This is a genomic window from Pseudoduganella sp. GW821-FHT12E03 (assembly GCF_058807115.1).
This window is the reverse complement of the sequence record NZ_JBXAQJ010000009.1, coordinates 345,632-402,415: the sequence shown is the minus strand read 5'-3', so window position 1 is coordinate 402,415 and position 56,784 is coordinate 345,632. Positions and strand designations below refer to the sequence as shown.

General features: G+C 62.3%; 50 protein-coding genes (2 of these 50 only partly in view). 34 read left to right on the top strand and 16 right to left on the bottom strand.

Annotated features, from left to right (window positions below; translation table 11 throughout):
* The 3 genes from AC1RRC_RS23785 to prfH form a co-directional block, all read left to right on the top strand.
* On the top strand, positions 1-561 hold the final stretch of the coding sequence (locus AC1RRC_RS23785) for a GlcNAc-transferase family protein (RefSeq protein WP_493058011.1). 984 nt of this gene lie to the left of the window's left edge; only the last 561 of its 1,545 coding nucleotides appear in the window; its start codon lies beyond the left edge, outside the window; the stop codon is at positions 559-561.
* Between the two features lie 232 nt (positions 562-793).
* Positions 794-1,987, top strand: a complete 1,194-nt coding sequence (locus tag AC1RRC_RS23780) for an RNA ligase RtcB family protein (RefSeq protein WP_493058010.1) — start codon at positions 794-796, stop codon at positions 1,985-1,987.
* Entirely contained in the window at positions 1,987-2,622 is a 636-nt protein-coding gene (gene prfH, locus AC1RRC_RS23775) for a peptide chain release factor H (protein WP_493058009.1), read from the top strand. The genes AC1RRC_RS23780 and prfH overlap by 1 nt, the downstream gene beginning before the upstream one ends.
* Before the next feature lie 20 nt (positions 2,623-2,642).
* Here the strand turns inward: prfH and AC1RRC_RS23770 are convergent, their stop codons facing one another.
* From AC1RRC_RS23770 to pgi, 4 genes are all read right to left on the bottom strand, one after another.
* Positions 2,643-3,497 (bottom strand): SIS domain-containing protein, encoded by an 855-nt coding sequence (locus AC1RRC_RS23770; protein WP_493058008.1) that lies wholly within the window; start codon positions 3,495-3,497, stop codon positions 2,643-2,645.
* An 11-nt stretch (positions 3,498-3,508) separates the two neighbouring features.
* On the bottom strand, positions 3,509-4,981 hold the full coding sequence (gene zwf / locus AC1RRC_RS23765; RefSeq protein ID WP_493058007.1) for a glucose-6-phosphate dehydrogenase: 1,473 nt from the start codon (positions 4,979-4,981) through the stop codon (positions 3,509-3,511).
* 220 nt (positions 4,982-5,201) lie between these two features.
* Positions 5,202-6,092, bottom strand: coding sequence for an SMP-30/gluconolactonase/LRE family protein (locus AC1RRC_RS23760; protein WP_493058006.1), 891 nt, complete (start codon positions 6,090-6,092; stop codon positions 5,202-5,204).
* Complete coding sequence (gene pgi, locus AC1RRC_RS23755) at positions 6,092-7,744, bottom strand: glucose-6-phosphate isomerase (RefSeq protein ID WP_493058005.1); 1,653 nt, start codon at positions 7,742-7,744, stop codon at positions 6,092-6,094. Before pgi ends, AC1RRC_RS23760 begins: the two co-directional genes overlap by 1 nt.
* A 147-nt stretch (positions 7,745-7,891) precedes the next feature.
* Between pgi and edd the strand changes: the two genes are divergently transcribed.
* The 4 genes from edd (at position 7,892) to AC1RRC_RS23735 (ending at position 11,982) form a co-directional block, all read left to right on the top strand.
* Complete coding sequence (gene edd / locus AC1RRC_RS23750) at positions 7,892-9,820, top strand: phosphogluconate dehydratase (RefSeq protein ID WP_493058004.1); 1,929 nt, start codon at positions 7,892-7,894, stop codon at positions 9,818-9,820.
* Between the two features lie 2 nt (positions 9,821-9,822).
* The gene (gene eda, locus AC1RRC_RS23745) at positions 9,823-10,443 is read left to right on the top strand and encodes a bifunctional 4-hydroxy-2-oxoglutarate aldolase/2-dehydro-3-deoxy-phosphogluconate aldolase (protein WP_493058003.1); all 621 of its coding nucleotides are present in this window, start codon (positions 9,823-9,825) and stop codon (positions 10,441-10,443) included.
* A 95-nt stretch (positions 10,444-10,538) separates the two neighbouring features.
* Positions 10,539-10,748 carry a hypothetical protein gene (locus AC1RRC_RS23740; RefSeq protein ID WP_493058002.1) on the top strand — a complete coding sequence of 70 codons (210 nt, stop codon included), beginning with the start codon at positions 10,539-10,541 and terminating at the stop codon, positions 10,746-10,748.
* Between the two features lie 292 nt (positions 10,749-11,040).
* Positions 11,041-11,982 carry a methyl-accepting chemotaxis protein gene (locus AC1RRC_RS23735; RefSeq protein WP_493058001.1) on the top strand — a complete coding sequence of 314 codons (942 nt, stop codon included), beginning with the start codon at positions 11,041-11,043 and terminating at the stop codon, positions 11,980-11,982.
* Between the two features lie 164 nt (positions 11,983-12,146).
* Here the strand turns inward: AC1RRC_RS23735 and AC1RRC_RS23730 are convergent, their stop codons facing one another.
* The 3 genes from AC1RRC_RS23730 to AC1RRC_RS23720 are packed head-to-tail and all read right to left on the bottom strand — an operon-like array spanning position 12,147 to position 14,115.
* Entirely contained in the window at positions 12,147-13,106 is a 960-nt protein-coding gene (locus AC1RRC_RS23730; RefSeq protein ID WP_493058000.1) for a GGDEF domain-containing protein, read from the bottom strand.
* Positions 13,107-13,111: 5 nt separating this feature from the next.
* Complete coding sequence (locus AC1RRC_RS23725) at positions 13,112-13,744, bottom strand: chemotaxis protein CheC (RefSeq protein WP_493057999.1); 633 nt, start codon at positions 13,742-13,744, stop codon at positions 13,112-13,114.
* Complete coding sequence (locus tag AC1RRC_RS23720; RefSeq protein ID WP_493057998.1) at positions 13,741-14,115, bottom strand: response regulator; 375 nt, start codon at positions 14,113-14,115, stop codon at positions 13,741-13,743. The genes AC1RRC_RS23725 and AC1RRC_RS23720 overlap by 4 nt, the downstream gene beginning before the upstream one ends.
* Before the next feature lie 179 nt (positions 14,116-14,294).
* Here AC1RRC_RS23720 and rpiA point away from each other — a divergent pair, with 179 nt between their 5' ends.
* A complete protein-coding gene (gene rpiA / locus AC1RRC_RS23715) occupies positions 14,295-14,969 on the top strand; it encodes a ribose-5-phosphate isomerase RpiA (protein WP_493057997.1) in 675 nt (224 codons plus the stop codon).
* Positions 14,970-15,019: 50 nt separating this feature from the next.
* A complete protein-coding gene (locus AC1RRC_RS23710; protein WP_493057996.1) occupies positions 15,020-15,400 on the top strand; it encodes a hypothetical protein in 381 nt (126 codons plus the stop codon).
* 43 nt (positions 15,401-15,443) lie between these two features.
* On the opposite strand, the gene AC1RRC_RS23705 is transcribed toward AC1RRC_RS23710, so the two are convergent.
* Together AC1RRC_RS23705 and argA are read right to left on the bottom strand one after the other, a co-directional pair.
* Positions 15,444-15,719, bottom strand: coding sequence for an oxidative damage protection protein (locus AC1RRC_RS23705; RefSeq protein ID WP_493057995.1), 276 nt, complete (start codon positions 15,717-15,719; stop codon positions 15,444-15,446).
* A gap of 33 nt (positions 15,720-15,752) precedes the next feature.
* Positions 15,753-17,063, bottom strand: coding sequence for an amino-acid N-acetyltransferase (gene argA, locus AC1RRC_RS23700; protein ID WP_493057994.1), 1,311 nt, complete (start codon positions 17,061-17,063; stop codon positions 15,753-15,755).
* A 54-nt stretch (positions 17,064-17,117) separates the two neighbouring features.
* On the opposite strand from argA, the gene hrpA reads away from it, so the two are divergent.
* Entirely contained in the window at positions 17,118-21,485 is a 4,368-nt protein-coding gene (hrpA, locus tag AC1RRC_RS23695; RefSeq protein WP_493057993.1) for an ATP-dependent RNA helicase HrpA, read from the top strand.
* A 154-nt stretch (positions 21,486-21,639) separates the two neighbouring features.
* On the opposite strand, the gene AC1RRC_RS23690 is transcribed toward hrpA, so the two are convergent.
* The gene (locus AC1RRC_RS23690; protein WP_493057992.1) at positions 21,640-21,861 is read right to left on the bottom strand and encodes a hypothetical protein; all 222 of its coding nucleotides are present in this window, start codon (positions 21,859-21,861) and stop codon (positions 21,640-21,642) included.
* A gap of 90 nt (positions 21,862-21,951) precedes the next feature.
* Here AC1RRC_RS23690 and AC1RRC_RS23685 point away from each other — a divergent pair, with 90 nt between their 5' ends.
* Positions 21,952-23,058 carry an extracellular catalytic domain type 1 short-chain-length polyhydroxyalkanoate depolymerase gene (locus AC1RRC_RS23685; RefSeq protein ID WP_493057991.1) on the top strand — a complete coding sequence of 369 codons (1,107 nt, stop codon included), beginning with the start codon at positions 21,952-21,954 and terminating at the stop codon, positions 23,056-23,058.
* 61 nt (positions 23,059-23,119) lie between these two features.
* Here AC1RRC_RS23685 and AC1RRC_RS23680 read toward each other — a convergent pair whose 3' ends face one another.
* Positions 23,120-24,370, bottom strand: a complete 1,251-nt coding sequence (locus AC1RRC_RS23680) for a putative Na+/H+ antiporter (RefSeq protein ID WP_493057990.1) — start codon at positions 24,368-24,370, stop codon at positions 23,120-23,122.
* Positions 24,371-24,475: 105 nt separating this feature from the next.
* Between AC1RRC_RS23680 and imuA the strand changes: the two genes are divergently transcribed.
* From imuA to AC1RRC_RS23665, 3 genes are read left to right on the top strand one after another with little or no spacing between them, the layout of a single operon-like run.
* On the top strand, positions 24,476-25,189 hold the full coding sequence (gene imuA / locus AC1RRC_RS23675; protein ID WP_493057989.1) for a translesion DNA synthesis-associated protein ImuA: 714 nt from the start codon (positions 24,476-24,478) through the stop codon (positions 25,187-25,189).
* Positions 25,116-26,576 (top strand): Y-family DNA polymerase, encoded by a 1,461-nt coding sequence (locus tag AC1RRC_RS23670; RefSeq protein WP_493057988.1) that lies wholly within the window; start codon positions 25,116-25,118, stop codon positions 26,574-26,576. The genes imuA and AC1RRC_RS23670 overlap by 74 nt, the downstream gene beginning before the upstream one ends.
* 22 nt (positions 26,577-26,598) lie before the next feature.
* Entirely contained in the window at positions 26,599-27,360 is a 762-nt protein-coding gene (locus AC1RRC_RS23665) for an alpha/beta hydrolase family protein (protein ID WP_493057987.1), read from the top strand.
* Between the two features lie 37 nt (positions 27,361-27,397).
* On the opposite strand, the gene AC1RRC_RS23660 is transcribed toward AC1RRC_RS23665, so the two are convergent.
* Both AC1RRC_RS23660 and AC1RRC_RS23655 read right to left on the bottom strand, forming a co-directional pair.
* On the bottom strand, positions 27,398-28,342 hold the full coding sequence (locus tag AC1RRC_RS23660) for a sensor domain-containing diguanylate cyclase (protein ID WP_493057986.1): 945 nt from the start codon (positions 28,340-28,342) through the stop codon (positions 27,398-27,400).
* Positions 28,343-28,420: 78 nt separating this feature from the next.
* Entirely contained in the window at positions 28,421-30,325 is a 1,905-nt protein-coding gene (locus AC1RRC_RS23655; protein ID WP_493057985.1) for a M61 family metallopeptidase, read from the bottom strand.
* A gap of 203 nt (positions 30,326-30,528) precedes the next feature.
* Here AC1RRC_RS23655 and AC1RRC_RS23650 point away from each other — a divergent pair, with 203 nt between their 5' ends.
* The 6 genes from AC1RRC_RS23650 (at position 30,529) to AC1RRC_RS23625 (ending at position 37,875) form a co-directional block, all read left to right on the top strand.
* Entirely contained in the window at positions 30,529-30,993 is a 465-nt protein-coding gene (locus tag AC1RRC_RS23650) for an Hsp20 family protein (protein WP_493057984.1), read from the top strand.
* Between the two features lie 259 nt (positions 30,994-31,252).
* Positions 31,253-32,758 (top strand): DegQ family serine endoprotease, encoded by a 1,506-nt coding sequence (locus AC1RRC_RS23645; RefSeq protein ID WP_493057983.1) that lies wholly within the window; start codon positions 31,253-31,255, stop codon positions 32,756-32,758.
* A 109-nt stretch (positions 32,759-32,867) separates the two neighbouring features.
* The gene (locus AC1RRC_RS23640; protein WP_493057982.1) at positions 32,868-33,527 is read left to right on the top strand and encodes a response regulator; all 660 of its coding nucleotides are present in this window, start codon (positions 32,868-32,870) and stop codon (positions 33,525-33,527) included.
* A gap of 12 nt (positions 33,528-33,539) precedes the next feature.
* The gene (locus AC1RRC_RS23635; protein WP_493057981.1) at positions 33,540-34,880 is read left to right on the top strand and encodes an ATP-binding protein; all 1,341 of its coding nucleotides are present in this window, start codon (positions 33,540-33,542) and stop codon (positions 34,878-34,880) included.
* Between the two features lie 55 nt (positions 34,881-34,935).
* Positions 34,936-36,105, top strand: coding sequence for a pantetheine-phosphate adenylyltransferase (gene coaD / locus AC1RRC_RS23630; RefSeq protein WP_493057980.1), 1,170 nt, complete (start codon positions 34,936-34,938; stop codon positions 36,103-36,105).
* Positions 36,106-36,309: 204 nt separating this feature from the next.
* The gene (locus AC1RRC_RS23625; RefSeq protein WP_493057979.1) at positions 36,310-37,875 is read left to right on the top strand and encodes a S8 family serine peptidase; all 1,566 of its coding nucleotides are present in this window, start codon (positions 36,310-36,312) and stop codon (positions 37,873-37,875) included.
* Between the two features lie 77 nt (positions 37,876-37,952).
* Here the strand turns inward: AC1RRC_RS23625 and AC1RRC_RS23620 are convergent, their stop codons facing one another.
* Both AC1RRC_RS23620 and AC1RRC_RS23615 read right to left on the bottom strand, forming a co-directional pair.
* Positions 37,953-40,295, bottom strand: coding sequence for a TonB-dependent receptor plug domain-containing protein (locus tag AC1RRC_RS23620; protein WP_493057978.1), 2,343 nt, complete (start codon positions 40,293-40,295; stop codon positions 37,953-37,955).
* A gap of 152 nt (positions 40,296-40,447) precedes the next feature.
* Entirely contained in the window at positions 40,448-41,353 is a 906-nt protein-coding gene (locus AC1RRC_RS23615; protein WP_493057977.1) for a PhzF family phenazine biosynthesis protein, read from the bottom strand.
* 75 nt (positions 41,354-41,428) lie between these two features.
* Here AC1RRC_RS23615 and AC1RRC_RS23610 point away from each other — a divergent pair, with 75 nt between their 5' ends.
* On the top strand, positions 41,429-44,587 hold the full coding sequence (locus tag AC1RRC_RS23610) for an error-prone DNA polymerase (protein ID WP_493057976.1): 3,159 nt from the start codon (positions 41,429-41,431) through the stop codon (positions 44,585-44,587).
* Between the two features lie 96 nt (positions 44,588-44,683).
* On the opposite strand, the gene AC1RRC_RS23605 is transcribed toward AC1RRC_RS23610, so the two are convergent.
* Positions 44,684-45,160, bottom strand: coding sequence for a phage integrase N-terminal SAM-like domain-containing protein (locus AC1RRC_RS23605; protein WP_493057975.1), 477 nt, complete (start codon positions 45,158-45,160; stop codon positions 44,684-44,686).
* 75 nt (positions 45,161-45,235) lie between these two features.
* Between AC1RRC_RS23605 and AC1RRC_RS23600 the strand changes: the two genes are divergently transcribed.
* The 13 genes from AC1RRC_RS23600 to AC1RRC_RS23540 form a co-directional block, all read left to right on the top strand.
* Positions 45,236-45,967, top strand: coding sequence for a hypothetical protein (locus tag AC1RRC_RS23600; RefSeq protein WP_493057974.1), 732 nt, complete (start codon positions 45,236-45,238; stop codon positions 45,965-45,967).
* A gap of 115 nt (positions 45,968-46,082) precedes the next feature.
* Positions 46,083-46,802: an immunity protein Imm33 domain-containing protein gene (locus AC1RRC_RS23595; RefSeq protein ID WP_493057973.1), complete on the top strand. Its 720-nt coding sequence runs from the start codon at positions 46,083-46,085 to the stop codon at positions 46,800-46,802.
* A 74-nt stretch (positions 46,803-46,876) separates the two neighbouring features.
* Positions 46,877-47,368, top strand: coding sequence for a hypothetical protein (locus tag AC1RRC_RS23590; RefSeq protein ID WP_493057972.1), 492 nt, complete (start codon positions 46,877-46,879; stop codon positions 47,366-47,368).
* A 71-nt stretch (positions 47,369-47,439) separates the two neighbouring features.
* A complete protein-coding gene (locus tag AC1RRC_RS23585) occupies positions 47,440-47,820 on the top strand; it encodes a hypothetical protein (RefSeq protein WP_493057971.1) in 381 nt (126 codons plus the stop codon).
* 77 nt (positions 47,821-47,897) lie between these two features.
* Entirely contained in the window at positions 47,898-48,347 is a 450-nt protein-coding gene (locus AC1RRC_RS23580; protein WP_493057970.1) for a hypothetical protein, read from the top strand.
* Positions 48,348-49,228: 881 nt separating this feature from the next.
* Positions 49,229-50,011, top strand: a complete 783-nt coding sequence (locus AC1RRC_RS23575) for an alpha/beta hydrolase family protein (protein WP_493057969.1) — start codon at positions 49,229-49,231, stop codon at positions 50,009-50,011.
* Positions 50,012-50,091: 80 nt separating this feature from the next.
* The gene (locus tag AC1RRC_RS23570; protein ID WP_493057968.1) at positions 50,092-50,934 is read left to right on the top strand and encodes a S1 family peptidase; all 843 of its coding nucleotides are present in this window, start codon (positions 50,092-50,094) and stop codon (positions 50,932-50,934) included.
* Between the two features lie 70 nt (positions 50,935-51,004).
* Positions 51,005-51,997, top strand: a complete 993-nt coding sequence (locus AC1RRC_RS23565; RefSeq protein WP_493057967.1) for a serine hydrolase domain-containing protein — start codon at positions 51,005-51,007, stop codon at positions 51,995-51,997.
* Positions 51,998-52,169: 172 nt separating this feature from the next.
* Positions 52,170-53,075, top strand: a complete 906-nt coding sequence (locus tag AC1RRC_RS23560; protein WP_493057966.1) for an ADP-ribosylglycohydrolase family protein — start codon at positions 52,170-52,172, stop codon at positions 53,073-53,075.
* 257 nt (positions 53,076-53,332) lie between these two features.
* On the top strand, positions 53,333-54,895 hold the full coding sequence (locus AC1RRC_RS23555) for a S8 family serine peptidase (RefSeq protein WP_493057965.1): 1,563 nt from the start codon (positions 53,333-53,335) through the stop codon (positions 54,893-54,895).
* Between the two features lie 75 nt (positions 54,896-54,970).
* On the top strand, positions 54,971-56,170 hold the full coding sequence (locus AC1RRC_RS23550) for a serine hydrolase domain-containing protein (RefSeq protein WP_493057964.1): 1,200 nt from the start codon (positions 54,971-54,973) through the stop codon (positions 56,168-56,170).
* 74 nt (positions 56,171-56,244) lie between these two features.
* The gene (locus AC1RRC_RS23545) at positions 56,245-56,664 is read left to right on the top strand and encodes a hypothetical protein (RefSeq protein WP_493057963.1); all 420 of its coding nucleotides are present in this window, start codon (positions 56,245-56,247) and stop codon (positions 56,662-56,664) included.
* A protein-coding gene (locus AC1RRC_RS23540; RefSeq protein ID WP_493057962.1) for a hypothetical protein crosses the window boundary here: on the top strand, positions 56,648-56,784 show its start. The gene runs 244 nt beyond the window's last position; 137 of the gene's 381 nt are visible here — the first part of the coding sequence; it begins with the start codon at positions 56,648-56,650; its stop codon lies beyond the right edge, outside the window. Before AC1RRC_RS23545 ends, AC1RRC_RS23540 begins: the two co-directional genes overlap by 17 nt.

Sequence of the window (56,784 nt, the reverse complement as noted above, 5' to 3'; positions counted from 1 at the left end):
CGCGACAATTTCTGGAATTGCGAAGAAACCCGCTCCGGCTCCGGTTCGGCCCTGTCGGCCACCACCGGCTTGCGCAAATGGCTGCCAGCGGCGCTCGACTTCCTGGGCGTGGAGATCCTGGCCGACGCCGGTTGCGGCGACATGAACTGGACCCGCGAACTGGTGGGCAAGCTGCGCCTGTACCTGGGCTTTGACATCGTGCCGGAACTGGTGACCGATGTGCGCGAACGCATGAAAGAGCAGCCCAATTGCCTCTTCGCTGAAACTGATATCGTCACCGCCACCTTGCCGCGCAGCGACGCCATCCTGTGCCGCGATGTCCTCACCCACCTGCCGCTCGATGCCGTGCTGATGGCATTGAAGCGCTTCCGCCAGAGCGGCGCGCGCTACCTGATTGCCACCACCCATGCCGTGGGCCGCAACGATCACATCCATAGCGGTGGCTGGCTGGCGCTCGACCTGACGGCCGCGCCGTTCAACTTGCCGCCGCCACGCATGGTGTTTGACGAGGGCAGCACCAAGCGGCTGGCGGTATGGGCCATCAGCGACTTGCCGGAATAAAAAACGCTTGCCATTCCGTGACACATTCGCTAATGTGTCCGTCCCTTTGGGGTTCATTCCCCGTTAACCAGTGCCAATAGGAAAGGAGTTCAGCATGATTTTCGCACACACCAAAACTTCCTCGATGGGCCTGGATACCCGCGCATAAGCCGCCTCTGACCAAACAGTAGTTGCCGCGCCTCGCGCGCAATCCAGTGCCCGTTTTTCGCAATCTCCGATATGGAATTCCGGAATGGGCAATTACATCCGTACCGTGTCCGACCGCGCGACTGTCGTGGCGTCGGACCATCTGTGGCTTGAAGATTCAGCCATACAGCAATTAAAAAATACGTCCCTGCTGGCCGGCATGCGCCGCGTGGCAGGCTTACCTGATTTACACCCGGGCCGCGGCTATCCGGTCGGCGCGGCCTTCTTTTCCACCGGCCGCTTGTATCCCGCGCTGTGTGGCGGCGATATCGGCTGTGGCATCGGGCTGTGGGCCAGCGAACTGGCCACCGGCAAGGCCGGCCTCGACAAGCTCGACAAGCAACTGGGCAATCTCGACGATCCGCCCGGCGACATGGAACTGGCGCGCCTGTCCGCACTCGATCCCGCGCTGGAGGATGAGCTGGCGGCATTGTCGCGGCAATTGCACGCGGCGGATTTGCCGCCGTCCAGCATGGCGTCGCTGGGCACGATCGGCCTTGGTAATCACTTTGCCGAACTGCAGGCGGTGGACCATGTGGCGGACAGTGACGCGGCAGCGATGCTGGGCCTGCAACCGAAGCGCCTGCACCTTGCCGTGCATAGCGGTTCGCGTGGGCTGGGGCAAATCGTGCTGCGCCGCCACGTGGATCAATTCAGCCATGCGGGCCTGATCGAGGGGACGCCGGAAGCACAGGCTTACTTGGCGCAGCATGCGGCCGCGCTGGCGTATGCCCATGTGAACCGGCGCGTCATTGCCTTGCGCGTGCTGGCGCGCCTGCGCACGCAGGGCGCGCCGCTGCTCGATGTCGATCACAATTATGTTGCCCCCGCCATGGTCGATGGCAATGCGGGCTGGCTGCACCGCAAGGGCGCCAATCCATCCGATCAGGGCATGGTGCTGCTGCCCGGTTCCCGCGATGCTTGGAGCTACCTGGTGCAGCCGCTGCATGCCGATGGCGACCCCGGCCTGCAATCGCTGGCCCATGGCGCCGGGCGCAAATGGATGCGCAGCGATTGCAAGGACCGCCTGGTGCGCAAGGCCACACCGGCCCAGCTGGCGCGCACGTCGTTTGGTGGCCGCGTGATCTGCGCGGACAAGGCGCTGATTTATGAGGAGGCGCCGCAAGCGTACAAGGATGTCGACACGGTGCTGGACAGTCTGGAAGGAGCGGGGTTGGCGCGGGCGGTTGCCCGGCTGCGTCCCGTGCTGACCTACAAAACCCGTGGGGAGTGCTGCTGATGATCCTGTTTCAATTGACAGCCAATACCGGCCCGGCGGAATGCTGCCTGGCCGTGCGCCACGCACTCAATGCGCTGGTGAAGGAAGGTAACAAGAGCGGCGTGAAAATCGAAGTGCTGGAAGAGCAGGCCGGGCCGGCACAAGACACCTACAGTTCCATCCTGCTGGGTTTGCTCAGCCATGAAGACAATGTGGCGGCGCGCGAACTGGCGGAACGCTGGACCGGCACCTTGCAATGGATTTGCGACAGCCCCTACCGGCCCGGCCACAAGCGCAAGAACTGGTTCATCGGCGGTGCGCTGCACGACCCGCCGGCGCCGCTGCCCGACAGCGAAATCCGCTATGAAACGATGCACGCCTCGGGCCCCGGCGGCCAGCACGTGAACAAGACTGCCAGCGCGGTGCACGCCACGCACATCGCCACCGGGGTGTCGGTGCGCGTACAGTCGCAGCGCAGCCAGCTGGCCAACCGGCAGTTGGCTGCACGCTTATTGGCCGGCAAGCTGGAAGCCCTGGCCGGCAGCCACGCCGCTGCAGCCAAAGCACAGCGCCGCTTGCAGCATACGCAGACCGAGCGCGGCAATGCGCACCGTACGTTTGTCGGCAAGAGTTTTATCGAGGCGCAGCGCGGATGAGTGAAAATGCAGCCGCGAATTTAGCCAATGAAGGAATCAAACTGCAAATCGAATTCCTGCAGCGCCTTCTGCGCATTCTGCATTTTCTTGCGGAATTCCGGACCGCGCTGCAGCGCCAGGCCCACCGCCAGCACGTCGATGACGACCAGGTAAGCCAGGCGGGCCGAGATCGGCGTGTAGGGGTCGATATTGAAAATCAGGTCGATCGGGATCAGGACAGTCGCGAGGTCCGCCAGCGGCGTGCCAGAGGGCGCCAGCACGATGACTTCGGCGCCGCCGCGGCGCGCCAGTTTGACGGAGCGCACCAGCGCCGGGCTGTTGCCGCGCTGGGAAATCGCCACCACCGCATCGCCCTCGCGCATCAGCGCGGCGGCAATGCTGTGGATCGCGGGGTCGGCGTAGGCCACGGTCGGCACGCCGGAACGGAAGAACTTGTGCTGCGCATCGGTCGCCACGATGCCGGACGTGCCCTGGCCATAGAATTCGATCTTGTTGGATTTCGACAGGATGTCGAGCGCCTTTTGGATCGCTTCCGGACGCAGGTTGTTGCGCAAGTCCAGCAGGGTATTGATCGAGCGGCTGCAAATCTTGTTGATCAAGTCCGCCGCCAGGTCGTCTTGCGCCGGCTGCTCGTTGAGGCCGGGCAGGGCCAGCGCCAGGCCCTGCGCCAGCTTCAGCTTGAACTCATGCCAGCCGTCGTAGCCCAGGGTGCGGCAAAACCGCACCACGGTGGGCTCGGACACTTGCGCGGTGCGCGCCAGCGCCGTGATGTTCTGGTCCACGATCCTGGCTGGATTTTCCAGCACGGCAAGGGCGACCTTGCGCTCGGATTTGGACAGCGCATCAAGTTGGGTTCGGATGGAATCAAGCAGCACGGCGCAACCTCTTAGTCTTCAGGTAAAGCTTCTTCGCGCCATTGTAAGCCGTCGCGGCCAATCAGTGCACTGGCGGCCGCAGGGCCCCAGGTGCCGGACGCGTATGGTGTCGGCAGCGATTCGTCCTGTTCCCAGTGATTCAGGATCGGTTCCACCCATTCCCACGCGGCTTCCAGTTCGTCGCCACGCATGAACAGCGTCAGTTGCCCGCGCAGCACATCGAGCAGCAAGCGCTCGTAGGCATCCATGCGCGGCATCTTGAACGATTCGCGGAAGTCCAGTTCCAGCTCGGCCGGTTTCAAACGCATGCCTTCGCCCGGGGTTTTCGCCATCAGGTTCATGCGCAAGCCTTCGTCCGGCTGCAGGCGGATCACCAGGCAGTTCGGCTGGAAGCTCGAGGTGGGCTGGTTGAAGATCGAGTGCGGGATTTGCTTGAAGCGCACTACGATTTCCGCCAGCGAATCGGCCATGCGTTTGCCTGTACGCAGGTAGAACGGCACGCCGGCCCAGCGCCAGGTATCGATTTCCGCTTTCATGGCGACAAACGTCTCGGTGCGCGAACGTTCCGGCGCTTCCGGCTCGTCGCGGTAGCCCGGCACCGCCTGGCCATCGACGTGGCCGGCGCGGTATTGGCCGCGCACGATGTTTTGCGCCAGGGTGGCGGGGGTGAATTTCTTCAGCGAACGCAGCACTTGCAGCTTTTCGTCACGCACCGCATCCGGTGCGATCGAGGTCGGCGGTTCCATGGCCACGATACACAGCAATTGCAGCAAGTGGTTTTGCAGCATGTCGCGCAGCGCGCCCGAGGTGTCGTAGTAGCCGATACGGTTGCCGACGCCGAGTTTTTCCGCGATGGTGATCTGGACGTCGGAAATCCATTCGCGGCGCCACAGCGGTTCAAACAGGATGTTGCCGAAGCGCAGGGCCAGCAAGTTTTGTACAGTCTCTTTGCCGAGGTAGTGGTCGATCCGGTAAATCTGCGATTCTTCGAACACCTTGCCCACTTCGGCATTGATTTGCTTGGCGGACTTCAAGTCGCGGCCCAGCGGCTTTTCCAGCACCACGCGGGAATTCTTCGTGGCCAGGCCGTTTTCCTTGAGGTTGTCGCAAATCGTGGCGAACAGGTGCGGCGGCGTCGCCAGGTAATACACGCGCGTCACGCTCGCGTCGGTGCGCAGTGCCTCGACCAGGCCGTTGTACGTGGCTGCATCGGTCGCGTTCAGTGACACGTAGACGATACGGGCCGTGAAGCGGGCCCACGCTTCCTCCGTCACCGCCGGCGATTTGATCAGCGGGCGCGACGTGCTGTTGACGATGTTGATGAATTCTTCCTGGGCGCAATCCTGGCGGCCGACGCAAATGATGCGCGCGGTCGGCGGCAGGTCGCCGCAGACGTCGCGGGAATACATTGCGGGCAGCAATTTGCGCATCGACAGGTCACCACTGCCGCCGAACAGAACCAGATCAAAATCGTTGAGAGCCATAATATGTGTGAGTTGAGTTGTGCCGGGTTTGCCGTGCTACTTATGAAAATTTACTACATAAATTCTTGATAATCAAGAAAATTTACTACAATTTGTAGCCCCGTGCGCATCAAGTACACGAAACTTCGCTGCGTAGGGCGGTTTCCGCCTCGCGGAAGCCGCCATGCCGGCGCTGCCGTAGCGCATGCAATGGCGGCTCGCAAGCGAACCGCCCTACGGATTATGCTTCGACGTAAATGGACGCGGGGCGGCCTGCTACTTCAACCTTTACTTGCAGCACCTTGCCGCTCAATGGCAACCGCGCCACTTCCTCGGCTGGGCGCTTGCCGGCCGTCGTGATGTACAGCGTTGTTAAGTCCTCGCCACCGAAGGTCACCATGGTCGGGGCGCGCACGGGCAACGCGATTTCATCGAGCAATTCGCCGGACGGCGACAGCTTGACGATGCGTCCCCCTTCAAACAGCGCGACCCAGTAATTGCCGTCGGCATCGACCGCGGCGCCGTCGGGGCGGCCACCGTAGTCCGGCGCGCTTTTATCGCTGCTGAACTGGTGCAGTACTTGTGGCGCCGAGACCGAACCAGCCGCCGCGTCAAAGGCGTAGCGCGTGACCTTGTGGCCGGCGGTATCGGCGTGGTACAGCACGGTGTTGTCCGGGCTGAAGGCCAGGCCGTTGGAATTGACGACGTTGGCCGGCCACGCCAGGCGCAGCTCGCCCCGGTCCAGCACGTACATATCGGCGGCCGGCTTGTCGCGCGGCTCATAAATCGTGCCGACCCAGAAGCGCCCGGCCGCATCGGTCTTGCCATCGTTGAAGCGGGTGGTGGCGGTGTCGTACGGCGCGGCGGCAATGGCCGTCAGTTCGCCGCTGTCCGTGTTCAGGTGCGCCATGCCGCTGCGCAGCGCCACGATCAGCCCGCCGTTGCTGCTGATGGCCAGGGCCGACGGTTCGCTGGCCATCGGCCATTTATGGTGGCTGCCCGTGGCCGGGTGCAGACTGTGCACGGCGAAGCCGTCGATATCGACCCAGTACAGCGTTTGCTGTTCCGGATTCCAGAGCGGGCTTTCACCCACCTGCATCATGCCATCGAAGGCGGCAGTCGCGTTGCTCATTACCGCAGCTCCTGTGCGGCTTTCGCCATTTCAATCAAACCGTTCGTCGAACTGTCGTGGCGCTCAGGCTGTGGCTCTCCCGTCAATTCCGCCTGGATCGCCTTGGCCAGTACCTTGCCCAGTTCCACGCCCCACTGATCAAAACTGTTGATGTCCCACAGCGCGCCCTGCACAAAGGTTTTATGTTCATACAGCGCGATCAGCGCGCCCAGCGCGGCCGGGTTCAGCACGTCCATCAGGATGGTGTTGGAAGGGCGGTTGCCGGGGAAGGTTTTATGCGGCGCCAGCAGATCGATCTGGGCGGCTGGCATACCTTGCGCCGCCAGTTCGGCACGCACTTCGTCTTCGGTCTTGCCGGTCATGAACGCTTCCGATTGCGCGAAGCAATTGGCCAGCAGGGCGTCGTGGTGGCCTTCCAGGTCGTGCGTCGGGCGCAGCGCGGCGATGAAATCCATCGGCGTACTATCCGTGCCCTGGTGCAGCAGCTGGAAGTACGCGTGCTGCGCATTGGTGCCGCACTCGCCCCAGACCACCGGGCAGGTTGGCGTATCGACCGGCGCGCCGCCGCGCGTGATGCGCTTGCCGTTGCTTTCCATGTCGAGCTGCTGCAGGTAAGCGGGGAAGCGGCTCAAGTCCTGATGGTACGGTGCGATCGACAGCGACGCCGCGCCTTCGAACTGGCGGTTCCAGAAACCGACCAGCGCCAGCAGGGCCGGCAGGTTTTGTTCCAGCGGGGCGGTGCGGAAATGTTCATCCATTTCATGGGCGCCGGCCAGGAAATCGCTGAAGTAGCCAAAGCCCACCGACAGCGCGACCGACAGGCCGATCGCCGACCACACGGAATAGCGGCCGCCGACCCAGTCCCAGAACGGGAACATGTTGGCGGTGTCGATACCGAACTTGCCGACCGCGTCGGCATTGGTGGAGACCGCGACAAAGTGCTTGGCCAGGCCGTCTTCCTTGCCGTGCCGCAGGAACCAGTTGCGCGCCGTGTGCGCATTCAACATGGTCTCGGCCGTGGTAAATGTTTTCGAGGCGATGATGAACAGCGTGGTGTCCGCATTGACCTGCGCCAGCGCGGCGTCCATGTCGTGGCCGTCGACGTTGGAAACGAAATGCATAGTCAGGCGCGGATGCGCATAGGAACGCAGCGCCAGGCACGCCATCTTCGGACCCAGGTCCGAACCGCCGATGCCGACGTTGACGATATCGGTGATTGGCTTGCCGGTGTGGCCCAGCCATTCGCCGCTGCGGACCCGGTCGGTGAAATCGCGGACCTGGTCCAGCACGGCGTGCACGTCGGCATTCACGTCCTGGCCATCCACCGTCAACTCCTTGCCGCGCGGCATACGCAATGCGGTATGCAGGACCGCGCGCTGTTCGGTTATATTGATCTTTTCCCCCGCGAACATGGCGTCGCGCAGGCGCTCCACGCCGCGCTCACGGGCCAGGCCGGCCAGCAGCTTGATGGTGCCGGTGTCCAGGCGGTTCTTCGAATAGTCGAGGAACAAGCCGGCGGCGCCGGTGGACAGTTGTGCGAAGCGCTGTGGGTCGGCGGCAAACAGGTCGCGCAACGTGCGCTGACGGGTTTCAGCGTGGTGAGCTGCTAAGGCCTGGTAACTGGTGGTGGAGGTCAGGGCGGGCTGGCGCATAGGTATTGTGGAGCCTATCGATGAACATCGGGTTGCTGGGATGATTCATCATACAACAAATTCGGTAAATTCACTACGCAAAAAATTGATTGCGCCGCCAAATTCTGTAGTAAAATTTCACTCAAATATGACTCTTGAGGAAATATCATGGCGGTGCATCCCGTACTTGAATCCGTAACTGCACGCATCATCGAACGCAGCCGTCCATCGCGCGCCGCCTACCTGGCGCACTTGGAAGCGGCCCGCACCAAGGGCCCGCAGCGCGGCGCGCTGGCGTGCACGAACCTGGCGCACGGCTTTGCCGCGTTCCCGGCCAATGACAAGCTGCTGCTGAAGGAAGTCAAAAAGCCCAGCGTGGCCATCGTGTCCTCGTACAACGACATGCTGTCGGCGCACCAGCCATTTGAAACCTTCCCAGCCATCATCAAGGATGCCGTGCGCAAAGTTGGCGCCGTGGCGCAATTCGCTGGCGGCACGCCCGCCATGTGCGATGGCGTGACGCAGGGCCAGCCGGGCATGGAACTGTCGCTGTTTTCGCGCGATGCGATTGCCATGTCGGTGGCGGTGGCGCTGTCCCACAACATGTTCGACTCGGCGCTGTTCCTCGGCGTGTGCGACAAGATCGTGCCGGGCCTGCTGATCGGCGCGCTGCACTTCGGCCATTTGCCTGCCGTGTTCGTGCCGGCCGGCCCGATGACGACCGGCATCTCCAACAAGGAAAAAGCCGCGATCCGCCAGCGCTATGCGAAAGGCGAGGCGACCCGCGACGAATTGCTGGAAGGCGAAGCCAAGGCTTACCACGGCGCCGGCACCTGCACTTTCTATGGCACCGCCAACAGTAACCAGATGCTGATGGAAGTGATGGGCCTGCACTTGCCGGGCGCCGCCTTCATCACGCCGGGCACGCCGCTGCGCGATGCGCTGACGGTGGCGGCCGCGCAGCGCGCCGCGCAAATCACCGACCAGGGCGACGAATACCTGCCAGTCGGCCACGTGGTCGATGAAAAATCCATCGTCAACGCGATTGTCGCGCTGCTGGCCACCGGCGGCTCGACCAACCACACGCTGCACTTGCCGGCCATCGCCAAGGCGGCCGGCGTCATCGTCGACTGGAATGACTTCAACGAATTGTCGGCCGTGGTGCCGCTGCTGGCGCGCGTGTATCCAAACGGCGATGCCGACGTCAACCACTTCCACGCGGCGGGCGGCACCGGCTTTGTCATCCGCGAACTGCTGGCGGCCGGCCTGCTGCACGACGATGTGCTGACGGTGCTGGGCAAAGGCTTGAGCAAGCATACGGTGGAACCGTTCCTGTCCGATAACGACGGCGACTTCGGCGGCGTGGTGTGGAAAGACACTCCGGCATTGTCGGGCGACGACAAGGTGCTGCGCCCGCACACCAACCCATTCTCGGCTGACGGCGGCATGGTGCTGGTCAAGGGCAACCTGGGCCGCGCGATCATGAAAGTGTCGGCGGTCAAGGAAGAACACCGCGTGGTGGAAGCGCCGGCGATCGTGTTCGATTCGCAGGAAGCGTTCATGGCGGCGTATAAAGCCAAGCAGCTGGACAAGGATTTCGTGGCGGTGGTGCGCTTCCAAGGCCCGCGCGCCAACGGCATGCCGGAATTGCACGCGCTGACCCCGGCGCTGGCCAACCTGCAGGATGCCGGCCGCAAGGTCGCGCTGGTGACCGATGGCCGCATGTCCGGCGCGTCGGGCAAGGTGCCGGCCGCGATCCACGTGTCGCCGGAAATCCTGGCCGGCGGCCCGCTGGGCCTGGTGCGCGATGGCGATGTGATCCGCGTTGACGCCACCAACGGCACCCTGGAAGCGCTGGTGCCAAGCAATGTCTGGCACGCCCGCGCGCTGGCGACGGCGGACTTGACGCCGAACGGCGTCGGCATGGGCCGTGAACTGTTCGCGATGTTCCGCAACACCGTCAGCGAAGCGGAAACCGGCGCCACCACGTTCCCGCTGCCGTCGCCGATTCCCACCACCGTGCAACTGCACGATGGCAACCCGGTTGGCAACACCATGCCGGGCTCCGATGAAGACTACTCCCTGAAGAAGGATTGACCATGACTTTGCTGGAAATTATGCGCACGTCCGCCGTGATCCCTGTGATTGCGATTGACGATCCCGACCACGCAGTGCCGCTGGCGAAAGCGCTGGTGGCAGGCGGCATCCGCGTGCTGGAAGTGACGTTGCGCACCCAGCACGGCCTGGGCGCGATCAAGGCCATGTCGGCCGTGGAAGGCGCGATTGTTGGCGTCGGCACCCTGACGCAGCCGGAAGAATTCGCCGCCGCGCGTGACGCGGGCGCCGTGTTCGGCGTGTCGCCAGGGCTGACGCCGGCGCTGGTCGCCGCCGCGAAAAGCAGCGGCCTGCCATTGCTGCCGGGCGTGATGACGCCGTCGGAAGTGATGGTGGCGCGCGAACAGGGCTTCAAGCAGTTGAAACTGTTCCCGGCCGTACCGGCTGGCGGTGTCGGCATGTTGAACGGGATCGGTGGTCCGCTGCCGGACGTGACGTTCTGCCCGACCGGCGGTATTTCGCAAGACACGGCCGCGCAATTCCTGGCGCTGAAAAACGTCGCCTGCGTGGGCGGTTCGTGGCTGACCCCGAAAGACGCGATGCTGGCCGGCGACTGGGCCCGTATCACGGAAATCGCCAAGGCGGCCAGCAGCCTGCGCGCTTAAGCGCCATTCAACCGTGCAGGGCGGCCCGGCTGTCCCTGCACGAGTTCGTTCTCTTTGCTACACTGGCACTTTCCCGTTCGACACAGCTTTGTATCGTGGATTGCCAGCAGTACTTTCACCTCATCAATACCATCAAATCCGGCTGGGCCGAGCGGTTTGACGGACTCGATTTCATGGGGGGCGACGGCTCCCTGATCACCGGCGAACAATTGCGCGCCGCGCGCAACAGTTGCGAATTGATGCGGCTGACCCGCCATACCCACTTGTGCACCGGTTGCACCCGCGCCGAACCCAAGGCCGCCTGAATGAATTTATATAGCTAATTCAAATAGCTAATATTTTATTCTTTATGTCCGTGCGTCATATTTTTAAACATTCGGTATATTGTTATTTATGCTTGGACATAATAACAAGCTGTATTGTTTACGCGACTGTGGCGTGAATTAAATGGCGCCAGCCTTGTGGTGCAGGGGCTGTCGATAGCATTATTCTGGTTTCGTTTTTATGGCTATACGGAATATTCGGAATATGCGCGCATTATTGAATTACCTAGGCAATTTATTCACTGGCCGCAAAACACCGGCTGCCGATCATTCCATGCAGGATTATCTGGCCAGCCGCCAGCAATTCGGCGAGCAAATGGTGTCGGTCTGGGATGCGCATTTGCAATCGTCGCGTTCGCAGATGGAAGACGCGGTGTGCGACCTGACCGCGCGCTTTTCCTCCATCGTCGACCGCCTGGACACGGCGCTGTCCGCGTCGGGCGGCGACGATCAAGGGCTGGTGGCGGTGTTTGCCAACAGTGAAAAGGAATTGGGCGAAGTGCTGGCGCTGCTGAAAAGCACCGCGGCCAGCAAGGCGGCCATGCTGGAGAAGGTGCAGCAGTTGCAGGCATTTACCGCGCCGCTGCAGGCCATGGCGACGGAAGTGGCCAGCATCGCGTGGCATACCAATTTGCTGGCGCTCAATGCCGCGATTGAAGCGGCCCGCGCGGGTGAGGCGGGACGGGGTTTTGCGGTGGTGGCGCGCGAAGTGCGTTCGCTGTCGGCCAAGTCGGCGGAAACCGGTAAAAGCATTTCACAGCAGGTGGCGCAAATCAGCAGCGCCATCGACGCCACTTGCAAGGCGGCCAATCAATCGATGCAGCAGGAACAGCAATCGATGCAGGCGTCGGAAAACACGATTGGTTCCGTGTTGGCCAACTTCCAGGATGTGGCGGGCGCCTTGCAGCAATCGTCGCAATTGCTGCAATCGGAAAGCCGTGGCATCAAGGATGAGGTGGCGCAGGCGCTGGTGCAGCTGCAATTCCAGGACCGCGTGAGCCAAATCCTGTCCCATGTGCAGCACAATATCCGCAGCATGCCGGATGTGTTGCGTGACCATTCCGGCCAGTGCGCGGCGCGCCCGGCCGCCTTGCCGCAGCTCGATGCGGCGCCGCTGCTGGCGGCGCTGGCCAGTACCTATGCGATGGCGGAGGAGCGGGCCGTGCATACCGGCGAGGTGGTGGAAGCGGCAGCGGATGAGGTGACGTTTTTCTAGCGCCTCGGGGACGTTTGAACTCCGTAGGGCGGGTTTTACAAACCCGCCATGCGTGCGTCGTGTTGTTGCTTGCGCTGGTGGCGATGCTGGCATGGTGGCTTCCGCTGCGCGGAATCCACCCTACGGAATGACGCCTGTGGCATGTGGTGACGTAGTGGCCGGGTTCAGGCCGGGGCGGTAACGTGCGCCTGCACGCAATTGCGGCCGGCGCGCTTGGCGGCATACAGCGCGCGGTCGGCGGCGTTGATCAGGCCGGGCACGTCGTACTGGTCGGCCGCGCTCATGGTGGCGATGCCGACACTGACCGTCACCAGCCGGCCCGGGGATTGATCATGCGGCAGGTCCAGCGCGATCACGCGGGCCCGCACGGTTTCGGCCAGCATGTGCGCGGCCTGGGCATCCGTGTCGGGCAGGATGATGACGAATTCCTCGCCACCATAACGCGCCAGCAAATCCGTTGAACGCTGCAGCATGCCGGACAGGGCGCTGGCCACCTGGATCAGGCACTGGTCGCCCTGCTGGTGGCCGTAATGGTCGTTATACGGTTTGAAGTGGTCGATGTCGATCATCAGGAGGGACAGGGCATTGCCATAGCGCTTGGCGCGCCGCAATTCCTTGTCGATCGCCACGTCGAAGTGGCGCCGGTTGGCGATGCCCGTCAAGCCGTCCGAGAAAGTTTGCGAACGCAGCACCATGGCCTGGTCGCGCAACAGTTTTTCGCGGCCGACCGCGATGCTGACGTCGCTGATCTGGATCAGGCAGTGGCGTCCGGCGCCGGCCACGTCCACCGGTGTCACGGCCAGCGCCTGCTGCATGCGTTCATCGCGGCTGCGGGCGGCCGCATCGGCATACAGGGGAAACGGCGACTTGTTCAGGGTTTGCGACAGGACCGACGGGAAATTGCTGCGCAGCGCTTGCGCGATGGCGGAGTCGATCCGCTTGCCGCGCAAGTCTTCATGCAGGCTGAAAAAGTCGCGGCCGACGGTTTCGCTGGCCGGCACGCCCGTATAGCGCTCCATCCAGCGGTTCCACAGTACAATGCGGCAATCGCCGTCGACGACAATGGCGCCGAGGTTGACGGCGGCCAGTACCCCCTCCAGCAGGCCTGCGCGGTTCGCATCCATGCTCATCAACCCTGGCCCATTACTTTGTCGAGGTACAGGTTGATCTGCTCCTTCAAGTCGTGCAGCGCCGACACATCGAGGATAAAGGCGACGTAGCCGTGGATCTGGTGCATTTCGAGAATGAAGTCGATGTGCAGCATCAGCACCACGGAATCCGCCGCGCTGCCGGACGCGCTGAGGATTTCTTCGCTGGTGCCCACGTGGTACACCGGCAGCGAACCTTGCAATTCGCGCTGGAACAGGTTGGCCAGGGTGCCGACGCAGGAATTGAGGATGATGTTGCCGATCTCGCTCATCGCCTCCTGTTCCATTTCCGTCAGCTCGGCCAGTGGCACGGATTCGCCCACCATCAGGCGCACGATTTCCAGGCTTTTATCTTCCGGGAACATCAGGATGGCTTCGGTCTGGAACGCGCCTTCATAGTGCTGGCTGACGCCGCAGATGCGCTGCAACTGGTCCAGTTTGTTTTTGCCGCCCAACAGCATGGCGGCTTCCGCACGGTTCAGGAAGCTGATCGACGGCACCGACATCGTGACTTCTTCATTGACGATGCCGCTCATCGACGCGGCCGCCTGGCCGACGCCGATGTTGAAAATTTCCACCAGCGCGTCGTGCTGCAGCTCGTTCAGTGTGATCATGGCTGCGCTTCCAGCGGTGCGATCAGCTGGGCAATGCGGGCCTCGGTAATCGGTTTTTCCATGAACCCGATGCCCAGTTCCGTGGCCCGGTTGCGGGTGGCGGTCTGGACGTTGGCAGTCAGCAGGGAAATGTGGGCAGCCGGCAGCAATTTGCGCATTTGCTCGGCGGCGGCCAGGCCGCCCATGCCGGGCATGTTCACGTCCATCAACACCAGTTTCGGCGTGAAGGTTTTGACCTTTTCCAGCGCATCTTCGCCGGTGCCGGCTTCTTCGATGATCCAGTCGGCGTGCATGCTGAGGATGTACTGGCGTGCCATCAGGCGCGAGACACGGCTGTCATCGACTATCAATACGTTTTGGGGGGACTCCATGAGCGATCCTGGAAGGGGCTTGGGTCCAGCCATTTTCGCATACCGCACCGGTTTGCGGCAAAGCAGGAAAGTCAAAAAATGGCTTGCCCGTTGGTAATTTGGCGCGGGGAAGGCGGGCGGGGAAAGCGATCCGGTAAAATAGCGGCATTTTCCCGCCTTTTAATTTACTTTTTAGCATCATGACCCAAGACGAACTGAAACAAGCCGTAGCCCGTGCCGCCATTACCTATGTGGAAGGCGACATCATCGGTGTTGGTACCGGCTCGACCGCCAATTTCTTCATCGATGAATTGGCCAAGATCAAGGACCGCTTCAAAGGGACGGTCGCCTCGTCCGAAGCCACCGCGGCGCGCCTGCGCGGCCACGGCATCGCCGTGCTGGACTTGAACGACGTTCCTGAGATCGCCGTGTACATCGACGGCGCCGATGAAATCAATGCGGCCGGCGCCATGATCAAGGGCGGCGGCGCGGCGCTGACGCGTGAAAAAATCGTGGCTTCCGTGTCGAAGAAATTCATCTGCATCGCCGACGGTTCCAAGCTGGTGGAAACCCTCGGCAAATTCCCGCTGCCGGTCGAAGTGCTGCCGATGGCGTGCAACGCGGTGGCGCGCCAACTGGCGCAATTGGGCGGCCAGCCGAAGCTGCGCCTGAAAGCCGGCACCAATGAGGCGTTCGTGACCGACAATGGCGGTAACATCCTGGACGTGGCTGGCCTGGCCATCACCGACCCGGTGGCGCTGGAAGCGCAAATCAACCAGATCGTCGGCGTGATCGCGGTCGGCCTGTTTGCCGCGCGTGGCGCCAATGTCTGCCTGCTGGGCACGTCCGAAGGCGTGCGTACGCTCGCTTACTGATAAGCTGATAAGCTGTCCGGGCCGGGTGTCCGGTCCCTCTGGAGGCATCAATGAAACGTTGGGTATCGCTGTTGTTGCCGCTGCTGGCGGCGTGTTCCAGTATGCCGTTTGGCCAGAGTAACGAGCAGGAGGCCGAAGCGGCGCGGCGCGCCGCGTCGGTCCGGAAAGTGGCGCCGTCCGACGTTGCGGACGATGGCAGCAAGCGCGTGGCCATCGGCGGCGTGGAAATCGTGCGGGTGGAGTTCAGGCCCGGCGTGTCATCGGCCACGGTGGAAAGCCTGGCCAAGCAGGCGGGGTGCACCGGTGGCCCCGGCGCGGGGCTGGTGACGGAAGCGGGGCCCGTGGAAATGTACCGCATGGCGTGCGGCGATGGCCGGGTCTTGCTGGCGCGCTGCGAATTGCGGCAGTGCCGGACGGTCTCGGTAAAGTAAAAAAGCGCCCGGTTGGGCGCTTTTGTATTGATGCTGGACCGGCTTACTCGGCTGGCGGCGGCACGTAGCCGGCGGCGGCATCGGCGCCTTCGCCGAAGAAATGTTTTTCCATTTGCGCGGCCAGGTATTTGCGGGCGCGCTGGTCGGCCAGGTTCAGGCGGTTTTCATTGACCAGCATGGTCTGGTGCTTGAGCCAGGCGGCCCAGGCTTCCTTCGACACGGACAGGTAAATACGCTTGCCCAGTTCGCCCGGGTACGGCGGGAAGTCCATGCCTTCGGCTTCCTTGTTGAGTTTGATGCAATGGACGGTACGGGCCATCTTGGTACTCCTGATGCGGTGGTAAAAATAAGATTATAAGGTCTTAATCAAAACCTGGGACCGGCGCTGCCAGTTGTACATGCGCTGGCGGTCTTTCGGCAGGGCGTCGACGGTGGCCGGGACGAAGCCGCGCTTGATGAACCAGTGCGCGGTGCGGGTGGTCAGCACGAACAGCTGTTTCAGGCCAAGCGCGCGCGCACGGTTTTCCATGTGCTTCAAAATACGTTCGCCGTCGCCTTGCGCCTGTACTTCGGGATTGACGGTCAGGCATGCCATTTCCGCCATTTTTTGTTCCGGGAATGGATACAGCGCGGCGCAACCGAAAATCACGCCATCGTGTTCGATGACGGAGAACAGGTCGATTTCGCGCTCGATCAGTTCGCGGCCGCGCTTGACGAGGGTGCCGTCGGCTTCCAGCGGTTCGATCAGTTTAATGATGCCGCCCACGTCTTCAATGGTGGCCTGGCGCAGGCTTTCCAGGTTTTCGTGGGAAATCATGGTGCCGACGCCATCGTGGGTGAACAGTTCCAGCAGCGCGGAACCATCCATCTCGAACGGCACGATGTGGGCGCGGGGCACGCCGTGTTGGCAAGCCTTGATGCAGTGTTTCAGGTAAAACGCGGTGGCTTCCGGCAGGAAGTTCGCCATCAGCACGGCTTCGGCCTGGTGCGACGACAGTTCGCGGATTTCCCGGCCCGTGACGTCCGTCATCAGCGGCGTTTCGCTGATGAAGACGATTTTGTCGGCGTGCAGCGAGATCGCGGCCGTGACGGCGACGTCTTCCATGGTCAGGTTGAAGGCTTCGCCGGTCGGCGAGAAACCCAGCGGCGACAGCAACACCAGGCCGCCCGCGCCCAGCAAGGCGTGGATGGTTTCCGCATCGACCTTACGGGTGATGCCGGTCAGTTCCAGGTCGACGCCGTCGATGACGCCCATCGGGCGGGCCGTGACGAAGTTGCCGGAAATGATGTGGATGGCCGCGTGCGCCATGGGCGTGTTGGGCAAACCCTGGCTGAACGCGGCTTCGATATCGAGGCGCAGTTCGCCGGCGGCTTCCTTGGCGCATTCCAGCGCGGCGGTGTCGGTGATGCGCACGCCGTTGGTGAAGCGGCCTTCGACGTTACGCAGCGCCAGCTGTTCGGCCACTTGCGGACGGGAGCCGTGCACCACGACCACCTTGATGCCAAGCGCGTGCAACAGCGACAAATCATGCGCCAGCACAGGCAACGCGCCCGCCGACACCAGCTCACCGGGGAAGGCAATGACGAAGGTTTTGCCACGGAATGCGTGGATATAGGGCGCGACAGAGCGCAGCCATTGGACGAATTGGGTAGGGTTTTCCATTGGCCGCATTATAATTCGGTGCGCGATGTTCGCGCGCAATACATGTAAAAAACAATGTCAGAAGCCAGCAAGAAGTCTCCCGTTTCCCCGCAAACTCCCGCCAGCGTACCGCGTGCGCCACAACCGGGGCGCCAGCCGCGCGCCGAAGGGCAGGGCCGCCCCGCAGCCACTGAGCGCGCGCCGCAGCAGGCCGGCGCCGCGCAGGCGGCACGCCCGGAAAGCGGGCAGCCGCGCCGTGCGCCCCGCCCGGAAGGCGAACATCAGCAGCGTGCGCCCCGCCCGGAAGGCGAACACCAGCAACGTGCGCCGCGCCCGGAGGGGAAGCAACAGCGGCGTGCGCAGCGTCCGGAGGGCGAACAGCAGCGCCGTGCTCCGCAGCCGGAAGGGGGGGCGCCGCGCCAGGATGGCGGCCGTACTGACACCCGCCGTGGCGATGGCCAGGAGCGCCGCCAGCGTCCGCCAAGGGAAACGCCGGAGCAGGTCGCCGCCCGTGAAGCGGAGGCCGCGTTCCGCAATCCGATCCCGCCGATCACGTTCCCGGAAGACTTGCCGGTTTCCGGCCGCCGCCATGAAATCGCCGAAGCCCTGTTAAACAACCAGGTCGTCATCGTTTCCGGTGAAACGGGTTCCGGTAAAACCACGCAGTTGCCGAAAATTTGCCTGGAACTGGGCCGTGGCCGCAAGGGTGTGATTGGCCATACGCAGCCGCGCCGGATCGCGGCATCCTCGACCGCCAAGCGCATTGCGCAGGAACTGGGCACGCCGCTGGGCGAAACCGTCGGCTTCAAGGTGCGCTTTGCCGATACGCTGACCAAGGGCGCCGCCGTCAAACTGATGACGGACGGTATCTTGCTGGCGGAAACCCAGACCGATCCGCTGCTGAAAGCCTACGACACCATCATCATCGACGAGGCGCACGAACGCAGCCTGAACATCGATTTCCTGCTGGGCTACCTGAAGCAGCTGTTGCCGCGCCGGCCGGATTTGAAAATCATCATCACGTCCGCCACCATCGACGCCGACCGCTTCGCGCGCCATTTCGGCACGCCGGAAAAGCCGGCGCCCGTGATCGAAGTGTCGGGCCGCCTGTACGCGGTGGAAGTGCGCTACCGTCCCGTCGACCGCGACGTGGTGCCGATGAACCAGCAGCAAACGGATGCCCGCCCGCAAGCGCGCGCCGCCGCCGCGGAGCGCGACAAGCGCGACTTGATGGACGCCATTGTCGATGGCGTCGATGAAGTGTGCCGTCTCGGCCAGGGCGACGTGCTGGTGTTCCTGCCGGGCGAACGGGAAATCCGCGACGCGGCCGAAGCGCTGCGCAAGCACCACCCGCCGCACGTGGAAATCCTGCCGCTGTTTGCCCGCCTGTCGGTGGAAGAACAGGACCGCGTGTTCCGCACCACCAATGCGCGCCGCATCGTGCTGGCCACCAACGTGGCGGAAACCTCGTTGACGGTGCCGGGCATCCGCTACGTGGTCGATACCGGTCTGGCGCGTGTAAAACGCTACAGCTACCGCAACAAGGTCGAGCAATTGCAGATCGAGCCGGTGGCGCAATCGGCGGCCAACCAGCGCGCCGGCCGTTGCGGCCGCGTGGCCGATGGCGTCTGTATCCGCCTGTATGACGAACAGGATTTCATCCAGCGTCCGAAATTCACGGACCCGGAAATCCTGCGCTCGTCGCTGGCTTCCGTCATCCTGCGCATGAAGACGCTGCACCTGGCGGACGTGGAAACCTTCCCGTTCATCGAACCGCCGCTGGCGCGCGCGATTGCCGACGGTTACCAGCTGCTGCAGGAACTGGGCGCGGTCGATGAATACAACCAGATCACGGCGCTGGGCCGCAAGCTGGCCAAGCTGCCGCTGGACCCGCGCGTGGGCCGCATGATCCTGGCCGGACTCGATAACGCGTCGCTGACGGAAGTGCTGATCGTGGCGGCCGCGCTGTCGTCGCAAGACCCGCGCGACCGGCCGGTTGAACACCAGCAGGCGGCTGATGAAGCGCACAAGAAATTCGCCGATGAAAAATCCGAATTCCTCAGCTACCTGAAAATGTGGAAGTGGTTCGAGAACGCCATCGAACACAAGAAAACCAACCGCCAATTGCAAGACAATTGCCGCGCGAATTTCCTGTCGCAGCTGCGCCTGCGCGAATGGCGCGATGTGCATTCGCAATTGCTGACCATCGTGAAAGAGCAGGGCTGGCGCTTGAACGAAGCCCCGGCCACCTACGACAACCTGCACCTGGCCTTGCTGACCGGTTTGCTGGGCAACGTCGGCTTCAAGGGCGAGGACGAGCCGGGCGCCGGTTTCCTCGGTGCGCGCGGCATCCGTTTCCACGTCTGGCCGGGTTCGCACCTGTCGAAAAAGCCCGGTAAATGGATCATGGCGGCCGAGCTGGTGGAAACCACCCGTTTGTATGCGCGCTGCGTGGCGAAGATCGAGCCGGAATGGCTGGAAAAAGTCGGCGCGCACCTGCTGAAAAAATCCTGGGGCGAGCCGCGCTGGGAAAAGCGCACGGCCCAGGTCACGGCGTCCGAGCGCGCCACCCTGTATGGCCTGGTGGTGTACAGCCAGCGCCGCATCAATTACGGCGCGCACAACCCGGAAGAAGCGCGTGAAATCTTTATCCGCGATGCGCTGGTGGGCGGCGATTTCGATACCCGCGCGCCGTTCTTTGCGCACAACCACAAGCTGGTCAAGGAGATTGAAAACCTCGAACACAAATCGCGCCGCATCGATGTGCTGGTGGACGATGAATTGATCGCCGCGTTTTACGACAAGCTCATTCCCGCCGACGTGGTCAATGGCGCCGCGTTTGAGAAATGGCACAAGGACGCCACGCGCGACAATCCGAAGCTGCTGTACCTGGTGCGCGATGAATTGATGCGGCACGAGGCGGCCGGCGTGACGACCGACCTGTTCCCGAAAACCATGCTGGCGGCCGGCCTGGAAATGGCGCTGACGTACCACTTCGAACCGGGCAGCGTGCGCGATGGCGTGACCCTGGCGGTGCCGCTGTATGCGTTGAACCAGCTGTCGCGCGAACGGTGCGAGTGGCTGGTGCCGGGCATGCTGAAAGAGAAGGTGCATTTGCTGCTGAAATCCCTGCCGCAAAAACTGCGCCGCCATTGCGTACCGCTGCCGGATTACGCGGCGAAGTTCTGCGAGCGGGTGCAGGCATCCCATGCTTTCGGCAAGGGCGATTTGATTGACGCCATCATTGCCGATATCCGCCAGCAAATCACCATCACGCCGTTGACGTCCGACTTCAAGCCGGAAACGCTGCCTGCCCATCACTTCATGAATTTCAAGGTGATCGACGAGCATGGGCGCCAGCTGGACATGGGGCGCAACCTGGCGACACTGCAGGCGGAATATGGCATGCAGGCGCGCCAGAGTTTCCAGAAGATGGCGGAAACCACCGTACCTTCCGGTGTGCAGCACAAGGCGGGGGCGGCAGGCCAGGCGGAACCGCTGAAGGCGCATGGCGGTATCCACGGCGGTGCGCTGCCGAAAGGCGGCAATGCGCCGGCGGCGGCACAGGCGGCATCGCCGCAGCCGCCGTCAGCGCACACCAATATCACCAGCTGGACCTTCGGCGAATTGCCGGAACTGCTGGAAATCACGCAAGGCAAGCTGACCCTGATCGGCTTCCCTGCGCTGGTCGATAAAGGGACGCACTGCGACTTGGAAGTGTTCGATGATCCGTCGGTGGCGGAGCGCACGCACCGCACCGGCTTGCGCCGTTTGTTCGCGCTGCAGATGAAGGACCAGATCAAGTTCATTGAAAAGAGCATCCCGAACCTGCAGCAAATGGGGATGCAGTTCATGGCCATGGGCACGCAGGAAGAATTGCGCGACCAGATCATCAACAAGGCGCTGGATATCGCGTGTTTGCAAGACCCGCTGCCGGCCGACGCGGCTTCGTTCACCAAGCGCAAGGATGAAGGCAAGTCGCGCCTGGTGTTGCTGGTCAATGAAGTGGCGCGCCTGTTGTCGCAAGTGCTGACGGAGTACCACGGCTTGCCGAAGCGCCTGCAAAACCTCAATGCGCAAGTGGCGTCCGACATGCAGCAGCAATTGCAGGGCCTGGTGCACAAGCGCTTCCTGCTCGACACCGAGTACAGCCAGCTGGCGCACTTCCCGCGCTACATCAAGGCCATGAACGTGCGGCTGGAAAAGCTGCGTGGCGACCCGGCGCGCGATGCCAAGCTGATGGCGGAGTGGCAAGCGGCCGCCGCGCCATACCAGCGCCTGATGCGCGACAAATCAGCGGGCCGCAATACCGATCCGAAACTGGTGGAATTCCGCTGGATGCTGGAAGAGTTGCGCGTGTCGCTGTTTGCCCAGGAATTGAGGACGCCGATGCCGGTGTCGGCCAAGCGCCTGCAAAAGGTGTGGGAATCCATGCAGCGGTAATGGGCCACTGACGGGGCCGCTGAAGGGACTGCGGAAGGGACTGCGGAAGGGACTTTCCAGGCCCTGCGCACAGGGTACGTGCCGGGTGCGCGGCAGGGCTGCCGGTGCAGTCCCATTGCCCGGCACCCTGTTTTTCCGCGCGTGGAACAGGGGTTCAGTAATTGCCGCCGCCACCCTGGCGGTTGCCGCGCGCAGGACCGCGCTCGTTGCTGATCGTGTAGGGATCGCCTTCACTGCCGGCGCCGGACAGGCTGCCCTGCTGAATCGACGCATTATCCTGGCGGCTGCTTTGCCGCGACAGGTGCGCATCCAGGCGCGGGCAATCTTGCGTGTCTTTGGTCTGGTTCTTGTGTTTCTTGCGGGTCTTTGAACTCATCTTGCTCTCCTTGTGGGGTGCGCCAGCGCACGGAGCGGGGTGGTGGATGCCGTTATATTGCAGTGCAACACAACGACCTTTGGAGATGCCATGGCCAAGCCTGCCCCCGGTATACGCTTGCTGCGCAGCCTGACCCGTGCCGCGAAAACGCAGCAAAAAATGGTGTCCAGGCTGCTGGCTGTACCAAAACCGAAGGCACAGCCTAAGCCTAAACGACCAGCGGCGGCGCTCCGTAGCCCGGCGGCATTGGAATTACGCAAGCATGAACGCAAGGAAGCGCCGAGTGCGCCCGGCAAGTGGCTGACCGCCCATATTGCACTGCCGCAATCACCGGGCCAGGCGCCGGGGCGGCGCCTGGCGTACTGGCTGTATTTGCCGGACCGGCCCGCGCCCGCCAAGGGCTGGCCGCTGATCGTCATGCTGCATGGCTGTCACCAGAGCGCGACGCAATTTGCGCAGGGCACGCGCATGAACCTGGTGGCGGAACACAAGGGCTATGCCGTGCTGTACCCGCAGCAACTGGTGAGTGCGCAGGCGCAGCGCTGCTGGCGCTGGTACGACGCGGCCACCCAGCAAGGCGGCGGCGACACGGCGCTGCTGGCCGGGCTGGTGGCGAAAGTGTCGGCCCAGTATGGCGTCGACATGCGCCGCATTTATGCGTGCGGTTTGTCGGCAGGGGCGGGCATGGCGGCGGTGCTGGCGCTGAACCATCCGGAATTGATTGCGGCCGTGGGCTTGCACTCCGGCCCCGTGTTTGGCGCGGGACATACACCGGCTGGCGCGCTGCAGGTGATGCGGCACGGCGCGCTGGGGCATGCCGATGCGATCCACGGCGTGTTACGTGGCCGCGCGGACTTTCCCGCCATGCCGGCGCTGCTGATGCAGGGCGAAGAAGACCATGTGGTGCGGCCCGTGAACCAGCAACAGTTGACGCGGCAGTGGCTGTTGCTGAACGGCTTGCCGCTGTCCACCCGCGCCACTGTCACCAGCAAGGAGGCGACCCGCAGCGGCAGCCGCCATGCCCATACGGTGCGCGACTATGCGTCGGGCCGGAAAGTGGTGCTGCGGGTGGCCAGCATTGCGGGCCTGGGCCATGCGTGGAGCGGCGGCGATCCGGAAGTGCACTTCCATGCGGCGCCGGGGCCCGATGCGAGCCGCATGATGGCGGCGTTTTTCGCGCTGCACCGGCGCGGGTGAGACGGCTGCGCCGGTGCCCGGCGCCCAGGGGCCCCGCTGGCAGAGTCTGCGTCCCCGGCGCTCACAGCAGGAACATGGCAATCGCCACGGCGGTCGGCGCCAGCGCCCCCAGCAGCAAACCGGTGGCGCCGATCGCGCCATCGCGGAAGCCCGCCTTCAGCAGCGCGGCCCCGGCCGGGTTGGGCGCGTTGGCGATCACGGTCAGGCCGCCGCCCGCCACGGCGCCCGCCACCAGCATGTATTGCGCCTGCGGTGTGATGCCATCGACCAGCGAACCGAGATAGGTCAGCGCGGCATTGTCGGTAATGGCGGTCAGCGCCACGGCGCCAAAGAACAGCGCCAGCGGTTCCAGTTTCGTGATGACCGGTTGCAGCCACCATTGCTGCATGCCGCCCAAGACCACCAGGCCGGCCAGGAAAAAGCCGACCAGCAAGCCTTCCTTGAGGATCAGCGGCTGCTGGTGGCGCTGGTAGGCATGGGCGAAGCCGAGGAACAGCAGGAAGATGCCGAGGAACAGCACCGGATGGTGCGCCAGCAGCACCACCAGCGCCAGCACGCCCAGGTGCACCAGGGTGACGGGCAGGGGCACCGGGTCCGGTCCCGCGCCGGCCTGGCTGGCGGCGGGCGGCTGCACATGGCGCCGCAGCAGGAACGTGATGGCGGTCGCGTTGACCAGCGTCGCGATTGCGGCTTTCCAGCCAAACTGCGACGCCATGAACGCGCTGTCCCAGTCCCAGGTGGCGGCCACCATCAGCACCGGCGGCGCGGCATAGGCGGTCAGGGTGCCGCCGATCGAGACATTCACGAACAGCACGCCCAGCGCGGCATATTTCAGCCACTCCGGCATGCCGTCGCGGAACACCAGCGGCGCCAGGGTCAGCGCCGCCAGGGTCATGGCGGCCGGCTCCGTCACCAGCGACCCGGCCAGCGGCACCACCGCCATGCCGAGCCACACCAGCGCCAGTTCGCCGCGCACCGGCGCCAGCCGCGCCAGCATCAGCAACAGGCGCTGCACGCATTCGAGCACGGGGCGCGACGCCGCCACCACCATGACGACAAACACGAACAGTGGTTCCGTGTACTGGCGCGATTCCGCATATGCGATCGCATTTTGCGGCCCGGCCATCAGGGCGATGGCGGCAATCAGGATCGCGGCCCAGAAGCCGAACACCACTTCCACTTCGCCCAGCAAGTGGAACAGCCCCGCGTGGCGCGGATGGCGGGAGGCCAGCAGGTCGAACGATTTGGCGGCGAAGGTGTGAATCAGGGCGAGGGCGAACAGGATGGCGCCGGTCAGTTGGAGTGCAGTCATGTGTTTATCTTACCGCAAGCGCAAGCGTGTACACCTTGCCAAAACCCCTTTTTCAAAGTACTGTATGTATATCCAGTATTTCTAATAAAAAGAAGGCCAGCCCTCATGCACAGTTCACCGCTCATCGCCGCGCCGGAAAGCCTGCATCCCGCCTTGTGGCGGGCGTCGCAACTGGCGCAAAGCGCGGTGCGCTGTCTCGATACCGGCTATGCGGCGCTGTCGGCCCAGTTGCCGGGCGGCGGCTGGCCGCTGGGGAGTTTGACGGAATTGATGTTGCAGCAGCCGGGCATCGGTGAAATCCGGCTGTTGCGGCCCGCATTGCAGCAGGCGGCGCAGCGTCCGGTGGTGTTGCTGGCGCCGCCGCAAATCCCGCAGGGGCTGGCGCTGGCCGCGCTGGGCTTGCCCCCGGGGCAGATGGTGTGGATCCGTAATACCGGTAAATCCGGCGATGCGCTGTGGGCGGCCGAACAGGTATTGCGCAGCGGCTGTTGCGGTGCGCTGCTGTTATGGCAGCAGCAAATCCGCAATGAAAACCTGCGCCGGCTGCACTTGGCGGCGCAGAGCGGCGATACGCTGTTTTGCCTGATGCGGCCGCTCGCTGCCGCGCAGGATGCATCGCCCGCGCCGCTGCGGCTGTCGCTGCGCACCGCCCCGGGCGGGCTGGCGATCAGCTTCATCAAACGCCGGGGACCGCAGCGCGATGCGCCGCTGTTCCTGCCCTTGCCACCTTCTTTGTTACAGCGTCATGCATCTGTGGATCGGCCTTTGCCTGTACCGGCTACCGCTCGAAGTGTTTTGCCCCACCTGGTCGGCGGATAGCTGCACGGCGGTACTGGAGCAGGAGGGGGTGCTGGCGGTGTCGCGCGCCGCCCATGCCGCCGGGGTGCGGGTGGGCATGCGGCGCGGCGGTGCGCTGCTGATGGCGCCGGACGTGCAATTGCACGAACGCTGCCTGTTGCGGGAGGCGGACGCCTTGCAGGCCACGGCGCTGGCGCTGCTGCGCTATACGCCGCAAGTGGCGCTGGCGGAAGAGGGCGTGCTGTTGCTCGACATCGGCGCCAGCCTGCGCCTGTTTGGCGGCATCCGCAAGCTGTGCGCGCTGGTGGCGGCCAGTGTGCGGACGCTGGGTTTTACCGCCTCGCTCAGTTGCGCCCCCACCGCGCAGGGCGCGTGGCTGCTGGCGCGCAGCCGCGGCGGACGATCTTTAACAATCCAATCACTGAGCCGCCGGCTGGCGCGCCTGCCGGCGTGGCTGCCGCCGCCGGCACGGCCATTCCGCACCTGGCTGGAAGGCATCGGTTGCCAGACGGTGGCCGAACTGCGGCGCCTGCCCCGTCCCGGCTTGCAGCGCCGCTGCGGCCGTGCGCTGCTCGATGTGCTGGACGCCGCGTATGGCGAGGCGCCGGAAATGCATACGTGGCTCGAACCGCCGCCGGAATTCAAGGCGGGACTGGAATTGTTCGACCGCATCGAGCATGCGGAAGCGCTGCTGCACGGCGCGCAGCGGCTGGTGCAGCAAATGACGGGCTGGCTGTGCGTGCACCATTACGCGGTCGAGCGTATTTGCCTGTTGCTGGACCATGAGCGCGGCCGGACCGCGTGTCCGCCCACCGCGATCGATATCGTGCTGGCCGAAGCGGTCTGGCGCGGCGACCATTTATTGCGCTTGCTGAAGGAGCGCCTGGGCCGCATCGAGTTGCCGGCCCCGGTGATCGGCCTGCGGCTCGAAGCGCTGCAAGTGCAGGCGATGGCGCCGCTGACGGACACCTTGTTTCCCGAACCGGGCGGCACCAGCACCGACCGCGAGCGCCTGTTTGAATTGCTGGTGGCGCGGCTGGGGGCGGACAATGTGCTGCGTGCGGCGCCGCTGGCCGATTACCGGCCGGACCGTGCCAATGCCTGGCAACCGGTGCAGGACAAGCAGCGCCCGCTGGAGCAGCGCCTGCCGCCGCACAGCCTGCCCCGTCCCGTATGGCTGCTGCCCAAGCCGGTGGCGCTGCTCATGCGCGACCACCGGCCGTTTTATATTTCTCCGCTGCGGCTGGTGTCCGGCGCGGAACGCATCGAGGCGGGCTGGTGGAATACCACGCAGGTGCGCGATTATTTCATCGCCGAAGGCAGCGACCATGCGCATTACTGGATTTTCCGCGAACGTTCGGGAGAGGAGGGGGAACTGCGCTGGTATTTACATGGCCTGTTTGGCTAAGGTCTTTTGGTAAACTGGAGGAATGCGAACCAAACGACACGACTTCCCCGGCGCCCACGGCCACCAGTTGGCGGCGCGCCTCGATGCCCCCGATGGCGAACCGCGCGCCTACGCGCTGTATGCGCACTGCTTCACTTGCGGCAAGGACGTGCTGGCCGCACGGCGCATTGCGCAGGAATTGACGGAACACGGCATTGCCGTGCTGCGCTTTGATTTCACCGGTATCGGCGCCAGCGGCGGCGATTTCGCCGACACGAATTTTTCCACCAATGTCGATGACTTGCTGGTGGCGGCCGATTACCTGCGCACGCACTTCACGGCGCCGCAATTGTTGATCGGCCACAGCCTGGGCGGCACCGCCATGCTGGCGGCGGCCGAACATCTGCCGGAAGCCAAAGCCGTGGTGACGATCGCTTCGCCCGGCCACCCGGCCTTTGCCACCAGCACGTTCAGCGAACACCTGGAACGCATTGCCGAAGAAGGGGAAGCCCATGTGGAACTGGCCGGACGGCCGTTCCGCATCCGCCAGCAATTCGTTAATGATGCGGGCACGCACAGCCTGCGCGACAAGATTGCCGGCTTGCGCAAGGCGCTGCTGGTCATGCATGCCCCCGGCGACGATACCGTGCCGCTCAGCCATGCGATGGAGATCTTTGTGCCGGCCAAACACCCGAAAAGTTTTGTCTCGCTCGATGATGCCGATCACTTGCTGACGCGGCGCGAAGATACCGCGTATGTGGCGGACGTGATTGCCGCGTGGAGCCGGCGCTACCTGGACCAGTAAGGCCGCAGCCAGCGGTCGGGTTGCAATCACGTTGCGCTCAGGTTGAAACCCGGTTGCGCCCCTGGTGCTTGGCACGGTACAGCGCCTGGTCCGCCAGTTCATACAGCGCTTCCTTGTCCTGCGCCTCGCCGGGACGCAGGAAGGCGGCGCCGCTCGACAGCGTGACGATTCCGCTGGGCGGATTGTCCTGGTGGTCCAGCGCGCAGGCGGCCATCGCCACATGGATTTGCCGCGCCAGCGCCAGGCATTCCTCTTCGCCGCTGGCGGAAAACAGGCACGCGAATTCATCGCCGCCGATGCGGAAGCACAGGTCGCCGCCCCGGTTCAAGGTGTCGCGCATGCAGGACGCCACGGCTTTCAACACGGCGTCACCCTGTGGATGGCCGTAATGGTCGTTGTATTCCTTGAAGCGGTCGACATCGAGCAGCAGCAGGCACAGCAGGCGGTTATCGCGCAGCGCCCGCATTTGCTCTTCATGGAAACGCATGTTGAAGTAGCGCCGGTTTTTCAAGCCGGTCAGCTCGTCCGTCACACTGTCGTTTTCCGCTTGCCGGGCCGCCGTGACGTCGGTCGATATCGCGCAGGTGCCCACCACGCCATCGTCCCCGTCAAACAGCGGGAACTTGATGGTCTGGTAGGTGTGCAGCGTCTTGTCGCGGTGGTAGACGGTTTCCTCCTCCCGGATGGCGCGCCGTTCCTGTGCGGCGCGGCGGTCGTTGCGCCACAGCTGCGCGGCGATTTCGGCCGGGAACAGGTCGAACACATTGGCGCCGATAAAGGTGGCGGGATCGTAGCCGTCGAGGATATCGAAGTGGCGGTTGGCCATCGTCACGCAGCCCTGCAAATCCTTGGTGGAGATCAGGACGGGAGCGTGATCGAGCACGGCCTGGAAGGTCCGTACCTGCTGGCGCAGTGCGTCGAGTTCACTTCGCAGGAGGGCGTTTTCTTCCAGTAGCAGTAATTCGGTGGTGGGCGCATCCATACAGGTTCGCAGTCGGCAAGTTACTTTTAGTATAACCGCTGCCGCCCTGCGGGATGCGCCTGGTGTTGCAGGCTGGCCTTACTTCACCGGTGCCAGGATCGCCTGCAGGCGATCCGGGGTGTCGGCAAGGCGCTCCAGGCGCGGATACTTCAAGCCGCCATGGTAATCGAGCAGGATGGTGCGGTACTTGCTGCCCTTCTTGACCAGCAATTCGATCGGCTTGTTCGACGTCTTGGCCGCCGTGATGGAGGCGCGCAGCCCTTCCGCCTTGTAGGCGGCGCCATTGACGGCCAGGATCGTGGTGCCGCCGCCCAGGCCGGCCTGGAAACCGAGGCCTTCCCATTGCAGGCTTTCGACCTTGCCTTCGCTGCTGACGGAGAAGCCCAGCGAATACTGGAAGTCGGCCGACTTGTTGCGCTCTTCCACGCCCTTCAGGTACGGCGTCGGGGTGTCCGCATACACCAGCTTCCAGCCGGCGCGCGCCAGGCCGTCGAGCGGCGCCGGGCCGACAGTTTCCACACGGGTGCGCAGGAACGTGGCCCAGTCATATGGCTGGATCGCATTCAATGCTTTCACCACGTCGTCGAAGGTGTAGTGGTTGGCGACATAACTGCCGTTTTCAATGCCAAAGAAATTGCGGGCGAAGTTGTCCAGCGATTTCGTATCGCCCGACAGTTCGCGAATCTTGGTATCGGCGTCGAGCCAGATCAGCGCGCCTTCATTGTAATAATCCTCGCTGCGCTGCCAGCTGGACCAGCCCAGCGGACGGCGGCCATTGATGATCGGGTCATACGTGGTGTCCTGCACCGGACGCCACGAACGGCCCCGCATGGCGTCGTAGCGGGCGGCCGTGGCGGCAATGATATCGCGCACGTTTTCCTGGCGGATCAGGCCGGAGCGTGCCGACAGCACATGGCCCCAATACTGGGTCTGGCCTTCGTACACCCACAGCAGGGTGTTTTGCAGCGGCGTATTGAAGTTCGGGACATTCTGGCCTGCGGGGCGGCGGAACTTGCCGTTCCACGAATGGGTGAATTCATGCGGCAGCAAGCCACGCACGGATTCCGCCTTGTTCCAGTCGGTGAAGTAATCGAGTTTGACGCCGTTTTCGCTGGACTGATGGTGTTCGCGGCCGATGCCGCCGAATTCTTCCGACAGCGCCAGCAGGAAATCGTAATGCGCATAGTGCTGCGAGTTGAACAGCTTGTACGCCTGCTGGATCAGTGCTCGGTGCAGTTCGATCTGTTCCGGCTTGGCTTCCACCGCCTCGGCGGTATCGGCAAACACGTTCAGGTGCACCGGCAGCCTGGCGCCGGGATCGAGATCATAGCGCTTGTGGTAGCGACCCGCGAACAAGGGCGAATCGACCAGCGTTTCCAGGTCCAGCGGCTTGAATTGCACGGTGTCACCCTTGCGCTCGGCGGTTTCCAGCGCGGTCGCATATTGCCATCCTTCCGGCAAGGTCAGGTTGGCCTGCACCTGGATCTTGCGGGTGGTGTAACCGGCCGGATACAGCGCCATCGAATGCCACTGCACGCCGAGGATTTCACTGGTGATGGTGGTACGGCCCTGGTTCGGTTCGGTTGGCGATAAATACTGGTATTCCGCTTCCACCGTCTTCGCATCGCGCGGCACCTCGATGTGGAACGCATGCACGTTGACCGGGTCGCGCGACCAGGCCAGCGGCTTGCCGTTGGCGCTCAGCTTCAGGCCGGCGAACTGGTTCAGCGGGCCGCTGGGACCGTGGTTGGCCGGCACCCATTGCGGATACAGCAAGGTCATCTTGCCGGCCTTGGCCGGAATGCTGGCCTTGATCCGGAAAATTTGCTGCGACGTGTTCGACGCATCGACGTTCAGCACGATGGCGCCTGGGTAGGGCTGGTCCAGCGGCGCGGGGAGGGTGTCGGCGGCGTGGCTGGAGAAGGCGGTGGCGGCCAGTACGGCCAGCACGAGGCGGCGTACGGCGGGGCGGAAAGGCGTCATGTAAGGGCAAAGCAGGGGATTTAAAGAGGTTTAGTGTAGCACGCAGGAAATTTTCTAATGTTTCGAAGTGTATGGAAAAAGACCGAAGAAAATTTGGAAAAAAAGCTCTTGAAACTGCGATTGGGTAGCCGTATATCGGACTCACCGGTTGCCCAGCAGGGGACCGGCGGACCTTATCGCTTAACTTTAAAAGGATATGAATCATGCGTACTTTTGACCTGACCCCACTGTATCGTTCCGCTATCGGCTTCGACCGCCTGGCACAAATGCTGAATGACGCCCAGCGCGGCGATGCGCAACCGAGCTACCCTCCGTACAACATCGAACTGGTGTCGGAAGACCAGTACCGTATCGTGATGGCGCTGGCCGGCTTCAGCCGTGCGGAAATCGACATTACGTCCGAGCGCGACACCTTGCTGGTGGTCGGCCGCAAACAGCGCGACGGCGTCGAGCGCACCTACCTGCACCGCGGCATTGCCGCCCGCGATTTCGAGCAGCGCTTCCAGCTGGCCAATCACGTGAAAGTCACCGGCGCCTCGTTTGACAACGGCATGCTGACCATCGAACTGGTGCGCGAAATTCCGGAAGCCCTGAAGCCGCGCAAGATCGCCATCGATGGCGTGGAAGCGTCCAACGTGACCACCATCGAACAGCGCCAGGCCGCCTGATTGAACTAACCTGACCTGAACCGCCGCGCAGTGTGCACTGCGCGGTGACAGCATCGCAACATGGCCGGCTTTTGCCGGCCTTTGTCTTTATTCGCAGGCGCCGGGCCTTTATTTAGACAGGGTACCGCATCTGAGTTGTCAATCCTGCATCGCAAATGGCATGCTGGCAGAACGCCACAATTGGACAAAGTTAAGCGATGTCTAAGTCTGTTGCCTCATATTGGAGTCATCGAAATTCCTTCTATCCAGGAGAGCAGCAATGCACAATCAACCTGTTTCCAAAACGATCAAGCGTGGTGTTCTGGCCCTGGCCGTGCTCGGTGCCTTGGGCGCAGGCGGAGCCGTCGTGGTGCAACAGAATCATGCGGCAGCGGTGGCGGCCACCGCCCCGGCAGCAGGGACGGCAGCGGCAGCCCAAGTGCCGGCCGGCGTTCCCGTCGCGGCGCCAATGATTTCCATGCCCGACTTCAGCGTGATCGCTGAACGCAATGGCCCGGCGGTCGTCAATATCAGCGTCACCGGCACCACCAAAACCGCCGGCTACGACCGCGGCCGCGACCAGTTCGGCGACGATCCGTTCTATGAATTCTTCCGCCGCTTCCAGCAGGGACAGCAGCGTGGCGAACGTCCGATGCCTTCGCATGGCGTCGGTTCTGGCTTCATCATCAGCGCCGATGGCGTGATCCTCACCAATGCGCACGTGGTGCGCGACGCCAGCGAAGTGACGGTCAAACTGACCGACCGCCGCGAATACCGCGCCAAGGTGCTGGGTTCCGACCCGAAAACCGACGTGGCCGTGCTGAAGATCGAAGCGAAAAACCTGCCGGTGGTGCCACTGGGCCGCACTTCCGACCTCAAGGTTGGCGAGTGGGTGCTGGCGATCGGCTCGCCCTACGGCCTGGAAAGCACGGTCACGGCCGGTGTGGTCAGCGCCAAGGGCCGCTCGCTGCCGGACGACAGCTATGTGCCGTTCATCCAGACCGACGTGGCCGTCAACCCGGGCAACTCGGGTGGTCCGCTGTTCAATACGCGCGGCGAAGTGATCGGCATTAACTCGCAAATCTACAGCCAGACCGGCGGTTATCAGGGCTTGTCGTTCGCGATTCCGATCGACGTCGCCACCAAGATCAAGGACCAGATCGTCGCGACCGGTAAGGTGGCGCATGCGAAACTGGGCGTGTCGGTGCAGGAAGTGAACCAGAGCTTTGCCGATTCGTTCAACCTGGCCACGCCGGAAGGCGCGCTGGTGGCGAACGTCGAAGGGGGCGGCCCCGCCGACAAACTGGGCCTGAAAGCCGGCGACGTGATCCGCAAGGTCAATGGCCAGAAGATCGTTGCCTCGGCCGACTTGCCGGCCATTGTCGGCCTGGCGCTGCCGGGCGACAAGGTCAACCTGGAAGTCTGGCGCCAGGGCAAATCCATTGAATTGAACGGCAAGCTGGGCAATGCCGCCGACCGCGTGGCCGACGTGGCCCGCGCCGGCGACGGCGCGGCCGGCAAGGTGAAACTGGGCCTGGCGCTGCGTCCGCTGGACCCGGTCGAGAAACGCCAGTCCGGCATCCAGTCCGGCCTGCTGGTGGAACAGGCTTCCGGCGCCGCCGCCTTTGCCGGGGTCGAGCCGGGCGACGTGCTGTTGTCGGTCAATGGCCGTCCCGTCAATTCGCTGGAACAGGTGCGCGACTTGATGGCGAAGTCGGAAAAGTCGGTCGCCTTGCTGATTCAGCGCGGCGATGACAAAATCTTCATTCCGGTGCGGATCGGTTAATTAATCGGTTAATTAAGAATACGGGTGCCGGGTCTTCAGGCCGGGCATCCTCAAGTTTGATATTGGGTGCAGGGCCTTCAGGCCGGGCATCCTCATAATAAGGAATACCATGCGGCTCTTGCTGGTGGAAGATGACACGATGATCGGCGAAGTGGTGCTTGACCTGTTGCGGGCCGAGCACTACGCCGTCGACTGGGTCAAGGATGGCGACATGGCCGACACGGCGCTGCAAACCCAAACCTATGACCTCGTGTTGCTGGACCTGGGCTTACCCCGCAAAGATGGCCTGGAAGTGTTGCGCTCGATGCGCTTGCGCAAGGAATTGACGCCGGTGCTGGTGGCCACGGCGCGCGATGCGGTTGACCAGCGTATCGCCGGCCTGGATGCGGGCGCAGACGATTACGTGTTGAAACCGTACGACCTCGATGAATTGCTGGCCCGCATCCGCGCGCTGCTGCGCCGTTCGGCCGGCCGCGCGGAACCCGTGTTCGAACACAAAGGCGTGTCGGTCAATCCGCAAACCCGCGAAGTGATTGCCAATGGCCAGCCGGTGAACTTGTCGGCGCGCGAATGGGCCGTGCTGGAAGCGCTGATTGCGCGTCCCGGCATCGTGCTGTCGCGCGCCCAGCTCGAAGAAAAACTGTACAGCTGGAAGGATGAAGTCAACAGCAATGCGGTGGAAGTGTATATCCACGGCTTGCGCAAAAAGCTGGGCAGTGAGTTGATCCAGAACGTGCGGGGCCTGGGTTACATGGTGCCGAAGAATTGACGAAATAAGCTAATGAAACTGCCTGTATCGATGCCGGTCACGCATTCGCTGCGTGGCCGCTTGCTGTGGTTTTTATTGGCGGCCATTGTGCTGGCGGCCATGGCGCAAGCCGTGATTGCCTACCGCAGCGCCCGCAGCGATGCGGATGAAATCTTCGATTACCACATGCAGCAAATGGCGCTGTCGCTGCGCTCCGGCGCGCCGATGGCCAACCAATATGGCCGTGGCGGCGACCTCGATAACGACGACATGGTGGTGCAAGTCTGGACGCCGGACGGGGTGCAGGTATTCCGTTCGCTGTCGCGTGCGGAATTGCCGCAGCGCGCCGTGCTGGGCTTTTCCAATGTGCGCGTGCGCGGCGCCACCTACCGCGTCTTTTCCATCCAGACCAATAACCAGACCGTACAAATTGCGCAAGACATGAAAGTGCGCCAGCGCATGGCCGGGGCATTGGCGCTGCGCACCGTGGCGCCGATCGCCATGATGGCGCCGCTGCTGATGCTGGTGGTGTGGTGGGTGGTCAGCGGTTCGCTGGCGCCGGTGTCGCGCGTGCGAACCCAGGTCGCGGCGCGCCGGGCCGATGATTTGTCGCCGGTCTCGGAAGCAGGCTTGCCCGATGAAGTGCAGCCACTGGTCCAGGAATTGAACCTGCTGTTTGACCGCGTAAAAACCGCGTTCGATGCGCAGCAGCATTTCGTGGCCGATGCGGCGCATGAATTGCGCACGCCGCTGGCCGCCTTGAAATTGCAGGCGCTGAGCCTGGAGCGGGCCGACAGCGCGGAGGCGCGCAGTGTGGCGGTGGGGCGGCTGACGGCGGGCATCGAACGGGCCACGCGGCTGGTGGAACAATTGCTGGTGCTGGCGCGGCAGGAAGCCGGCAGCGAATTGAAAAAAGACGACGTCAACCTGGGCGATCTGGCGCGCCGCACGCTGGGCGACTTGGCCGGTATTGCGCAAACCCGTGGCATCGACCTGGGTTTGCACCATGCGGACGATGCGGTAGTGGCGGGGCAGGGCGATGCGTTGCTGATCCTGTTGCGCAACCTGGTCGACAACGCCATCAAGTACACGCCGTCCGGCGGCACGGTCGATGTCGAAGTGCGCCAGCACCAGGGTAAGGCCGTGCTGTGCGTGGACGACAGCGGTCCCGGTATTCCGGCCGAAGAACGGGAGCGCGTGTTCAGCCGCTTTTACCGCGTACCGGGCAGCCCGGCCGGCGGCAGCGGCCTGGGCCTGGCCATCATCAAGGCCATCGCGGAACGCCATGGCGCCACCTTGATCCTGGACCAGTCGGCGCGGCTGGGCGGCTTGCAGGTGCGGGTGGAATTTCCCGCTGTCACAACCAATTCATAATAGTTGCGCCCGCTCACGCTAGAATGGCGGTTTTGATACCGTCAGCGGAGCAGGCATGAAAAAAATCGGCTTTTCGGGCACCCTGGACCCGATCACCAACGGCCACATGTGGGTGATCGGCGAAGCCCGTTCCATCGCGGATGACGTGGTGGTGTTCCTGTCCGAAAATTCGACCAAACAGCCCAAGTTTTCCGCCGAACAGCGCAAGGAAATCGTGTTGCGCAGCTGCGCCGAGCGGGGCTGGAATAACGTGCAGGTGATGATCGTGAAAAGCGATTACACGGCGCGCGTGGCCAAGCGGCACGGTGTCGATTACCTGATCCGCGGCATCCGCACCACGGCGGACTTCGATTATGAAAACCTGATCCAGCAAACCAACGTCGATGTGATTGGCGGCGCCAAGACCGTGTTTGTCATGCCGCCGCGCGATCTCGGTTCCGTCAGTTCCAGTTTCGTCAAGGCGCTGGAGGGACCGGTGGGGTGGAACTGGACCATGAAAAAGTTCGTGCCCGGCCCGGCTTACCACGCGTGGATCCTGAGCTGGCTGCGCAAGGAATGGGATGCACTGTGGCAATACAGCCAGGCCCCGGTCGAGGTGCGGGCGCGCGCCGACACGTGGTTCCTGCGCATTACCGGCGGCGACGCTTATGGCGGCCATGACCGTCACTACCATAACCTGGATCACCTGGTGCACGGCCTGGCGGAAATCCGCACGTGGAGCGCCAATGTCGGCCCCAGCCGGCATGATACCGACCTGGTCCGCGCGGCGTTCTGGTTCCACGACCTGCACTATGTGCATGGCGATGGCCCGGCCGCCGATGGCGAATTGTCGAATGAAGAGCACAGCGCGCAATTGTGGCTGGGCAGCGGCCTGGGCGACGGCAAACAAGCCGGTTTCTCGGAAGGCGTGGCGGCGCTGATCCGCGCCACCGACCATTTCCAGGGCCCGGCGATCACGCACCCGCTGAAGGAAACCATGCTCAGCGTGGACCTGGCCATCCTGGGCCAGGATGAAGAGGTGTATCGCCATTACGCGCAAGGCATCCGCCATGAATACAGCCATGTGCCGGATGAAACCTATCCGGTGCTGCGCGGCCAGGTGTTGACGTACCTGCGCCAGAAGGCGGAAGCGGGCACCCTGTTCGGCGATCCCTTCTTTGCCGAGCAATACAATGGGCTGGCGATGGCCAATATGACGTGGGAACTGCAGCAGCTGGGGCAGTAGTGAGGCGGCAAGAAATGCCTGGTTGAAATAGCTTGCGGCATGGATGCAACGTTATGGAAATAACGCCAGGAATTGGCGCAATGCCGGATTGCGCAGCCGCACGATTGACTCCTATACTGAATCTCTACAGAGATGCGGATGAGCTCTTCTCGTGCTTGCCTGAAAGCAAGGGTTTGTCCTGTGCCTGATAACCCGGAGGCTGACATGCGCAATCCATCCCACTCTTTCCAGCTGGCGCTGGCCATCAAACTGGTGTGCGCGGCGGCCGCCATCGGCGCCGCCGGCCACGCCACGGCCGCGCCGGACATCACGCGTGTCATCGTGGCCTTCAAACCCGGTTCCGCTTCCGCCATCCGCTCCGCAGTCGGCGCGGCCCACGGCGCCATCAAGCATGAAATCTATGGCATGGATGCGATGGCCATTGAAGTGCCGACCCAGGCGCTGAACGGCTTGTCGCGCAATCCCAACGTGCTCTACGTGGAAGAAGACGTCAAACGCTACCCGCTGGGCGGTACGACGGCATCGACCGGGAATCCTTACCTGGTGGGCCAACTGGTGCCATGGGGCATCAAAGCCGTACAGGCCGACCAGCTGGCCGATACCAACGCCGGCAACCGCAAGGTGTGCATCATCGATTCCGGTTATGACCGTTCGCACGAAGACTTGAGCGCCAATGCCGTGACCGGGGAATATGACCGGGGCACCGGCTGGTGGTACACCGATGAAAACCACCACGGCACCCATGTGGCCGGCACGATTGCCGCCATTAACAACAACGATGTCGGCGTGGTGGGCGTGAATCCGAACCGCACCCTCAAGCTGCACATCGTCAAAGTGTTTGATGCCGAGGGCTGGGCCTATTCCTCGTCGCTGGCCACGGCCGCCAACAAGTGCGGCGCGGCCAGTGCGAACGTGATCAGCATGTCGCTCGGCGGCGGCCGTCCCAGCAAGACTGAAGAGCGCGCTTTTGATGCGCTGGAAACCAAGGGGGTGTTGTCGGTGGCGGCGGCGGGCAATGACGGCAATGCCGCCGTCTCGTATCCGGCTGGCTATGCCAGCGTGATGAGCGTGGCGGCGGTCGATGAAAGCCTGACCGTGGCCAGCTTCTCGCAATTCAACAGCAAAGTGGAAATTGCCGGTCCCGGCGTGAATGTGCTGTCCACCGTGCCGATGGGGGCGGGCGCGTCGCCATCGCTGGTGGTCGGCGCCACCACCTACGCGCCGGGCGCCATGGATGGTTCGCCGAAAACCAGTGCGACCGCGCCATTGGCGGACTTCGGGATTGGCGACAAGATTGTCAGCGCCATGTCCGGTAAGGTGTGCCTGATTGCGCGCGGCACGATTGATTTCGCCGTGAAGGTCAGCAATTGCCAGAAGAGCGGCGGCAAAGGCGCGGTGGTATACAACAACGTGGCCGGCGGCTTTGCCGGTACGCTGGGCACCACGATCACATCGATTCCGTCGGTGACGGCATCCGATACGGAGGGAACGGCGCTGAAAGCGCAACTGGGCGCCTCCGCCACCGTGGCGGTCAAGGCCACCAACTACGATTACTACGATGGCACGTCGATGGCGACACCGCACGTGTCGGCGGTGGCGGCGCTGGTGTGGAGTTACTTCCCGACCTGCAAAGGGGCGCAGATCCGCGCGTCGCTGGGCAAGAGCGCCAAAGATTTAAATGCGGCGGGGCGCGACGTGTACACCGGCTTTGGGCTGGTGCAGGCCAAAGCCGCGCATGACCGCATTGCCTCACTGGGCTGCGGCAATTAAGCGGTGGCTGCCGCGTAGGGCGGTTTCCGCCTTCGCGGAAGCCGCCGTGCATGCGAGCCGCCCCCGTTTTCTTACTCTTAGAACTTGACCCACAAACGGCCGAAGTACGACGCGCCGTTCAAGCCAAACTGCACCGAGTCATAGTGGAAGCCGTTATCCGTTTCGTCCGGATTCTGGCGGGTCGGCTTCACATTGAAGATGTTGGCGCCGCCAAAGGTCAGCTTGGTGTTTTTCGTGAAGGCGTACGTGAAGCTCAAGTCCGCCGACGTCTTCGCTTCATACTTCGCATTCGGGACACCGGCGGCGGTGCCGCTGAAGGTGCCCAGCGTTTGCGGGCCGAAGTGGATGATCTTGAAGTCGGTTTCCAGCGCACCGGTCACGTAGTCCAAGCCCAGGGTGGCCTTGCGGCGCGGGCCGCCTTGCTCGATGAACAGGCGCTCGCGTTCGGACAGCAGCACGTCTTCATAGCCCTTCAGCGAGGCCGGCGCGTGGATGCCCGTGACTTCGGTCTTGCTGAAGTTCATCGCCACGAAGGTGGTCAGCTTGTTGCCGGCCAGGGTGGATTTATGCGACGCGGTCAAGTCCAGGCCGCGCGTTTGCGTATCGACCGAGTTGACGAAGAATTGCGCTTCGCCCACGCCCAGCTTGGCCAGGCGTTCCGCCAGCGATGGGTAGTTGTCGGCATTGAAGCGGCCGGACAGCACGATGCGGTCCTTGATCTTGATGTCGTATAAGTCGGCCGTGATGGACGCTTGCGCGTGCGGCGACCAAGTCGTGCCCAAGGTATAGCTGGTGGATTTTTCTTCCTTCAGCTTCGGGATGCCGGCCGCGTTGGCCACCGGGCCGCCATTGGGCGCCAGCACCACGTCGGTCGGCACGCCGCTGATGAAGTCGGTGAAGGTCGACGAGAAATACACTTGCTGCAGCGACGGTGCGCGGAAGCCGGTGCTGGCCGAGGCGCGCAGCAGCAAGTCCGGCGTCACGCGCAGCGAACCGGCCAGCTTGCCGGTGGTGGTGGAACCGAAGTCGCTGTAGCGCTCGTGGCGCAGCGCGCCTTGCACTTTGACCCGCTCGGTGATGTCGAGTTCCAGGTCCAGGTAGGCGGCGCTGCTGTGGCGCTTGGCATTGGTGCGGTCGCCAGGCTGGAAGCCGGGGAAGCCCTGGCTGCCGGCGTTGCCGCCAAAGCCGACGCCGTCCGCGTCGCTGTACGAACCCGGTTCGCCGGCGAAGATCTTGTATTGCTCGCTGCGGTATTCCGCGCCGAACGCCACGTTCATGCCACGCAGGATGTGGTCGTAGTAGCGGCTGAAGTCGGCATTGGTGGTCATCTGGCGGAACGAGAAGCCGCCCGCGTCAAACGACGACGGGCTGATGCCTTTGCCGCCCTTGATCAGGTCGGCGTTGGCGATCGACGCGTTCAGCGTGTTATTGATGGTGTACATCATGCGGTTGTAGCCATAGGTCTGCGACAAGTCCGCCGTCCATTCGCCCACACGGCTCTTGTGGCCGACGGTGGCATAGCGGTCGTCGATCACGCCATCGATGAAGGGCACGAAACCGTTCGGGTACATGGCCGCCGAGTTGCGCGATGGAATATCGTCGCTGCCGATACCGCCACGGGCCCAGGCGGCGCTGGAAGCGTCGCGCTGCTGGGCGCCGGCCGTGAAGTAGAACTTACCGCCCGGCATGGTCGGCACTTCCCCGGTCACGTACAGGGTCTGGTTTTCCGCCTTGGTGTCGCCGATGATGCGGGGATTGCCCGCTTCGGCGCGGTTGGAGCGGCCCCGGTCCAGGTATTCGCCGGTGATGCCGACCACACCGCCGGCCAGCGCCACGCCGCAGTAGGCGGACGCCATGTAATTCTTGCCGTCGCCTTCCGAATACTGGCTGTAGCCGGTCACGGCTTCGCAGCCCAGGCTTTTCTTCAGGCCGATGTCGAGCACGCCGGCAATCGCATCGGAACCGTACTGGGCGGCCGCACCGTCACGCAGCACTTGCACATCCTTGATGGCCAGCAGCGGGATCGCATTCATGTCGGTGCCGGTGTTGCCGCGGTTGCGCGCGCCAAACAGGTTGACCAGCGCGGTGGTGTGGCGGCGCTTGCCATTGACCAGCACCAGGGTCTGGTCCGAACCCAGACCGCGCAGCGCGGCCGAATCCACCAGGTCGGCGCCGTCCGCGCCGGTCTGGCGGGTCGAGTTGAACGATGGGGAGACGTACGTCAGCGATTGCGCCAGGTCGAATTGCGCGCCCTGTTCGGCCGCCTTGGTCATCGGGATCACATCGACCGGCACCACGGTGTCGGTGGCGGACGAGGTGGCGCGGCGCGAACCCACCACGTTTACGGTTTGCACTTGCGAAGCGCCTTCGCCGGCCGTTTGGGCATAGGCGGCAGGGGACAGGGCGGTCATGGCGCTCATGGCAACTGTGCCATACAGACTGATCAAGACTGCTTTACGTAAAGTGCTGGTTGCGAACACGCGCGTCTCCGGAAATAAAAAAAATGCCGCGATTGTAATCGAAGCAAGATTTTTCCGGCATACGTAGTACAACGTAGTCGTTTAAACCACTGTTACAGATTGGGCGCGGGTTTGGGGTGATAGGGAATGGCTTCCGCCGCCCCGCCGACCAGCACGGTGTCGCCTTGCAGCCGGGTGCGCAGCAGGCACGGCTGGCCCCGGTTCGCGCCCTGGTGCAGCACAATGCCGTGCCCCAGGTGCAAGGTCAGCGCAGCGGCCGCGACGCCGGTGGCGCTGTCTTCCAGCGCCGGGTCGAGGTGGTTGAAATTGCGGCCTTCAATGGCGCCATCGGCGCGGCGCGCCCATGCATAACAGCCATTGACGCCATGTTCCCGGCCCCAGGCGGCGATGAATTCCAGGTCGGGACGCAGCGCTTGCAAGGTGGCGCAATCGGGCAATTCCAGCAGCAGCTTGGCACTGCCGGCGGAGACCACCATCGGGGCGGAGACCGGTTGCAAGCCGGGCGCGGCCATCAGGCGGGCGATCAACTCCGGCGCCACGGCAATCGTGGGCGCCGGCTGGCGTTCCAGGGCGATAAACAAGCCGGCGCCGGTGCGGGACAGGTGCAGCGGTTGGCCGCGCAACGCGGTGCGCACGGTGATCGCATGCACAGATTGTTCCGCATCACGCGGCGGTTTGGCGCCGGGCGCGGCCGCCGTGTCGGCAGTGTTGCGCGGGAGGCTGGACGGACGTGCGTATGTTGCGCTGTCCGCGTCATCGAACAACACGGCCGCCGCCGCCAGCGTCGCATGCAGGCACAGCGGGCTGCGCGTGTGCGGATAAAAGTAATCGAGCACCACCTCACCGGCGTCGGCATCGATAAACACGCAGGCGCTGCGCTGTTGGGTATAGGCGAAGTGCTGGCGCTGGCTGGCAGTCCAGCCGTCGCCTTGCACCACCAGCGCGGGATTGCCCTGGCCCGGCAGTGCGCCGAAGCAGAGAAGTTCGGTGATTTTCATGATCGAAGCATAACTGACTCTGTATCTCAGCTGCGCACATGACTATAATACTGTATAAAAACACAGTATAGAGTCATGTCCACCGAATTGCCCGATTACGCAGAGCTGTTTTGTTTGTCCAACTTTTCCTTCCTGCAGGGGGCATCCCATGCGGAAGAGTTGGCCGAACGGGCCGTGCAATTGGGTTACAAGGCGCTGGCGGTCACCGATGAATGTTCGCTGGCCGGGGTGGTGCGCGCCCATGGCGTGGCGAAACGGGCTGGCCTGACATTGCTGATCGGCGCGCATTTCCATTTGACGGAGCCTGACGGCAGCGCGGGCTTGTCGCTGCTGGTGCTGGCGCAAAACCGCGACGGTTACGGTAATTTGTCGGAACTGATCACCCTGGCGCGCACGCGCAGCGGTGTGGCGAAGGGGACTTATCTGCTGCATCCGGCTGATATCGCGGCGCCTCAACCGGCGCAGGCGCATTTGCAAGGGTTGCCGCATTGCCTGGCGATTTTACTGCCGCATTATCCGGTCGATTCTCCGGACGATATCGACCGGCTGCACCGGCAGGCGGCGTGGATGGCACGGCAATTTCCCGGGCGCGCCTGGCTGGGGTTGAACTTGCTGCAGCGCGCGTTTGATGAAAGCCACCGCATCAGTATCGATGAAGTGGCGCTGCAGCATGGCTTGCCGGTGGTGGCGGTCGGGGATGTGCGCATGCACGTGCGCTCCCGCAAACCGCTGCTCGACACCTTGACGGCCGTGCGGCTGGGCAAACCGGTGGGCGAGTGCGGCTATGCGCTGCCGCAGAATGGCGAACAGCATTTGCGGCAGCGTCTGCGGCTGGCCAATATTTATCCGCGTGCCGCGCTCGATGAAACGCTGCGCATCGCCAGCCTGTGCACGTTTTCGCTGGATGAACTGCAGTACGAATATCCGCATGAACTGGTGCCGGAAGGGCATACGCCGTCAAGCTATTTGCGTGAACAGACGTATATCGGCGCCAACATGCGCTACCCGCATGGCATACCGGAGAAGGTGTCCCGGCAGGTCGAGGAAGAGTTGGCGTTGATCGCGGAGCTGGCGTACGAGTTTTATTTCCTCACGGTGTATGACATCGTCCGCTATGCACGCTCCCAGCATATCCTGTGCCAGGGGCGGGGCTCGGCCGCCAATTCGGCCGTCTGTTATTGCCTGGGGGTGACCGAAGTCGATCCCGAACATTCGAACTTGTTGGTGGGGCGTTTTATTTCCCGTGAACGCAAAGAGCCGCCGGACATCGACGTCGACTTCGAACATCAGCGGCGCGAAGAAGTCATCCAGTACATCTATGCGAAATATGGCCGCCACCGCGCCGCGCTGGCCGCCACCGTGATTTGCTACCGCCCGAAAAGCGCGCTGCGCGACAGCGGCAAGGCATTGGGCGTGGACCTGGCCATCGTGGAAAAGGTGGCGCGCTCGCACCGCTGGTTCGACAGCCGCAAGGATTTGTTAGAGCGCCTGGCCGAGTGCGGTCTGGACCCGGAATCGCAACTGGCGCGCCAGTGGGCGGTGCTGGCGTATCAATTCCTCAGTATTCCCCGCCATTTGTCGCAGCACGTGGGCGGCTTCGTGATCGCGCAAGATAAATTATCGCGCCTGGTGCCGATCGAGAACGCCAGCATGCCGGACCGCAGCGTCATCCAGTGGGACAAGGATGACCTGGAAGAGTTGAAGCTGATGAAGGTGGACGTGCTGGCGCTGGGCATGTTGTCCGCGTTGCGGCGTGCGCTGGACATGGTGGGCCAGCGGCGCGGCACGCATTTCCGGTTGCAGGATATTCCCCGCGAAGATGCCGCCACCTACGACATGATGTGCGAGGCGGACACGGTCGGTGTATTCCAGATCGAGTCGCGCGCGCAAATGAGCATGCTGCCGCGCTTGCGGCCCCGCGTGTTTTACGACCTTGTGATTGAAGTGGCGCTGGTGCGGCCCGGGCCGATCCAGGGCGGGATGGTCCATCCTTATCTGCAACGGCGGCTGGATAGCAGCCTGGTGAAATACCCGCCTCGCCTGGAGGGCGCGCTGAAGCGTACCTTGGGCGTACCAATTTTTCAGGAACAAGTGATGCAGGTTGCCATGATTGCCGCTGGATTCACTGATGGTGAAGCGGATCAGTTGCGGCGTGCCATGGCTGCCTGGAAGCGGAAAGGCGGCGTTGATCAATATGAAGACCGGATCAAAGCCGGCATGAAGGAACGGGATTATCCCTCGGAATTTGCGGATGCCATCTGCAAGCAAATCCGCGGTTTCGGTGAATATGGTTTCCCCGAATCACACGCGGCCAGTTTTGCGCTGCTGACGTATTTCAGTTCGTGGATCAAGTGCCACGAACCGGCGGCTTTTCTGTGTGCTTTATTAAACAGCCAGCCGATGGGCTTTTATGGGCCGTCGCAACTGGTGCAGGATGCCAAACGCCACGGCGTCATCGTGCGACCGGTGGACATCACGTGCAGCGGCTGGGATTCCGCGCTGGAGGAACCGGCGGGGCCGCGTGGCCAGCCTGCCGTGCGGCTGGGCCTGTCGCTGTTGCGGGGCATGCGTCCCGACAGTGCGGAGCGGATCGAAGTGGCGCGCATCGTGCGGCCCTTCGCCAGCGTGGCCGACCTGGCGCGCCGCGCCGACCTGGAGCGCCACGATTTGCAGGTGCTGGCAGCCGGCAATGCCTTGCGGGCGCTGGCCGGCAACCGCCGGCAGGCGCTGTGGGATGCGGCCGGCGCCGTGCCGGACAAGGATTTACTGAGGCCGACCGTGCCGCAGGAAGAAACGCCGCAACTGGCGCCGCCCTCGGAAGGCGATGAAATCCTGCACGATTACCGTTCGCAGGGGCTGACCCTGGAACGCCATCCGCTGGCGCTGTTGCGGCCGCATTTGCTGGCGAAGCGGTTCTTGCCGGCTGCGACCTTGAATACCTTTGAACAGGGCTGGCCCGCGCGCGGCTGCGGCATCGTCACGGTGCGCCAGCGCCCCGGCACGGCCAAGGGCGTGCTGTTCATCACGATTGAAGACGAGACCGGTAACGTCAACGTGATTGTCTGGCCCGCGCTGGTGGAGCAGCAGCGCAGCGAAGTGCTCAATGCTTCGCTGCTGGGGGTGTATGGCGTGTGGCAGCGGGAAGGATCGGTGTGCCACCTGGTGGCCAAGCGGCTGGTGGATTTATCGCATTTGCTGGGCAGGCTGAAGACGGGGAGCCGGGATTTTCATTGACGCTGGCGTGCTGTCTTCAAATGTCCGGCACGATCGATTGCCGGTCCAGCGGACTGATCACGCTGCGCCCGCCGCGATTCAGGACATGGGTATAAATCATCGTGGTGGCGACGTCCTGGTGTCGATGTCTTTGACCCGCAACCGCATACATTCCATGATGCGCATGCCACTGCCATAGATCAGCCTGAGCATCAGTCCCGGCGTACCCTCGATGTGGACCAATATGTTCTGGACTTCGTCCACGGTCAGCACCACTGGCAAGCGCTGCGGGGTCTTGGCATTCACTACGCCATCCAGCCAAGGCAGTTCGCTATTCAGCACTTCCTTGTAGAGAAATAGCAGGGCGCTGCGTGCCTGGTTCTGCGTCGACGCCGCTACTTTGCCAGCGACGGCAAGGTGGGTGAGGAAGGCTGTGACATGTGCCGCGTCCAGTGTGGCCGGATGCTGGAGGTTGTGAAAAAGGACGAAACGCCAGATCCAGTCCACATAACTGGCTTCGGTGCGAAGGCTGTAATGCTTGACCCTGAGGCGATCCCGTATTTGATCCAGTAACTTCGGCTGGGCGGTGTCCATGCGGCCTCCGAGGTGGGGTGGGATTTAGGATTCGGGTGTGATAAAGTGGGGTAACTATTTGATAACAAAGTAAAGATGCTGGTCTTCCGTGCGGAATCTCAAGACTTTGTCGGGGGAAGGTGCGGCGGATGGGGTGTCTACTTCACGTTGGGCCGCAGAATGAAAGTCGTCGCTTCGATTGCCGCTATCTTGTTTTTTCCGCTCGCGGTGATGTTCGCGATCGAGCGAACTTGGTTGGCGAATTCTCTCGGCATAATCTGGTTCGCGGTTTTCGGCTTCGTCCTGTTCGTGGGATTGGTGCTCGGTTTTGTTTTCGGCCAGGCTCGCGCTGGTGTTATGTTTGGCTCCGGTGCAACGGCATTGCTCCTTATTTGTGTTCTTATGGTGCTGCCTATATCCGCCGAAGCGCAAACTGATCAATGTTCGATTAAGGAACGACGCGCGGAAAATACCACTGCCGCTCGCGCGGCTCGTGATGAGATCACGCCAGAAACTTGGAAGCATTTTAAGTCTATCGAAGGGTTAATTGGCGCCAAGGCAAAGGAAAAGGGTTGGAATCGGCGCAAAATGCAACAAGTCCAAGCCGCTGTATGGTTCTCCCCTGAAGTTGACGAACTTTCTCGTAAGCGCAAAGCGTATTTGATTGAGCTTGACTTCATTGAATACTACGGCCTACCTCCTGATGGTGTCTCAGTTCCCGCCAATTGTGATCTTTCGTCGTATGCACGGAAGCTTTCTGCGGCAGTTATCGCCAGTTCAGAGGCCGAATACAAACTCGCATTACGGGTCTTAGAGGCTGCAGAATAAGGCATATGGCAATCGTTTTGGGTCTCGTGCCCAACCCCGCAGTGCACTGGACTGCCTCCACGCTGTGTGTTCCGGCAGCCAGTGACTTTTTACGTTGGACCATTTAAGGAAACCTATGTTGAAACGATTGTTGGGTTTAGTACTCGCTGCAGGCTGGATTGGAAATTCTATGGCGGCAAAGGACTTTTCAACAATTAACTGTTCCAAGTTTGGCCAACCGGAATTTGTATTTACGGTTGATGACGGCTCTCTTGCTGAAAAAGATGCGCAGTGGTTCCGCTCTACACTGGAAGAAATGGTCGCCGCTGGCGAGCGATTCAAGGCCGGTGAAACGCTTCTCGTCGGTCCGGTCTTATTGAAACTTGAAGCCACAGATGATGGAAAACTCCGGGTTTTTGAGCCAGACATGAAGTCGATGCCATTCAAGTATGTTTCCTCTGTCGCAAAGACGCTCAGAATCGTTCGATCGCAGCGATACGTCGCGGATAGCTTGGGAGTCACGGATTCAATGCGATTTGCACCCTTGCACCTGCCTCTCTTGATCTCGCGTAATGCACTTCAGGCGCCGTTGATTCTAATGATGCGCTCGAACAGCCGAGGTTCAGGTACTGGTTGGGTTTTGTCAGATGCTCAAGGTAAGACGACCGCGAACGAAGATTTGTTGGCAATATCTGTGTATGAGGCGGCAATCCAACGCCCAGAAATTATTGAATTCATGGCGCTTCCGGATCAGTTTTCAATTGTTGTAGCAAGTAGAAAAAAGTTTGAAATTTTTAAGGATGGAAGTCCGATAAAGCCATTAGAGGGCAGCTATCTTGATAGATTGTCCAAGTGACCATGTCCAACCACTTTTTGCAGCCGATGCCCTGCGACGCGGCTGAACCCACACGTTGAACTCATCAATTAGCTATGTCGCCAATTTCTCGATTTATTCTTATAAGCTTCCTGCTTGTCTCGCTGCACTCGATTGCCGCAACAGACGACACATATCCTGTCAAATTCAATCTGGGAGTCGTCGAAAGTTGGAGGGCTGCGCCAGAGGCCATTGGAAGGTGGTGTGAAAAGATTGATCCTGATGGCGTTGAAGGACGTCGGGCTGCTCATCAGGCATGGGGCGTTCAGTACGACGAAGTGATTCGTGAAATCAATAATAGCTTTAACGCAATCGTTCCTATAATTAGCCCTTCGCGAAATTCGCAAGTCAATCCAATCGAAGCTGTTCGGGCACACATAAATATAGAACTCCTAAAGACCAAATTCATTGGGAAGAGCAACGACGACGCAAAGGTGATTTGCAAGGGCTATGCGCCAGAGCAATCGCCAGCTACACTCGATAAAGTGAAGAAGGCGCTAGCGGAGCTCAAGGAGTGGCGGGAAGAAAATGCGTCCCCAAATAAATAACGGTTCTAACAAATCGCTCCATCGGACGCCTTCCGGAGCCGCTGAGCAGACACGTTGGAGTAGATGAGCATATGCATTATCGAATCTTGTTAATTACTGTATTCGGACTTTGCTGGTCTGCCCATGCGCAGTATGCAGACATAGATGGAAAATTCCGTTCGCATTCGACGACGCTTAACCTTATACCACTGGACAAAAACTCCGGTGTAATCGCCGCCACAACGACTGTGGTTCAAGGAGCCTGTTCTGGTACTGTTGCAGGCATTGGTAGAATTTCCGGTGACGAACTCAAATTCTCGCCATATGTTAAGACTAATAAGAATGGTGCTTGCGTTGTTACTGTGCTTTTCGACGAGAAACGAAGTGTTGCCAAGGTCACTGCTGATGGTTGCGTGACCCAAAGTGGAGCTTCTTGTGGCTGGGAAGGCGATACTCTTAAACGAATTAAATGAACGATGACGAAAACTCTCCAAACCTGCATTGCAGCCTACGCCAATGACGCGACTGTATTTATTCGTTGGCCACATTCATGAGCATGAAAATATTCAAAAAAATCTTGCTGGCTGTGATTATCATATCCAGTGGCATCCACGTGCATGCACAAGAGGTAGGGCAACGTCCTCCGGATACTGAACTTGCATTGCAACTTTCTGATTGCTACAACGGTCTTACTGCATTGGACGGGCTTGCTTTGATCACTGATACAAAGGTGGATAAGTCGAGGATCCAAGATTCAAAACGAATGGCAAGGTTCGGCTCAGCATCGCTTGTTGGAAATGATAAAGCGAAGGAATATTTTATTTCTTCGAGAACTAAAGTGAAGGCAGAACTAACGACTGCGCTCGAAGGTGGCAGTTCTGCCGTTGTTACGTTTGTTCAACGGTACACGGACCTATGCTCAACGATCTTTGAACAACATGGCGCATATATTGGTGATCGCATCACTTCAAATGTCCGGAATGGCGGTGAATCCAAGTGAATGTTGAGCCCTTTTTCGTGGGCACTAGAAATTTACCTTACACTTTTCTTTTTCAAGTAGTCCGCTACTAATATGAATCCATCGCATCTTACACCTCTATTAGCTGGGCCAATCCTCGCAGTCGCACTCACCGGATGTGCCGGCACGCCTCTGATGGCGACAACGTACTTACCGCCAGAGCGCGGCGCGCCTTTGATAATTATCGCCCCGCAGAAGACCACGACTCCCATATACGTCGATGTGTGCGCCAGCGGAAAATGGGAAAAAGCTGCAGTGCTCGGGCGCGGTCTTGTTTCGTCCGGCTCCGTTATTGCTGCGGACTTCACTTCCATTGCATCGAACGCCGATGCAAAACCACTTCCAGATCAAGCGGAGATAGTTCTTCCTACTAAGCAAGAAGTGATGGTTAGGATACGTTCTAACCCAGAGCTTGTAAGCGGTGGGCCGATTACTGGAGGCAAGGTGGTGAGCTGCGCGGCTCCGATCGCGTTTGCGACAGAATCTGATACAAAGTACAACGTAGTGTGGTCGCGGAGTTCGGAGGGGTGTTCGGCGGCACTAACAAAGACCCGAGCCGATGGAGGTCGCTCTTCGGAGGTGGATGTCTCAGTTCGCAAGGACGCCGTGTGCCAAGCGCAATAGGTTTTTCACGTGATTAGACATCCGTCCAACCTTGCCGCACGTTGATCGCCAAGATGGTGTTTGCTGAAATTGGCGATCTTCCCGAGAGATTGCCTGACATTCGACGAAGCCAGTATCTTGAAGTCGCTGGTGACATCAGGGAACGCTGCCTGGAAGCGGTAGGGGGCAATCCGATACTGCACGGGATACGTCGCGCTCCTGGGCTTACACTCCCCATGTTCCCTTAAAACCGCCCCGACATGCCAACAACCATTCAGTCACGCGTTCAACAAACCTTCAAGTACGGTCCGATGCAAGCCCACGAGGGCGACTTGTATCTGCCCCATGCGACGCGCCCACCGGTTGTCTGCCTCCTCCATGGCGGCTTCTGGCGTATGCCATATGGCCGGGAGGAGCTGGCCGGCATCGCCATGGACATCGTGGCAAAGGGCTATGCGGTCTGGAACATCGGGTATCGCCGGGTGGGCGCGCCCGGAGGCGGTTGGCCCGGCACGGTCAGTGACGTGGCACTGGCGGTGGATTATCTCGCCACGCTGGTGGATGACGGGATCGATTTAGATCTGAGCCGTGTCGTCGTGGTTGGCCATTCTGCAGGCGGCCAGCTTGCCTTATGCGTTTCAGCACGGAGTCCAGGCGCCCACTTCCAGCCGGCGCGTGTCCAGCCAATCGCCGCAGCCGGGCTTGCCGCGGTTTCCGATCTGGCGCGTGCCTATCGGGATGCCGCAGGTAATGGCGCGGTTGATCAATTCCTGGGAGGCGGCCCGGATCAAGTTCCCGACCGCTATTCAGCTGCGTCACCCATTGAGTTACTTCCGCTGGGCGTTGTACAGCTGATCGTGCATGGCGCCAGGGATCAGGCGCTGCCAATTGACCTTGCCAGGCACTATGCGTCCACTGCACAGGCATTGGGCGACCGCGTGGACTTTGTCGAGCTTCCTGAGGCGGGGCACATGGATTTCCTTGACCCACGCAGCGAAGCGCATGCAACGCTGTGCAAATGGCTGGTGCAAGTGAGCCGATGAGCACAGGAGATTGCTGCGTTATGATGGCAACCCTGCCGGGGAATATTCCAGCACTCTGGCGCTTCCTCTAGGACCCACACGTGCTTCGATTCCTGTTGCTGCCCATACTTCTTGCTGCGTCATCCATTGCCAGTGCCATCGCCATTCGACATGACGTTGACGATGCGAAGTATCGGATTCCGGCATCTGAATTTCCTGCGCTCGTCGACATGCCTGGCGAAGGCCACGGCGTGTTGATTGCGCCGCAATGGGTGATTACTGCCGCCCATGCGATCACTTGGCAATCTGAAATCAAACGGGTTGTGATTAACGGGAAGCCCAGGGACGTTGAGCGCGTCGTCATTCATCCCGGCTACAAGAAGCCGCCGCAAGAATTGATCAATCAAGCGATGGCCACCGGAGAAGCCATACTGATATTGGTGCTGCTTGCCTCGTCTGACGACATCGCCCTGGTCAAGCTGGCACAACCTGTGACTGACGTCGCCCCAGTCGCCATCAACCGCGGCAGCGGCGAGGCCGGCCGGATCGTCAAGATCGTGGGGAAGGGCGCCACGGGGACGGGCGCCGCCGGGCACGACCCCCACGGCCCCAATCGCACGGAGCTTCGCCGCGCGTTCAACAAGATCACCAGTGCGCACGAGCGCTGGTTTTGCTATGTGTTCGACGAGCCGCCGTCGGCCCTGCCCCTTGAAGGCATGTCGGTCAACGGAGACAGCTGCGGTCCCGCGCTCATCGAGGCCAAGGACCAGTGGGTGTTGGCCGGAATGGGCGCCTGGAAGGTCGTGCAGGGTAATGTCATGACCACCCGGCCAGGACTCTATGGTCAAACCAGCTGCAATGTGCGCCTAAGCCATTACATTGAATGGATTGAAAAACAGCTGGGACAGCAGGCTTCCCGGGAAGATTCCACGGAACGCAAGTGAACCTGTGAAGCGCCGGACTTTTCTGTTGAGCGCCGCAGGCGCGCCATTCCTTGCGTCCTGCGCAAGCGATATGGCCCGCCTGCGCAATCAGCCTCCCGATGCCCTGGCCCGTGAGCTCGGCGTCTGTTCCGCCGCCTATGTCCATTTGCGCGCCGGCGTGCCCGGTCAGCCCGTCGCCCTGTCCGGATGCACCGATACCCCCGCCCAGCCGGACGCCATCTTCCAGGCCGCGTCGCTGACCAAGCCGGTGGTCGCGTTGGCCGCGCTGCGGCTGGTGCGCGCAGGCCAGCTGGCGCTCGACGCGCCCGTGTCCCGCTATCTGCCCGGTGGCTACCGGCACTTCCACAATGAACTGAAACGGTCGGCCGGCGACAGCCATGACCTGGTGCCCGAAAGCACGCTGCGGCGGGTCTCGGTGGCGCAACTGCTCAATCACAGTACGGGCTTTCCGAACTGGTCCAGCGGCGCGCTTTCCCTGCAATCGGAACCCGGCCAGCGCTGGCGCTATTCCGGCGAGGGTTATGTCCTGTTGCAAAGCGTGATCGAGGCGGTGACGCAGATGGAGCTGGCCGCTTATCTCGACCAGCAATTATTTACTCCGCTTGGCATGCGCGACACGAGCCTGGTGTGGCGTGATGCGTTCGAAGAGCGTGCCGTGAGTGGCGTGACCACCTTCGGGATACGACTGCGCATCCGCATGCGAAGCGCGGTGGCAGCGTTCTCCCTGTACACCACGGCGGCCGACTACGCGCGGTTCATGGCGGCGCTGCTGGCCGACGACGCGGTCATATCGACGACGCTGGCCCGGCCGGTGGAGGTCGACGAACCGCTGGGCCTGAAGTGGGGCCTGGGATGGGGAATCGAGCATACACCGGGTGGTCCCAATCTCTGGCAATGGGGGAATAATACGGGGTTCCGCGCCTTTGCCATGGCGTCCGTTGCTTCAAAAGATGGCTTCGTTTTATTAACCAATAGCGAGCGCGGGATGGTGCTGGCCGCATCGGTGGCGCAAACGGTTTTACCAGGAGAACACAATGCATTCCGGTTTCATTTGGTTGCCTGACTTGGCGCTCCCTTTAATTCGTTGGGACCGGCAGGCCAACTAAGCCTGATCTTGCTGGTGGCGGACAAAGTCACCCGCCTTGATCACGCGGCATGCAAGCCTTCTGGCCGTTGACCCTGCCGCCCCGGCACAGGCGTATCATGCCTGATGAGCTTGTGCCCGGGAGGATGCCATGTCGCTGGACAAATATCAGGGATGTCTGCTGGGCCTCGCGCTGGGCGATGCGCTTGGCGCGCCGTACGAAGGCGGTCCGCTCGAGCGCGCGCTGTGGCGCCTGATCGGCACCACCCGCAAGGGCGAAATGCGCTGGACCGATGACACGCAAATGTCGCTGGACCTGGCGGAATCGCTGACGGAGCGGGGCGGGCTCGATGCCGATGACGCCGCGCGCCGTTTCGCCGCCAGCTATCACTGGAGCCGGGGCTACGGGCCCGGCGCCGCGCGGCTGTTGAAACGCATCCGGCGCGGCATGGCCTGGCAGGAAGCCAATCGTTCCATTTATCCCGACGGCTCGTATGGCAACGGCGGTGCGATGCGCGCCCCGGTGATCGGGCTGTACTTTGCCCGGCGGCCCGATGCGCTGCTGGACGCGGCCCGCACCTCCGCCAGTATCACGCACGCCCATCAACTGGGCATCGACGGCGCGCTGTTGCTGGCCTCCGCCACCGCGCTGGCGCTGGCAGGAGAGGCGCCAGCCGCCTTGTTGCGGCAGGCCGCCAGCCACTGCACCAGCACCGCCTTCAGCACGCGCGCCGCGACCGCCGCGCAATGGCTGGAGACCGGGGCGGCACCGGCCGCGCGGGACGTGGCGCGCACCCTCGGCAACAAAATTTCCGCCAGCGAGTCGTGCGTTACCGCGCTGTATGCCGCGCTGCGGTTCAGGGATCAGCCTTTCCAGGACATGCTGCGCTTCATTGCCGACGGCAGCGGCGATGTCGACACGATCGGGGCCATGGCAGGTGCGGTGTGGGGCGCGGCCAATGGCGTCGTCCGGTTGCCCGCCGCGCAAATCGACAAGCTGGAGCAGCGCGACCGGCTGATGCGTGCCGCTTCCGCGTTATACGCCAGCCAACCTTGATTTCCAGGCATGGGTTTGCCCCTGAAAAATGTCTCATTTGAGACATTTTTGTGACCGGTGTTCAGAATAAAACAGAACTGACGCGCGCTTACAACGTTAAACAAACCCTTCTAATAATTAACGGTCAGACATATTGTTTTCCGATGCGACACGCCTCTACACTTGGGCCCTGTCTGGTTGCGGAGTGGATCCTCCCTCCCGGGCATAGACAATAAAAGGGCGTACTACGCCGCACAGCTAATATCGGAGAGAGATAAATGATCGGGATTTCGCGTACTTCCAAAATCGCACTCGCAGTGAAACTGGCATGCGCCGCAGCCGCCCTGGGCGCTGCCGGCCAGGCCGCCGCCGCAGCCGACACCACGCGTGTCATCGTGGCGTTCAAACCAGGCAAAGCTGCTGAAGCTCACGCTGCCGTCAAGGCAGCCAAAGGTGCGGTCAAACATCAAATCCACGGCATGGATGCGATGGCCATCGAAGTGCCGACCCAGGCGCTGAACGGCCTGGCGCACAACCCGAACGTGGAATACGTGGAAGAAGACGTCAAGCGTATGCCTTTCGCCACCAGCACGCCATCGACCGGCACGCCATACGCGCTGGGCCAGCTGGTGCCATGGGGTATCAAGGCAGTGCAGGCTGACCAACTGTCCGATGCCAGCACCGGGAACCGCAAGGTCTGCATTATCGACTCCGGCTATGACCGCGCACACGAAGACTTGAGCGGCAACATCGTGACCGGCGAATACGACAGCGGCACCGGCTGGTGGTACAACGACGACAACCACCACGGCACCCACGTGGCTGGCACGATCGCCGGTATCAACAACAGCGTCGGTGTGGTCGGTGTGAATCCGAACCGCAAGCTGAAACTGCACATCGTGAAAGTATTCGGCGCTGACGGCTGGGCGTATTCGTCCACCCTGGCATCGGCTGCCAACAAGTGCGGCACTGCGGGCGCCAACGTGATCAGCATGTCGCTGGGCGGCGGCGGGTCGAGCAAGACCGAACAGCGCGCCTTCGACGCCCTGCAAACCAAAGGCGTCCTCAACATTGCTGCTGCCGGTAACGATGGCAACACCGTGGTGTCGTACCCGGCCGGCTACGCCAGCGTGATGAGCGTGGGCGCGGTTAACGAAAGCCTGGCCTGGGCCGACTTCTCGCAATACAACAGCAAAGTGGAAATCGCCGGTCCTGGCGTGGACGTGCTGTCGACCGTGACCACCAACGGCGGTTCGCTGTCCTCCCTGGTTGTCGGCGGCACCACCTATGCGCCAGGCGCAATGAGCGGTTCGCCTAAGGTGACCGCCACCGGCGCACTGGCTGACTTCGGCCTGGGCGACGCGGTCAACAGCGCCATGGCTGGCAAGATCTGCCTGATTTCCCGTGGCACCGTGGACTTCGCGACCAAGGTCAGCAATTGCAAGGCCAGCGGCGGCGTGGGCGCAGTGGTGTACAACAATGCTGCGGGCGGCTTCGGCGGCACGATGGGCACCACCGTGACCACCATCCCTTCGGTCACCGCATCCGACACCGAGGGCGCGGCAATGAAGGCGCAACTGGGCGCATCGGCAACCGTGGCAGTGACGCCAACCAGCTACGAGTCGTACAACGGCACGTCGATGGCAACCCCGCACGTGTCCGCAGTGGCCGCGCTGGTGTGGAGCTACTTCCCAACCTGCACCGGCTCGCAGATCCGTTCCTCGCTGAACAAGAGCGCGAAAGACTTGAACGTCGCCGGCCGCGATGTCTACACCGGCTATGGCCTGGTGCAGGCGAAGGCTGCCTACGACCGTATCAAGTCGCTGGGCTGCGGCATGTAATCAGTCAGTTGTAGAATGAAGAACGGGGCGCTGCATGCGCCCCGTTTTTTTCATTGCTCCCGATAGGAATTGCCGATGCGCCGATTGAATCCGCCAGTCCGCTCCATCTTCTGGTTGTTGTCCATCCTCCCGATCACGGCGGCCCAAGCCACCCCTGCCGCCGACGATGCCGCGACACGGATCGCCCGCATCGAAGCCCCCCAAACCCCCGCCGACAATGAACTCGATGCGCTGGCTTTGCCGGCATTGATGGCGCGCCTTCACGTGCCCGGCGTCAGCATTGCCGTCATCAAGGATTTCCAGCTGCACTGGGCCAGGGCGTATGGCGTGGCCGATGCGGACACGGGGCGAGCGCTCGATGCCGGCAGCCGCTTCCAGGCCGCCTCGCTCAGCAAGCCCGTCACGGCGCTGGCCGCGATGCGGCTGGTGCAGGAAAAGCGCCTGGACCTCGATGCGGACGTCAACACCATACTGAAATCCTGGAAAGTTCCGCCGTCACCGTGGACGCGCGGCCAGCCGGTGACGCCGCGCTCCCTGTTCAGTCACACCTCGGGCGCCGATGACGGCTTTGGTTTTCCCGGCTACGAACCGCAGGCGCCGTTGCCGACACCTGTGCAGATTCTGCAAGGTTTGCCGCCATCGAATGTGGGCAAGGTGACCTTTGCGCGCGCGCCCTATGCCGCTTATAAATACTCGGGCGGCGGCCTGACCATCATGCAGTTGGCCATGACGGACCGCTGCGATTGCGCGTTCACGGACTTGATGCAATCGTCGGTGCTGGCGCCGCTGCACATGCGGGATAGTTCGTTCGATCCGCCCGGCCAGGAAAGCCATGCCGCGTTGGCGCATGATAAACAGGGGCGCCGCATGGGCGCGCCGTGGCGCGTGCATCCGGAGCAGGCCGCCGCCAGCCTGTGGAGCACGCCAACCGATGTGGCGAAGTTCATTATCGAGATCCAGACCGCGCTGCGCGGGCCGAAAGGCAAGGTGCTGGAGCAGCGCTCGGCGCAGGAGATGACCACGCCGGTCGGCATCGGCGCGTATGCGGTCGGGCTGGCGATCGAGCGGCAGGGCGACGGCTGGTATTTTTCGCACGGCGGTTCAAACTGGGGTTACCGGGCGTGGATGACCGGGCACCTGCGCAAGGGTTATGGCATGGTCATCATGGCCAACGGCGAGAACGGCATGGCGCTGATGAACCAGGTGGCCGAGCGCGTCGCCAATGCCTATGACTGGGATTCCGTTGAAAGGAAGGCGGCAGCCGCGCCGCGCTAGTAATAAGGCTTGTCGGCAGGCAGGGGAAATTTGTAAAATAGATAATTGTTGCCCTTCCACCACGTTGCCCGCCTATGCCTGACGCAATCCATCCCCGCCCGCTCACCACCCGGATTTTCTGGCTTGCCGGCGCGTACAACGTGTTCGGCATGCTGCTGTTTTCCCAGCTGTTCATGAACCCCTTGCTGGCCTCAACCGATCCCGCCGTGTTTTCCTGGCTGGGCCAGGTGGCTATCGTGTTGTGGGGCCTGGCTTACTGGGCCGTGGCGAAAACCTATCACCACGTGCCGCTGCTGGTGGCCGTGTTCGCGCTGGAAAAGCTGGTGTATGTGCTGGCCTGGGCGCACTGGCTGCTGGAAAAGGCGCAAACATTGCCGGCGATTGCCAACGAGTCCCCGCTGACCGCCATGTTCTTTTCCGTGTACGGCGCGGGTGACTTGCTGTTTGGCCTGTTCTTCGCCTGGACGGCGCTGCGAATTGGTAAAGCGCGCTAACGCGACGGTGCTGGTCTTGCTGGCTTGCGCCATGCCGGCGCAGGCGGCAGACCCGCATGACGAGCTGTTCATGGAACCCAGGCCGGGAGTGGCGGACAAGGCGCCGGACGCAATGCGTAC

What these genes read in the sequence shown, in the direction of transcription:
- AC1RRC_RS23780 (WP_493058010.1), top strand. Translation starts at nt 794, where the DNA reads ATGGGCAATTACATCCGTACCGTGTCCGACCGCGCGACTGTCGTGGCG.
- prfH (WP_493058009.1), top strand. Translation starts at nt 1,987, where the DNA reads ATGATCCTGTTTCAATTGACAGCCAATACCGGCCCGGCGGAATGCTGC.
- zwf (WP_493058007.1), bottom strand. Translation starts at nt 4,981, where the DNA reads ATGGCTCTCAACGATTTTGATCTGGTTCTGTTCGGCGGCAGTGGTGAC.
- AC1RRC_RS23760 (WP_493058006.1), bottom strand. Translation starts at nt 6,092, where the DNA reads ATGAGCAACGCGACTGCCGCCTTCGATGGCATGATGCAGGTGGGTGAA.
- pgi (WP_493058005.1), bottom strand. Translation starts at nt 7,744, where the DNA reads ATGCGCCAGCCCGCCCTGACCTCCACCACCAGTTACCAGGCCTTAGCA.
- edd (WP_493058004.1), top strand. Translation starts at nt 7,892, where the DNA reads ATGGCGGTGCATCCCGTACTTGAATCCGTAACTGCACGCATCATCGAA.
- eda (WP_493058003.1), top strand. Translation starts at nt 9,823, where the DNA reads ATGACTTTGCTGGAAATTATGCGCACGTCCGCCGTGATCCCTGTGATT.
- AC1RRC_RS23735 (WP_493058001.1), top strand. Translation starts at nt 11,041, where the DNA reads ATGCAGGATTATCTGGCCAGCCGCCAGCAATTCGGCGAGCAAATGGTG.
- AC1RRC_RS23730 (WP_493058000.1), bottom strand. Translation starts at nt 13,106, where the DNA reads ATGGATGCGAACCGCGCAGGCCTGCTGGAGGGGGTACTGGCCGCCGTC.
- AC1RRC_RS23725 (WP_493057999.1), bottom strand. Translation starts at nt 13,744, where the DNA reads ATGATCACACTGAACGAGCTGCAGCACGACGCGCTGGTGGAAATTTTC.
- AC1RRC_RS23720 (WP_493057998.1), bottom strand. Translation starts at nt 14,115, where the DNA reads ATGGAGTCCCCCCAAAACGTATTGATAGTCGATGACAGCCGTGTCTCG.
- rpiA (WP_493057997.1), top strand. Translation starts at nt 14,295, where the DNA reads ATGACCCAAGACGAACTGAAACAAGCCGTAGCCCGTGCCGCCATTACC.
- AC1RRC_RS23710 (WP_493057996.1), top strand. Translation starts at nt 15,020, where the DNA reads ATGAAACGTTGGGTATCGCTGTTGTTGCCGCTGCTGGCGGCGTGTTCC.
- AC1RRC_RS23705 (WP_493057995.1), bottom strand. Translation starts at nt 15,719, where the DNA reads ATGGCCCGTACCGTCCATTGCATCAAACTCAACAAGGAAGCCGAAGGC.
- argA (WP_493057994.1), bottom strand. Translation starts at nt 17,063, where the DNA reads ATGGAAAACCCTACCCAATTCGTCCAATGGCTGCGCTCTGTCGCGCCC.
- hrpA (WP_493057993.1), top strand. Translation starts at nt 17,118, where the DNA reads ATGTCAGAAGCCAGCAAGAAGTCTCCCGTTTCCCCGCAAACTCCCGCC.
- AC1RRC_RS23690 (WP_493057992.1), bottom strand. Translation starts at nt 21,861, where the DNA reads ATGAGTTCAAAGACCCGCAAGAAACACAAGAACCAGACCAAAGACACG.
- AC1RRC_RS23685 (WP_493057991.1), top strand. Translation starts at nt 21,952, where the DNA reads ATGGCCAAGCCTGCCCCCGGTATACGCTTGCTGCGCAGCCTGACCCGT.
- AC1RRC_RS23680 (WP_493057990.1), bottom strand. Translation starts at nt 24,370, where the DNA reads ATGACTGCACTCCAACTGACCGGCGCCATCCTGTTCGCCCTCGCCCTG.
- imuA (WP_493057989.1), top strand. Translation starts at nt 24,476, where the DNA reads ATGCACAGTTCACCGCTCATCGCCGCGCCGGAAAGCCTGCATCCCGCC.
- AC1RRC_RS23670 (WP_493057988.1), top strand. Translation starts at nt 25,116, where the DNA reads ATGCATCTGTGGATCGGCCTTTGCCTGTACCGGCTACCGCTCGAAGTG.
- AC1RRC_RS23665 (WP_493057987.1), top strand. Translation starts at nt 26,599, where the DNA reads ATGCGAACCAAACGACACGACTTCCCCGGCGCCCACGGCCACCAGTTG.
- AC1RRC_RS23660 (WP_493057986.1), bottom strand. Translation starts at nt 28,342, where the DNA reads ATGGATGCGCCCACCACCGAATTACTGCTACTGGAAGAAAACGCCCTC.
- AC1RRC_RS23655 (WP_493057985.1), bottom strand. Translation starts at nt 30,325, where the DNA reads ATGACGCCTTTCCGCCCCGCCGTACGCCGCCTCGTGCTGGCCGTACTG.
- AC1RRC_RS23650 (WP_493057984.1), top strand. Translation starts at nt 30,529, where the DNA reads ATGCGTACTTTTGACCTGACCCCACTGTATCGTTCCGCTATCGGCTTC.
- AC1RRC_RS23645 (WP_493057983.1), top strand. Translation starts at nt 31,253, where the DNA reads ATGCACAATCAACCTGTTTCCAAAACGATCAAGCGTGGTGTTCTGGCC.
- AC1RRC_RS23640 (WP_493057982.1), top strand. Translation starts at nt 32,868, where the DNA reads ATGCGGCTCTTGCTGGTGGAAGATGACACGATGATCGGCGAAGTGGTG.
- AC1RRC_RS23635 (WP_493057981.1), top strand. Translation starts at nt 33,540, where the DNA reads ATGAAACTGCCTGTATCGATGCCGGTCACGCATTCGCTGCGTGGCCGC.
- coaD (WP_493057980.1), top strand. Translation starts at nt 34,936, where the DNA reads ATGAAAAAAATCGGCTTTTCGGGCACCCTGGACCCGATCACCAACGGC.
- AC1RRC_RS23625 (WP_493057979.1), top strand. Translation starts at nt 36,310, where the DNA reads ATGCGCAATCCATCCCACTCTTTCCAGCTGGCGCTGGCCATCAAACTG.
- AC1RRC_RS23620 (WP_493057978.1), bottom strand. Translation starts at nt 40,295, where the DNA reads ATGAGCGCCATGACCGCCCTGTCCCCTGCCGCCTATGCCCAAACGGCC.
- AC1RRC_RS23615 (WP_493057977.1), bottom strand. Translation starts at nt 41,353, where the DNA reads ATGAAAATCACCGAACTTCTCTGCTTCGGCGCACTGCCGGGCCAGGGC.
- AC1RRC_RS23610 (WP_493057976.1), top strand. Translation starts at nt 41,429, where the DNA reads ATGTCCACCGAATTGCCCGATTACGCAGAGCTGTTTTGTTTGTCCAAC.
- AC1RRC_RS23605 (WP_493057975.1), bottom strand. Translation starts at nt 45,160, where the DNA reads ATGGACACCGCCCAGCCGAAGTTACTGGATCAAATACGGGATCGCCTC.
- AC1RRC_RS23600 (WP_493057974.1), top strand. Translation starts at nt 45,236, where the DNA reads ATGCTGGTCTTCCGTGCGGAATCTCAAGACTTTGTCGGGGGAAGGTGC.
- AC1RRC_RS23595 (WP_493057973.1), top strand. Translation starts at nt 46,083, where the DNA reads ATGTTGAAACGATTGTTGGGTTTAGTACTCGCTGCAGGCTGGATTGGA.
- AC1RRC_RS23590 (WP_493057972.1), top strand. Translation starts at nt 46,877, where the DNA reads ATGTCGCCAATTTCTCGATTTATTCTTATAAGCTTCCTGCTTGTCTCG.
- AC1RRC_RS23585 (WP_493057971.1), top strand. Translation starts at nt 47,440, where the DNA reads ATGCATTATCGAATCTTGTTAATTACTGTATTCGGACTTTGCTGGTCT.
- AC1RRC_RS23580 (WP_493057970.1), top strand. Translation starts at nt 47,898, where the DNA reads ATGAGCATGAAAATATTCAAAAAAATCTTGCTGGCTGTGATTATCATA.
- AC1RRC_RS23575 (WP_493057969.1), top strand. Translation starts at nt 49,229, where the DNA reads ATGCCAACAACCATTCAGTCACGCGTTCAACAAACCTTCAAGTACGGT.
- AC1RRC_RS23565 (WP_493057967.1), top strand. Translation starts at nt 51,005, where the DNA reads ATGGCCCGCCTGCGCAATCAGCCTCCCGATGCCCTGGCCCGTGAGCTC.
- AC1RRC_RS23560 (WP_493057966.1), top strand. Translation starts at nt 52,170, where the DNA reads ATGTCGCTGGACAAATATCAGGGATGTCTGCTGGGCCTCGCGCTGGGC.
- AC1RRC_RS23555 (WP_493057965.1), top strand. Translation starts at nt 53,333, where the DNA reads ATGATCGGGATTTCGCGTACTTCCAAAATCGCACTCGCAGTGAAACTG.
- AC1RRC_RS23550 (WP_493057964.1), top strand. Translation starts at nt 54,971, where the DNA reads ATGCGCCGATTGAATCCGCCAGTCCGCTCCATCTTCTGGTTGTTGTCC.
- AC1RRC_RS23545 (WP_493057963.1), top strand. Translation starts at nt 56,245, where the DNA reads ATGCCTGACGCAATCCATCCCCGCCCGCTCACCACCCGGATTTTCTGG.